The sequence below is a fragment of the Streptomyces luteireticuli genome (assembly GCF_041519305.1).
Classification (GTDB): domain Bacteria; phylum Actinomycetota; class Actinomycetes; order Streptomycetales; family Streptomycetaceae; genus Streptomyces; species Streptomyces luteireticuli.
Genome location: NZ_CP167927.1, coordinates 1,948,661 through 2,005,670 on the forward strand (window position 1 = coordinate 1,948,661; position 57,010 = coordinate 2,005,670).

The 57,010-nt window shown below is 72.5% G+C and carries 51 protein-coding genes and 1 riboswitch (2 of these 52 cut by a window edge); of the genes, 8 read left to right on the forward strand and 43 right to left on the reverse strand.

Annotated elements, in window-relative coordinates; all coding sequences use genetic code 11:
* From AB8735_RS07900 to AB8735_RS07915, 4 genes are all read right to left on the reverse strand, one after another.
* Window positions 1-1,643, reverse strand: partial view of a putative bifunctional diguanylate cyclase/phosphodiesterase gene (locus tag AB8735_RS07900; protein ID WP_372411794.1) — the 5' portion only. 571 nt of this gene lie to the left of the window's left edge; only the first 1,643 of its 2,214 coding nucleotides appear in the window; it begins with the start codon at window positions 1,641-1,643; its stop codon lies off the left edge, out of view.
* Window positions 1,644-1,648: 5 nt separating this feature from the next.
* The gene (locus AB8735_RS07905) at window positions 1,649-2,497 is read right to left on the reverse strand and encodes an SAM-dependent methyltransferase (protein ID WP_344030087.1); all 849 of its coding nucleotides are present in this window, start codon (window positions 2,495-2,497) and stop codon (window positions 1,649-1,651) included.
* A gap of 522 nt (window positions 2,498-3,019) precedes the next feature.
* Window positions 3,020-4,552: an amino acid permease gene (locus tag AB8735_RS07910; protein ID WP_372406313.1), complete on the reverse strand. Its 1,533-nt coding sequence runs from the start codon at window positions 4,550-4,552 to the stop codon at window positions 3,020-3,022.
* 96 nt (window positions 4,553-4,648) lie between these two features.
* Window positions 4,649-6,007, reverse strand: a complete 1,359-nt coding sequence (locus tag AB8735_RS07915; protein WP_372406316.1) for a peptidase C39 family protein — start codon at window positions 6,005-6,007, stop codon at window positions 4,649-4,651.
* A 633-nt stretch (window positions 6,008-6,640) separates the two neighbouring features.
* On the opposite strand from AB8735_RS07915, the gene AB8735_RS07920 reads away from it, so the two are divergent.
* Both AB8735_RS07920 and AB8735_RS07925 read left to right on the forward strand, forming a co-directional pair.
* Window positions 6,641-7,243, forward strand: coding sequence for a hypothetical protein (locus AB8735_RS07920; protein WP_344029756.1), 603 nt, complete (start codon window positions 6,641-6,643; stop codon window positions 7,241-7,243).
* Window positions 7,244-7,752: 509 nt separating this feature from the next.
* Window positions 7,753-9,615: an AAA family ATPase gene (locus AB8735_RS07925; RefSeq protein ID WP_372406319.1), complete on the forward strand. Its 1,863-nt coding sequence runs from the start codon at window positions 7,753-7,755 to the stop codon at window positions 9,613-9,615.
* Between the two features lie 130 nt (window positions 9,616-9,745).
* Here the strand turns inward: AB8735_RS07925 and AB8735_RS07930 are convergent, their stop codons facing one another.
* From AB8735_RS07930 to ribD, 10 genes are all read right to left on the reverse strand, one after another.
* The gene (locus AB8735_RS07930) at window positions 9,746-10,864 is read right to left on the reverse strand and encodes a hemolysin family protein (protein WP_372406320.1); all 1,119 of its coding nucleotides are present in this window, start codon (window positions 10,862-10,864) and stop codon (window positions 9,746-9,748) included.
* On the reverse strand, window positions 10,861-12,213 hold the full coding sequence (locus AB8735_RS07935) for a hemolysin family protein (protein ID WP_344030081.1): 1,353 nt from the start codon (window positions 12,211-12,213) through the stop codon (window positions 10,861-10,863). Before AB8735_RS07935 ends, AB8735_RS07930 begins: the two co-directional genes overlap by 4 nt.
* A gap of 202 nt (window positions 12,214-12,415) precedes the next feature.
* Window positions 12,416-12,865, reverse strand: coding sequence for a PH domain-containing protein (locus AB8735_RS07940; RefSeq protein WP_372406322.1), 450 nt, complete (start codon window positions 12,863-12,865; stop codon window positions 12,416-12,418).
* Between the two features lie 71 nt (window positions 12,866-12,936).
* Window positions 12,937-13,785: an ATP phosphoribosyltransferase gene (hisG, locus tag AB8735_RS07945; RefSeq protein ID WP_372406324.1), complete on the reverse strand. Its 849-nt coding sequence runs from the start codon at window positions 13,783-13,785 to the stop codon at window positions 12,937-12,939.
* Between the two features lie 62 nt (window positions 13,786-13,847).
* Window positions 13,848-14,117: a phosphoribosyl-ATP diphosphatase gene (locus AB8735_RS07950; RefSeq protein WP_344029741.1), complete on the reverse strand. Its 270-nt coding sequence runs from the start codon at window positions 14,115-14,117 to the stop codon at window positions 13,848-13,850.
* A 33-nt stretch (window positions 14,118-14,150) separates the two neighbouring features.
* The gene (ribH, locus tag AB8735_RS07955; protein WP_344029738.1) at window positions 14,151-14,636 is read right to left on the reverse strand and encodes a 6,7-dimethyl-8-ribityllumazine synthase; all 486 of its coding nucleotides are present in this window, start codon (window positions 14,634-14,636) and stop codon (window positions 14,151-14,153) included.
* Between the two features lie 62 nt (window positions 14,637-14,698).
* A complete protein-coding gene (locus AB8735_RS07960) occupies window positions 14,699-15,979 on the reverse strand; it encodes a bifunctional 3,4-dihydroxy-2-butanone-4-phosphate synthase/GTP cyclohydrolase II (protein WP_344029732.1) in 1,281 nt (426 codons plus the stop codon).
* A 41-nt stretch (window positions 15,980-16,020) separates the two neighbouring features.
* Window positions 16,021-16,689: a nicotinamide riboside transporter PnuC gene (locus AB8735_RS07965; protein ID WP_372406326.1), complete on the reverse strand. Its 669-nt coding sequence runs from the start codon at window positions 16,687-16,689 to the stop codon at window positions 16,021-16,023.
* Window positions 16,686-17,291 carry a riboflavin synthase gene (locus AB8735_RS07970; RefSeq protein ID WP_344029725.1) on the reverse strand — a complete coding sequence of 202 codons (606 nt, stop codon included), beginning with the start codon at window positions 17,289-17,291 and terminating at the stop codon, window positions 16,686-16,688. Before AB8735_RS07970 ends, AB8735_RS07965 begins: the two co-directional genes overlap by 4 nt.
* Window positions 17,292-17,294: 3 nt before the next feature.
* Window positions 17,295-18,575 (reverse strand): bifunctional diaminohydroxyphosphoribosylaminopyrimidine deaminase/5-amino-6-(5-phosphoribosylamino)uracil reductase RibD, encoded by a 1,281-nt coding sequence (gene ribD, locus AB8735_RS07975; protein ID WP_372406328.1) that lies wholly within the window; start codon window positions 18,573-18,575, stop codon window positions 17,295-17,297.
* Between the two features lie 155 nt (window positions 18,576-18,730).
* A riboswitch (FMN riboswitch) is annotated at window positions 18,731-18,861 on the reverse strand.
* Window positions 18,862-19,042: 181 nt separating this feature from the next.
* Here ribD and AB8735_RS07980 point away from each other — a divergent pair.
* Window positions 19,043-20,245 (forward strand): MFS transporter, encoded by a 1,203-nt coding sequence (locus tag AB8735_RS07980; protein ID WP_372406330.1) that lies wholly within the window; start codon window positions 19,043-19,045, stop codon window positions 20,243-20,245.
* A gap of 86 nt (window positions 20,246-20,331) precedes the next feature.
* On the opposite strand, the gene AB8735_RS07985 is transcribed toward AB8735_RS07980, so the two are convergent.
* A complete protein-coding gene (locus tag AB8735_RS07985) occupies window positions 20,332-21,057 on the reverse strand; it encodes a hypothetical protein (protein WP_344029716.1) in 726 nt (241 codons plus the stop codon).
* 229 nt (window positions 21,058-21,286) lie between these two features.
* Here AB8735_RS07985 and AB8735_RS07990 point away from each other — a divergent pair, with 229 nt between their 5' ends.
* Complete coding sequence (locus AB8735_RS07990) at window positions 21,287-22,711, forward strand: uracil-xanthine permease family protein (protein ID WP_372406333.1); 1,425 nt, start codon at window positions 21,287-21,289, stop codon at window positions 22,709-22,711.
* A 96-nt stretch (window positions 22,712-22,807) separates the two neighbouring features.
* Entirely contained in the window at window positions 22,808-23,500 is a 693-nt protein-coding gene (locus AB8735_RS07995; protein WP_344029710.1) for a DUF5995 family protein, read from the forward strand.
* 65 nt (window positions 23,501-23,565) lie between these two features.
* On the opposite strand, the gene AB8735_RS08000 is transcribed toward AB8735_RS07995, so the two are convergent.
* The 3 genes from AB8735_RS08000 to AB8735_RS08010 all read right to left on the reverse strand — a co-directional run bounded on the left by AB8735_RS08000 (window position 23,566) and on the right by AB8735_RS08010 (window position 26,746).
* Window positions 23,566-25,263 carry an NAD(P)/FAD-dependent oxidoreductase gene (locus AB8735_RS08000; protein WP_344029706.1) on the reverse strand — a complete coding sequence of 566 codons (1,698 nt, stop codon included), beginning with the start codon at window positions 25,261-25,263 and terminating at the stop codon, window positions 23,566-23,568.
* Window positions 25,264-25,317: 54 nt separating this feature from the next.
* A complete protein-coding gene (locus tag AB8735_RS08005) occupies window positions 25,318-26,118 on the reverse strand; it encodes a carbon-nitrogen hydrolase family protein (protein WP_372406334.1) in 801 nt (266 codons plus the stop codon).
* A 175-nt stretch (window positions 26,119-26,293) separates the two neighbouring features.
* Window positions 26,294-26,746 carry a MarR family transcriptional regulator gene (locus AB8735_RS08010; protein WP_344029699.1) on the reverse strand — a complete coding sequence of 151 codons (453 nt, stop codon included), beginning with the start codon at window positions 26,744-26,746 and terminating at the stop codon, window positions 26,294-26,296.
* A 107-nt stretch (window positions 26,747-26,853) separates the two neighbouring features.
* Here AB8735_RS08010 and AB8735_RS08015 point away from each other — a divergent pair, with 107 nt between their 5' ends.
* On the forward strand, window positions 26,854-27,339 hold the full coding sequence (locus AB8735_RS08015) for a DUF2269 family protein (protein WP_344029696.1): 486 nt from the start codon (window positions 26,854-26,856) through the stop codon (window positions 27,337-27,339).
* Window positions 27,340-27,819: 480 nt separating this feature from the next.
* Here AB8735_RS08015 and AB8735_RS08020 read toward each other — a convergent pair whose 3' ends face one another.
* From AB8735_RS08020 to fmt, 7 genes are all read right to left on the reverse strand, one after another.
* Window positions 27,820-28,275 (reverse strand): Lrp/AsnC family transcriptional regulator, encoded by a 456-nt coding sequence (locus tag AB8735_RS08020; protein ID WP_344029694.1) that lies wholly within the window; start codon window positions 28,273-28,275, stop codon window positions 27,820-27,822.
* Between the two features lie 88 nt (window positions 28,276-28,363).
* Window positions 28,364-29,866, reverse strand: coding sequence for an amino acid permease (locus AB8735_RS08025; RefSeq protein WP_372406338.1), 1,503 nt, complete (start codon window positions 29,864-29,866; stop codon window positions 28,364-28,366).
* 343 nt (window positions 29,867-30,209) lie between these two features.
* On the reverse strand, window positions 30,210-31,652 hold the full coding sequence (locus tag AB8735_RS08030) for a GuaB1 family IMP dehydrogenase-related protein (RefSeq protein ID WP_372406340.1): 1,443 nt from the start codon (window positions 31,650-31,652) through the stop codon (window positions 30,210-30,212).
* 377 nt (window positions 31,653-32,029) lie between these two features.
* On the reverse strand, window positions 32,030-33,016 hold the full coding sequence (locus AB8735_RS08035) for a sugar-binding domain-containing protein (RefSeq protein WP_344030077.1): 987 nt from the start codon (window positions 33,014-33,016) through the stop codon (window positions 32,030-32,032).
* A gap of 126 nt (window positions 33,017-33,142) precedes the next feature.
* The gene (gene rpe, locus AB8735_RS08040) at window positions 33,143-33,829 is read right to left on the reverse strand and encodes a ribulose-phosphate 3-epimerase (protein ID WP_344029685.1); all 687 of its coding nucleotides are present in this window, start codon (window positions 33,827-33,829) and stop codon (window positions 33,143-33,145) included.
* Window positions 33,830-33,895: 66 nt separating this feature from the next.
* Entirely contained in the window at window positions 33,896-35,332 is a 1,437-nt protein-coding gene (locus AB8735_RS08045) for a transcription antitermination factor NusB (RefSeq protein WP_344029682.1), read from the reverse strand.
* Between the two features lie 39 nt (window positions 35,333-35,371).
* The gene (gene fmt, locus AB8735_RS08050) at window positions 35,372-36,316 is read right to left on the reverse strand and encodes a methionyl-tRNA formyltransferase (protein ID WP_344029679.1); all 945 of its coding nucleotides are present in this window, start codon (window positions 36,314-36,316) and stop codon (window positions 35,372-35,374) included.
* 273 nt (window positions 36,317-36,589) lie between these two features.
* Here fmt and AB8735_RS08055 point away from each other — a divergent pair, with 273 nt between their 5' ends.
* The gene (locus AB8735_RS08055) at window positions 36,590-37,102 is read left to right on the forward strand and encodes a hypothetical protein (RefSeq protein WP_344029676.1); all 513 of its coding nucleotides are present in this window, start codon (window positions 36,590-36,592) and stop codon (window positions 37,100-37,102) included.
* 39 nt (window positions 37,103-37,141) lie between these two features.
* Here the strand turns inward: AB8735_RS08055 and AB8735_RS08060 are convergent, their stop codons facing one another.
* The 14 genes from AB8735_RS08060 to pyrR all read right to left on the reverse strand — a co-directional run bounded on the left by AB8735_RS08060 (window position 37,142) and on the right by pyrR (window position 53,910).
* On the reverse strand, window positions 37,142-39,274 hold the full coding sequence (locus AB8735_RS08060) for a primosomal protein N' (RefSeq protein WP_372406345.1): 2,133 nt from the start codon (window positions 39,272-39,274) through the stop codon (window positions 37,142-37,144).
* A gap of 238 nt (window positions 39,275-39,512) precedes the next feature.
* A complete protein-coding gene (gene metK / locus AB8735_RS08065) occupies window positions 39,513-40,721 on the reverse strand; it encodes a methionine adenosyltransferase (RefSeq protein WP_344029670.1) in 1,209 nt (402 codons plus the stop codon).
* A gap of 207 nt (window positions 40,722-40,928) precedes the next feature.
* Complete coding sequence (gene coaBC, locus AB8735_RS08070) at window positions 40,929-42,131, reverse strand: bifunctional phosphopantothenoylcysteine decarboxylase/phosphopantothenate--cysteine ligase CoaBC (protein WP_372406348.1); 1,203 nt, start codon at window positions 42,129-42,131, stop codon at window positions 40,929-40,931.
* Between the two features lie 106 nt (window positions 42,132-42,237).
* Window positions 42,238-42,510, reverse strand: coding sequence for a DNA-directed RNA polymerase subunit omega (gene rpoZ, locus AB8735_RS08075; RefSeq protein WP_049718421.1), 273 nt, complete (start codon window positions 42,508-42,510; stop codon window positions 42,238-42,240).
* 34 nt (window positions 42,511-42,544) lie between these two features.
* Window positions 42,545-43,135, reverse strand: a complete 591-nt coding sequence (gene gmk / locus AB8735_RS08080) for a guanylate kinase (RefSeq protein ID WP_372406352.1) — start codon at window positions 43,133-43,135, stop codon at window positions 42,545-42,547.
* A gap of 37 nt (window positions 43,136-43,172) precedes the next feature.
* A complete protein-coding gene (locus AB8735_RS08085) occupies window positions 43,173-43,496 on the reverse strand; it encodes an integration host factor (protein WP_119288626.1) in 324 nt (107 codons plus the stop codon).
* 234 nt (window positions 43,497-43,730) lie between these two features.
* Window positions 43,731-44,546: an orotidine-5'-phosphate decarboxylase gene (pyrF, locus tag AB8735_RS08090; RefSeq protein ID WP_372411795.1), complete on the reverse strand. Its 816-nt coding sequence runs from the start codon at window positions 44,544-44,546 to the stop codon at window positions 43,731-43,733.
* A gap of 160 nt (window positions 44,547-44,706) precedes the next feature.
* Window positions 44,707-45,810, reverse strand: coding sequence for a quinone-dependent dihydroorotate dehydrogenase (locus tag AB8735_RS08095; protein WP_372406355.1), 1,104 nt, complete (start codon window positions 45,808-45,810; stop codon window positions 44,707-44,709).
* Between the two features lie 80 nt (window positions 45,811-45,890).
* Window positions 45,891-49,202, reverse strand: a complete 3,312-nt coding sequence (gene carB / locus AB8735_RS08100) for a carbamoyl-phosphate synthase large subunit (RefSeq protein WP_344029653.1) — start codon at window positions 49,200-49,202, stop codon at window positions 45,891-45,893.
* A complete protein-coding gene (carA, locus tag AB8735_RS08105) occupies window positions 49,195-50,334 on the reverse strand; it encodes a glutamine-hydrolyzing carbamoyl-phosphate synthase small subunit (protein WP_344029650.1) in 1,140 nt (379 codons plus the stop codon). Before carA ends, carB begins: the two co-directional genes overlap by 8 nt.
* The gene (locus tag AB8735_RS08110) at window positions 50,331-50,942 is read right to left on the reverse strand and encodes a hypothetical protein (RefSeq protein WP_344029648.1); all 612 of its coding nucleotides are present in this window, start codon (window positions 50,940-50,942) and stop codon (window positions 50,331-50,333) included. The genes carA and AB8735_RS08110 overlap by 4 nt, the downstream gene beginning before the upstream one ends.
* Entirely contained in the window at window positions 50,939-52,225 is a 1,287-nt protein-coding gene (locus AB8735_RS08115) for a dihydroorotase (RefSeq protein ID WP_344029646.1), read from the reverse strand. Before AB8735_RS08115 ends, AB8735_RS08110 begins: the two co-directional genes overlap by 4 nt.
* Before the next feature lie 2 nt (window positions 52,226-52,227).
* Entirely contained in the window at window positions 52,228-53,241 is a 1,014-nt protein-coding gene (locus AB8735_RS08120) for an aspartate carbamoyltransferase catalytic subunit (RefSeq protein ID WP_344029644.1), read from the reverse strand.
* Between the two features lie 87 nt (window positions 53,242-53,328).
* The gene (pyrR, locus tag AB8735_RS08125; RefSeq protein WP_344029642.1) at window positions 53,329-53,910 is read right to left on the reverse strand and encodes a bifunctional pyr operon transcriptional regulator/uracil phosphoribosyltransferase PyrR; all 582 of its coding nucleotides are present in this window, start codon (window positions 53,908-53,910) and stop codon (window positions 53,329-53,331) included.
* 230 nt (window positions 53,911-54,140) lie between these two features.
* On the opposite strand from pyrR, the gene bldD reads away from it, so the two are divergent.
* Window positions 54,141-54,641, forward strand: a complete 501-nt coding sequence (gene bldD, locus AB8735_RS08130; RefSeq protein ID WP_004948690.1) for a transcriptional regulator BldD — start codon at window positions 54,141-54,143, stop codon at window positions 54,639-54,641.
* Window positions 54,642-54,732: 91 nt separating this feature from the next.
* Here the strand turns inward: bldD and nusB are convergent, their stop codons facing one another.
* The 4 genes in view from nusB to AB8735_RS08150 are tightly spaced (at most 58 nt apart) and all read right to left on the reverse strand, a layout consistent with a single transcriptional unit that may run on beyond the window.
* On the reverse strand, window positions 54,733-55,161 hold the full coding sequence (nusB, locus tag AB8735_RS08135; protein WP_344029638.1) for a transcription antitermination factor NusB: 429 nt from the start codon (window positions 55,159-55,161) through the stop codon (window positions 54,733-54,735).
* Between the two features lie 2 nt (window positions 55,162-55,163).
* The gene (gene efp, locus AB8735_RS08140) at window positions 55,164-55,730 is read right to left on the reverse strand and encodes an elongation factor P (RefSeq protein ID WP_185946186.1); all 567 of its coding nucleotides are present in this window, start codon (window positions 55,728-55,730) and stop codon (window positions 55,164-55,166) included.
* A 49-nt stretch (window positions 55,731-55,779) separates the two neighbouring features.
* Window positions 55,780-56,886, reverse strand: a complete 1,107-nt coding sequence (locus AB8735_RS08145; protein WP_372406362.1) for a M24 family metallopeptidase — start codon at window positions 56,884-56,886, stop codon at window positions 55,780-55,782.
* Window positions 56,887-56,944: 58 nt separating this feature from the next.
* Window positions 56,945-57,010, reverse strand: the 3' portion of a protein-coding gene (locus AB8735_RS08150; protein ID WP_372406364.1) for an AAA family ATPase. Its footprint extends 654 nt past the window's final position; the window shows 66 of its 720 coding nt (coding positions 655-720); its start codon lies beyond the right edge, outside the window; it ends in the stop codon at window positions 56,945-56,947.

Here is a 57,010-nt window from a genome sequence, read left to right on the forward strand (position 1 = left end):
CGGGCGGCCTCCTCCAGCACCCAGCGGCCGAGGGGGACGATCAGGCCCGTGCTCTCGGCGAGCGGGATGAACTGGTCGGGGCCGAGCACCCCGTGGACCGGGTGGAGCCAGCGGACGAGCGCCTCGGCGCCGCGCACGGTGCCGTCGGAGAGGCGGACCAGCGGCTGGTACTCGATGAAGAACTCGCCGTTCTCCAGGGCGCCGGGCAGGCAGTTGGTGAGGTCGTGGCGGGCGATGGTGCGGGCGTCGGAGTCGGCGTCGGCCAGCTCGTAGCGGTTGCCGCCGGCGGCCTTGGCCCGGTACATGGTGATGTCGGCGCTGCGCAGCACCTCGGCCGCGTCCGCCTCGCCCGCCCGTCCGGCCACGATGCCGATGCTGGCCCGCACGGACAGGTCACGGCCGTCGAGGCGGATGGGGTCGGCGAGGGCGGTGAGCATCCGCTGGGCGAGCGCGGTGACGTCCCGCTGGGCGGCGGGTCCGGTGGTCAGCGCCACGAACTCGTCGCCGCCCAGGCGGGCCACGAGCTCGTGCGGGGCGGTGGCGCAGCCGCGCAGCCGCTCGGCGACGGCGACGAGGAGCTGGTCGCCGACGGCGTGGCCGAGGCTGTCGTTGACGGCCTTGAAGCCGTCGAGATCGAGGTAACAGAGGCCGAAGTGGCCGTGGGGGCTGCCGGGTTCGAGGGAGCTGCCGAGGCGCTCGAAGAAGAGGGTGCGGTTGGGCAGGCCGGTGAGGTCGTCATGGGTGGCCTGGTGGCGCAGCCGCTCGTGCAGCAGGCGGCGCTCGGTGATGTCCTCCATCATCGCCAGCTGGTACTGGGGGTGGCCGGCGGCGTCGCGGAGCAGGGAGACCGTGAGGTCGGTCCACAGGACGCTGCCGTCCCCGCGGTAGTAGGGCTTCTCGACGCGGTAGTGGTCGCGGTCGCCGCGGACCAGCTCGGCGTAGAGGCCCCAGACCTCGGGCGCGTCGTCGGGGTGGACGAGCTCGCCGACGTTGCGCCCGGCGATCGGGGCGTCCAGGGTGCCGAACATCCGGACGAGGGCGTCATTGACGTCCGTGATGTTGCCCTCGACGTCCGCGATGCCCACGCCGATGGCCGCGCCCTCGAAGACCGCGCGGAAGCGCGCCTCGCTGGTGTGCAGGGCCTGTTCGGTCTCGGCCCGGGCGGCGAGCGCGGCGCGGGAGATCGCCTCCTGCTCGGCGAGGGTGCGCTCGCGCAGCTCGCGGGCGAAGCCGGCGGCCAGGGAGTGCTGGAGCCGGGTGCAGCGGGCGCGGCAGTCGTCGGCGGGCACGCCGCTGTCCGGCGGGCAGTAGAGCACCAGATAGGCGTCGATGGCGCCGAGGATCAGGGGCAGGGCCTCGGGGTCGGTGCAGTGGCCGCGCACCAGCTCGGCGCCCACTCCGGCGCCGGGCGCCGGGTCGAAGGGCTGGGCGTGCAGCGCGTCGCGCAGCCGGCCGGCCAGCGGCAGCAGGTACTGCTCGAACTCGGCCCGGCCCAGCGGCGCCGAGGTCGCGGGGTGGACCGCCCGGCTCCACAGCGCGGCGAACCGCCGCAGCCGCTCCTCCTGCACCGCGCTGTCGTCGACGGGCGGGACGGTGAACGGGAGCGGCTCCGCACGGCCGCGCAGGACGCGGCCGTGCCGCATGCCCGTCACGGCTTGCGCCCCACGCCGGCCACCCCGGCGAACCCCGCCGCCAGGACGGGGTCGGCGCCGCCCGGTCCGTGCACGGGGCCGTCTCCCGGGTCCGGCCGCCACAGCGGCATCGGCACCAGCCCCGGCTCGACCATGGTGAAGCCGTCGAAGAACCGTGCCACTTGGGGGTGGTCACGGGTGCACAGCGGCGACCCGATGGTGCGGTAGACGTGCTGCACCTTCTTCACCTTCTCCCCTTCCTCGGGCTTCGCCTGCCCGGCGTCGGTCGATGCGTGGGTGAGGACGAGGAGGCTGCCGGGGGCGAGGGCGTCGCGCAGCTCGGCCACGAGCGCCCAGGGATCGTCCTCGTCCGGCACGAAGTGCAGGACGGCGACGAGGAGCAGGGCGACGGGCCGGTCCAGGTCGAGGAGGCCGCCGACCTCGGCGCTGCGCAGGATCTCGGCCGGTTTGCGCAGGTCCGCGGAGAGGACGCCGCCGTGCTCGTTGCCCTCCAGGACGGCGCGGCTGTGGGCCACGGCGACCGGGTCGTGGTCGACGTAGACCACCCGGGAGGCGGGATCGGCCTCCTGGGCGGTCTCGTGGACGCTGCCGAAGGTGGGGATGCCCGAGCCGATGTCGAGGAACTGGGTCACGCCGTGGCCGACGGCGTGGCGCACGGCGCGCCGCATGAACGCCCGGTTGGCCTGCATGATCTTCGGCATGCCCGGGAACGCCCGGATCGCCCGCCGCCCGGCCTCGCGGTCGACCTCGAAGTTGTGCGAGCCGCCCAGGTAGTAGTCGTAGATGCGGGACACGCTCGGCACGGACAGGTCGATGCCCTGAGGGGCCCAGCCGGGACGCTCCATCACTCTGTCTCTCCAGCTCATCGCAGGGGGTGTAGAGGGGTCTGAGCAGAGGCTACTGATCGTTCGTTCGAATGGTAGAAGCAAGCGGAAATGGGCGGTCCGCATGTGACCGCTGTTTCCTCTTCGACTCCAGCAGGTCTGCGGTTCGGCGTCGTTCAAAACCACTCGTTCGCGTGAGATGCGTCTCTGTTTGCCGTAGCAGATGATTCCGTCTTCACGACCGCGCCTCGGCCATCGCGTCGGCGTACACCCCTCCGTCCGCCGGCCCGTACGGAACGGGACCATGTCTCGCATTATTGATCACATCATTGCCGACTACAGCAAATGATCATGGACTGCCGCCCCCTGCGCAAGGGGCGCGTCCCGGTTCGCGAGGGCGCGCGGACGCGCGGCGGGGACCGCCCCGGGCGTCTGACGCCGGGAGTGCGGCCCCTGTCGCTACCTGTGATGCGGACGGGAGGTTTACCACGCCGCACCCCGGGATGCGCCGGACCGGCGACGGGCGGCGCATCCCCGGCGGAACTATGGGACCGGCGCGTCCGGTCCGGCCACCGCCCCGGCCACCCCGGCCGCCCCGGCTGCGTTCCTGGGGTGGTGCGGGTCGAGGAACCACCGCCGGGCCGAGACCAGCCACCACAGCCCCGCGGAGCCGAGCACCACGGCCACCGCCACGGGCGCGTAGTTGAAGGTCTCCAGGGTGACGGGATGCACCTGGGGCAGCATGAACAGCACGGTGATAACGGCCACCCAGCCGACCGCCACCCACCCCACCGGCCGCGACCAGCGCCCCAGGTGCCAGGGACCGCGCTCGAACCGCCCGCCCAGCCGCAGCCGCAGGAAGGTGGGGATCACATACGCGATGGAGAGCCCGATGGTGGCGATGCTGGTGACGGCCGCGTAGGCGGTGGTGTTGATCAGATACGGCAGGCCGAGCACGAACGCTCCCCCGGCCGCGAGCCACACCGCGTTGGCCGGTGTGCGGGTGACCGGGTCGAGCCGGTGCCAGACGCGGGAGAACGGCAGCGCGCCGTCGCGCGAGAAGGCGTAGATCATACGGGAGTTGGCGGTGACCGACGCCATCCCGCAGAACAGCTGGGCCCCGATGATCACCAGCAGCAGCGCCTTGCCGAGCCCCGCCCCCACCGCGTCCAGCAGGATCTGGGCCGGCGGCACCCCGGTGGGCGACGCCAGCGCGCCCGGATAGCTGTCGATGGCGAACGTCACCGCGAGCAGCAGCACGAACCCCGCGATCCATGACGTCCAGATGGACCGGACGATGCCGCGCGGCCCGGCGACGGCGGCGTCCCGGGTCTCCTCGGTCATGTGCGCCGAGGCGTCGTAACCGGTGAAGGTGTACTGGGCCATCAGCAGGGAGAGCAGCCCCACATACACCCCAGAGTCCCAGCCCGTCCCGTTGACGAACGTGCCGAAGACGAACGACGCCGGCCGGTGGTGGTCGGGGACGACGGTCAGCGCGACGGCGATGACGAGCACGCCGACGACGTGCCACCACACGCTGACCCCGTTGAGCACGGCCACGATCCGCACGCCGAAGGTGTTCAGCACCGCGTGCAGCAGCAGGATGACGCCGAACAGGGCGATGGTGTGGCCGGGCGTGGCCGCCAGCCCGAACTGCAGGTCCAGATAGGCGTTGAGGAACGAGGCCGCGCCGAAGTCCACCCCGGCGGTCACCCCGATCTGCCCGAGGACGTTGAACCAGCCGGTGAACCACGCCCACGCGGCCCGGCTGCGCTCCGGCGCCATGCGGTGCGCCCAGAAGTACAGCCCGGCGCTGGTCGGGTAGGTGGAGCAGACCTCGGCCATCGCCATCCCCACGAAGAGGGTCATCAGGCCGACCCCGACCCACCCCCAGGAGATCATCACGGGTCCGCCGGTGGTGAGCCCGTAGCCGTACATCGTCATGCAGCCGGACAGGACGGAGACGATGGTGAACGACACGGCGAAGTTGGCGAACCCGCTCATGCTGCGGGCGAGGGTCTGCCGGTAGCCGAGCTGGGCGAGGCGTTCCTCGTCGGAAGGGGCGTCACGGGTCACGGGCATCTCCCTCTCGCTGCACTCACTGCATTTGCCAGAGACATGACAATCGATCATTGCCCAGACCCACGGCGCGTACACCCCTGCCCGCCGCGTCTAGACGATCCCGAGCTGCCGCAGCACCCTGCGCTGCTCCCCCGAGAGGGAGAGGGGGAAGTAGAGGTAACACACGCCCCCGGAGCCGCTCTTGACCCGGCCCTGGGCGTCGTGCCGCTTGGTCCGCAGCCAGATGTTCTCGAACTGCCGCCGTTTGTAGATCCGTTGGACGGCGTCGTCGGACGGGGACGCCGGATCGTTGGCGACCACATCACCGGTCCGGGTGAAGCCGACGACGCACATCAGGTGCCCCGCGGTGCCGTAGCCCGCGCCGTCGAGCTCCGAGGCGAGGAAGGACTGCGAGGTGATCACGGGGATGCCCGCACGGATCAGCCGCTCGGCGTCGGCCAGCGAACGCAGCCTGGTCACGACCCCCTGGAGGTCCTGGTACGTGGCCGCGTAGGCCGCGTTGAACGGCCAGTTGCCGCACCCCTTGTACTGGTGGTCGTAGGTCATCCGGGCCGCGTGGCAGACCTGCGGGTCGGCGTAGTCGGGATCCACCCAGTCGAGGTCGGCGCGGCTGGGCCGGCGCCCCCAGTACTCGACGACCATCTCCGAGGAGGTCGGACTGCACCACGCCTCGCCGCCGTTGTCGTACTCCGGGTACTGCCCCTTGTGGATCTCCTGCGAGTAGCGCGGCACGGCCAGCCGGTGCCCCGCCCCCTCCCCCGGCCGCGAGGCGGGCACGGTGAAGCGGTCCGGGAGGTCGGACCCCATGGCGCCCAGCCGCCAGACCATGGGCGTCAGCGAGGTGCCCGGCCGCCGGAAGAGCGTCAGACGCAGGACGTACGAGGCGATGCGGACGCCCGCGGCCGGGTCGACGGCGACGGTGTCCGTGGACACCGAACTCCTGCCGTCCTTCTGCCCGTCCACGGAGGTGCGCCGGATATCGCCCCTCCCGTCGCCCGAGGTCCAGCGGCCCATCACATACCAGGGGCTGTGGCTGTGATCGGTGTACGCGGCCCGCACCTCGGCCTGGATCCAGGTACCGGCCGGCGTACGGGCGTTCCAGGAGACGACGAGCTCGGTCGCGGGGGCGGGGAGGGTGTGCACCGGGGAGACCCAGGTGGCGTACTCCCAGCGGGACTTGGCGCCGCCGGCGTGCGGGTCGGCGTACTCCAGGGTGCCGGCGGGGCGGTCGATCACCACCCCCGGCCGGTGCCCCTCGCGGACCGCCACGCCCTCACGGGTCCCGGCCTTCCAGTCGGCGAGCGTGGTCCAGGCGTGGTAGCCGACCGCCCCCGAGGCGGAACGCCTCCGCCCGCCGGGCGCGGCGGACGCGGCTTCCTCGGGGAACGCGGCGGTGGCGGTGGCGGTGAGGGCGAGGGCTGCGGCGAGGACGGTGCGTCTGCTGGACATGGCGTGGTCTCCCGGTGCGACGGCACGACGGACCACTATCCCGGTGCGGGCGCCTCGGGGCCAGCGTCGTGAAGGGTGTTGCCCCGGGCTGATTTGCCCCCGGCCCGCCCTTTCACCGTTTCTTCCGGGGGCTCCGCCCCGGGGCCCGGCACCGCGCTGCCGCGCGGTGGGCGGGGCTCCGCCCCCTGCCCCCCGGCGGGGGCTGCGCCCCCTGCACCCCTGCTCCCGGGGCTCCGCCCCTGGCCCCCGTTGTCGCGGCTCCGCCGCTCGTCCTCAAACGCCGGACGGGCTGAAGTGGCGCGCCCCTGCCTGAAAACCTCACGCCGGAAATCCTCACGCGGGAAATCCGGCCCGGGCGCACAAACCAGCCCGTCCGGCGCTTGAGGACTCCGCCCGAAGGGCGGACGGGGCCCGGGGTCTCCCCGGAAGAAACGGTGAAAGGGCGGGACCGGGGCACACACCCAACCCACCCGGCACCTGAGGACAACGCCCGCAGGGCGCTCCAGGGGCGAAGCCCCGCCCACCCGCGCGCAGGCAGCGCGCAGCGGGGTACCGCAGGGGCGCAGCCCCTACGGGAAACGGCGAAAGGGCGGGGTCGGGGAGAACCCACCCACCACCCCATAGGGTGAAGCCGTGCACGACCCCACCACCCCCACCACCCCCCTAACCCCCCTCGCCCACCACATCCGCACCCACCCCCCCACCCTCGGCCCCACCCGTCTCGTCGCCATCGACGGCCACGCCGGCTCCGGCAAGACCACCTTCGCCGCCCGCCTCTCCGCCGCCCTGGGCCGGGCGCCCGTCCTCCACCTGGACGACCTCGCGACCCACGACGAGCTGTTCGAGTGGACGGACCGCCTGACGCACTGGGTCCTGGACCCGCTCTCCCGTGGCGAGCCGGCGCGTTACCGCACCTACGACTGGGTGGCCCGGCGCTTCGGCGAGGAGCGCCGGCTCCCCCCGGCCCCCGTCGTCCTGATGGAGGGCGTGGGCGCGGGCCGCCGCGCCCTGCGCCCCCATCTCGCATGCCTCCTGTGGATGGAGTTGCCCCGCGAGGACTCCTGGGACAGGGGTCAACTCCGCGACGGTCCGGACCAGGCCGAATTCTGGGACGGGTGGATGCGGGCGGAGCACGCGCATTTCGCGGCGGATCCCACACGCCCGTACGCCGAACTCCTGGTACACCAGGGAAACATGGGGTACGAGTGGCTGCCGGGACCCCACAGGACCGGCTGAACCCCCCCTCATCCCTACGCTCCGTAGCCGGATTCGCCGGCACCGGAAGGCGACGTGTGTCCGATACCCGCCCACGCCCCCAACTCGGCTTGACCCCGGGGCCGTACAGGACTTACGTTCTGAATGAGCGGCCCGGCAAAGCCGCTTGTGGACACGAAGCCCCCGGTTGTTCCCCCGTGACCGGGGGCTTCGTACTGCCCACCGCCGCCCGTTCCGGGCGTTTTGTCCCCACCCGACCCCGCCCTCGGCGACCGGCGCACATCACCCACCGTGACCGGATCGCGGAGCGCACCCCGGCCGCCCGGAGCCTCCCCCGCCCCCGCGAACGACGGTACGGCACCCTACGGCCGACGCCGATCGCGCAGGTACCATGCGAGTCGGCGCACCCGTCGTCGGCGTGCGCCGGCAACACTGGTCAACTCCCGCCCACAGAACAGTGGTTCGAATGAAGCGGCCGGGTACCCGCCCGGCGGCGGCACCGCACGGGGGCAGGGTTTGTGGGGGATGCGATGGACTTCGGCACACAGGGCCCGCCCGCCCCGGCAGATCTCGCCTGGCTGCGCGGCGTCGACGCCTGCACGATGGGCGCCTACGACCGGGCGGAGGAGGAGTTCCGCACCGCGGTGCGCGTCGATCCCGGCATGGCCGATGCCTGGCTGGGACTGCACGCGCTGCGCGCCGAGACGTCCACCGCGCTGCTGCGCATGTACCGCCACCGCGAGCGGTTCGGCCAGCAGCGCGCCCGGCACCGCCGCGCCCTCAACTCCTGGTACTGGCTGGGCTGGTGGGTCCAGCCCGTCCTGGAGACGCGCCGCGACCTGCTGCTCGCGCACGCCTCCCACTGGCTCGACGGCCGCCACGTGCCCGAGCTGGACCGGGCGCTCGCCGAGTGCCCGCCGGTCGACGCCGACCCTCAGGTCCGCTTCCTGCACGCGTGCCGCGCCTACCTCGTCAAGGACTGGGACCAGCTCGTCCGGCACACCGAACCCTTACTCGACGACTCCCTCCTCGGCATCGAGGCCGGACTGTTCGGCGGCATGGCACGGGTGCGCCTGGAGATGTACGGACAGGCCGAACCGCTGCTCGCCACCGCGCTGATGCGCTGCCGCAGCGAACAGCCCCAGCGCAAGGAGCTGCGCTACTGGCTGGCCCGGGCGCACGAGGGCACCGGCCGCAGCGCCGCGGCGCTCCCCCTCTACCGCGCCGTGCACCGGGTGGACCCCACGTTCATGGACACCTCGGCCCGGCTGACGGCCATCTCCGCCGGCGACGGCCTGGACGAGCACACGGACCTGACCGGTCCGCTGCCGCTGCCCGGCACCGGCCCGGAGGCCGGGGAGACGACGGACGCCGTGGCCGATCCGGAGGAGCGCACGGGCGACGTCCTCACCGGTACGGGTCCGGCGCCGGCCGCTCCGGTCCCCCCGACCCCCGCCGTGGCCGACGGTCCGCGGGAGAAGGCCCGCGTGCCCGCCCAGCCGTCGGCGCCGCCCGTGCCCGGCCCCTCCGATCCGGCCCTCCTCGCGAAGGCCCTGGCCGAGCTGGAGCGGATGGTCGGCCTGGATCCGGTCAAGCGCCAGGTGCGGGCGCTGTCCGCGCAGTTGCGCATGGCCCGGCTGCGGGCGGGCCAGGGGCTGCCCGTCCAGCCCCCCAAGCGCCACTTCGTCTTCTCCGGCCCCTCCGGCACCGGCAAGACCACGGTGGCCCGCATCCTCGGCCGGGTCTTCTACGCCCTCGGGCTGCTCGGCGGCGACCATCTGGTCGAGGCCCAGCGGGCGGACCTGGTGGGCGAGTTCCTCGGCCAGACGGCGGTCAAGGCGAACGAGCTGATCGATTCCGCGCTGGGCGGGGTGCTCTTCGTCGACGAGGCGTACAGCCTCTCCAACTCCGGCTACAGCAAGGGCGACGCGTACGGCGACGAGGCGCTCCAGGTGCTGCTCAAGCGGGCCGAGGACAACCGCGACCGGCTGGTGGTGATCCTGGCCGGCTACCCGGAGGGCATGGACCGCCTCCTCGCGGCCAACCCGGGCCTCGGCTCCCGCTTCACCACACGGGTCGACTTCCCCAGCTACCGGCCGCTCGAACTCACGGCGATCGGCGGGGTGCTGGCGGGTGAGAACGGTGACGCGTGGGACGAGGAGGCCCTGGACGAACTCCGTTCGATCAGCTCCCATGTCGTCGCCCAGGGCTGGATCGACGAGCTGGGCAACGGGCGCTTCCTGCGCACGCTGTACGAGAAGAGCTGCGCGTACCGGGACTTGCGGCTGTCGGGGTACCCGGGTACCCCGACGCGCAACGACCTGGCGACCCTGCGCCTGCCGGACCTGATGCAGGCGTACGGCGAGGTCCTCTCCGGACGGGGACCCGCGTAGGACTCCACTCAAGCGCCGGACGCGCATCCAGCCCGTCCGGCGCTTGAGGACAATGCGGCGCAGCCGCATTGCGGGGCCCGGGGCGGAGCCCCGGAAGAAACGGTGAAAGGGCGGGCCAGGGGCAAACCCCCTATCCCGACACCACCTCCCGCTCCCGGGGCACCGGAACCACCGCCGCATCACCGGAGCCGGAGGCAGCGGCAGACGCGGACGACACCCCCACCCGGTGGGAAGGATCCCGCACCTCCCCCACCAGCATCTCCAGCACATCCTCCAGCGCCACCAGCCCCAGCACCTTCCCCGACGCGTCCGCGACCGCCGCCAGGTGCGCGGCGGCCCGCCGCATCACCGTCAGCGCGTCGTCGAGCGGCAGTTCGGCCCGGAGGGTCTGGATCCGGCGCCAGACGTGCTGCGGCACGGGCCGCTCGCGGTCCTCCAGGTCGAGGACGTCCTTGACGTGGACATAGCCCATGACGGCACCGTCCGGCGCGCACACCGGGAAGCGGGAGTAGCCCGTGCGCACGGTCAGCTCCTCGACCTCCCGCGGCGTGACCGACGTCGTGACCGTCACCAGCGCGGCCGGGTCGAGCAGCACGTCCGTGACCGGCCGGCTGCCCAGCTCCAGCGCGTCCTCCAGCCGCTCCTGCTCGGCCCGTTCGAGGAGCCCCGCCTGGCGGGAGTCCTCGACGAGGTGCGTGAGCTGCTCACTGGTGAACACCGCCTCGACCTCGTCCTTGGGCTCGACCCGGAAGAGCCGGAGCACCCCGGTCGCACAGGCGCCCAGCAGCCGCGTCACCGGCCGGCACAGCCGGGCGAAGGCGACCAGGCCGGGGCCCAGCCAGAGCGCCGCCCGGTCGGGAGCGGACATCGCGAGGTTCTTGGGCACCATCTCGCCGATGACCAGGTGGAGGAAGACCACCAGGGCCAGCGCGATGACATAGCCGAGTGGATGGATGAGCCCGACGGGCAGCCCCGCCGCATGGAAGACCGGCTCCAGCAGCTCGGCGACGGTCGGTTCGGCGACCGCGCCGAGCGTCAGCGAGCAGACGGTGATGCCGAACTGGGCGGCCGCCATCATCTGCGGCAGGTTCTCCAGACCGGTCAGCACGGTCCGGGCCCGCCCGGAGCCCTCCGCGGCCCGCGGTTCGATCTGGCTGCGCCGCACGGAGACGAGCGCGAACTCGGCGCCCACGAAGAACCCGTTGGCGAGCACCAGCAGCACGGCGAAGACGAGTTGCAGCACGCTCATCGTGCCTCACCCGCCACAGCGGCCACGGCGCCCACGGCCACGGTCCGGGTGAAACGGACGCGTTCGGCCCGGTGGTGTCCCACCCGGCGCACCGACAGCCGCCAGCCGTCGGGCAGTTCGACCCGGTCGCCGGGGACGGGGATGCGCCCCAGCAGGTCCGCGACGAGACCGGCGACGGTCTCGTAGGGCCCGTCCGGCGCGTCGAGTCCTATGCGCCGCAGGGCGTCGACCCGGCAGCCGCCGTCCGCCTCCCAGACGGCGCGGCCGTCCTCGCAGGGCAGCGGAACGAGGTCCGGCCGGGCGGCGTCCGCGTGGTCGTGCTCGTCGCGGACCTCGCCGACGAGCTCCTCGACGATGTCCTCCAGGGTGACCACCCCGGCCGTGCCGCCGTACTCGTCGACGACCACGGCTATCGGCTGCTCGCTGCGCAGCTGCTCCAGCAGGGGCTGCACGGGCAGGCTCTGCGGAACGAGCATCGGGGCGACCGCGATCCGGGTGACCGGGGTGCGCAGCCGCTCCTCGCCGGGGACGGCCAGCGCGTCCTTGAGGTGGACCATGCCGACGACCTCGTCCAGCCGCTCGCGGTAGACGGGGAAGCGGGAGAGGCCCGTGGCGCGGGTGAGGTTGAGGACGTCCTCGGCGGTGGCGCCCGCCTGGAGGGCGCTGACCCTCACCCGCGGGGTCATCACCTGCTGCGCGGTGAGGTCGCCCAGCGAGAGGGTGCGGACGAACAGGTCGGCGGTATCCTGCTCCAGGGCGCCGGCCAGGGCCGAGTGCCGGGCGAGCGAGACCAGTTCGCCGGGGGTGCGGGCCGAGGCCAGCTCCTCGGCGGGCTCCACGCCCAGGGCCCGTACCAGCCGGTTGGCGACCGCGTTCAGCAGCGTGATCACGGGCCGGAAGAAGTGGGAGAAGACGCTCTGCGGGCGGGCGACGAAGCGCGCGACCTGCAACGGCCGGGAGACCGCCCAGTTCTTGGGCACGAGCTCGCCGATGACCATCTGCACGGCGGAGGCCGCCAGCATGCCGGTCACGACGGCCGCGCCCGCCGCGGCGCCCGACGGCAGCCCGGCCGCGCCCAGGGGGCCGGTGAGCAGCCGGCCGAGGGCGGGTTCGGCGAGCATGCCCACCACCAAGGAGGTGATGGTGATGCCCAGTTGGGTGCCGGAGAGCTGGAAGGAGAGTTCGCGCAGGGCCGCGACGACGGTCCGGGCGCGGGGGTCGCCGCTCGCCGCGGCCCGCTCGGCCTCCGGCTTCTCGACGGTCACCAGGCCGAACTCGGCGGCGACGAAGAAGCCGTTGGCGAGGATCAGGAGCAGGGCCGCCGCCAGGAGCAGCAGCGAAACGGTGATACTCATCGCGCCGCCTCGCCCGCAGGGGCAGCGGCGCAGGTACTACAGGACGGTCCGTCCATCCCGGAGGGGATCACTCCTCGGTTCGCAGGTGTCCCGCGGGGCCGTGCAGTGGGCACGACGGGGTGTGCGGGGCGGGGCAGGTATGTGCCCGTGGCACCAGAGTAATCAAGGAATCCGGGTCGGGGGCGGCCGACCGCCCTCAGATGGCGGCCCGGGCCGCGCCGTGTTCGGCGACGAGCGCGTTCAGGGCGCGCGCGTCGGAGATGGCCTTCTCCTTGGCGAAGCCGGTCTGAATGCCCATGGCGGGCAGGGATGTTCCGTCCGAGAGGTCGAGGTGGACCCAGGAGTCGCCGGGGCGGAGATTGACCCGGACGATCTGCGCCCAGGCCAGCCTCCGTACGGTGGTGAGGTTCACCACGGTGACGCCCTCCGGCGTGGCGACCACCTTCGGGCGGCTGAGCAGGGCGAGGACGCCCAGGCCCAGCAGCCCGGTGCCGATGAAGGTGATGCGGTCCCCCACGGTGAACGTCGTCAGCAGGAACGACACCAGCGTGAGCACGGCGACGAGCGCGAAGCCGATGCCCAGCAGCACCACCCGGGTGCGGGTGGGGCGGAAGGTGACGGGGAGGGGCGTCGCGGGGGTGCTCACGGTGGCGTGCTTCTTCCGTTCTCTTCCTGCTTCTTCTTCCGGCTTCTTCCTGCTCAGAGGCGGCAGGCTGCTCAGAGGCGGCAGGCGTGGATGCCGGTGGTCAGGATGGCGCGGGCGCCGAGCTCGTAGAGCTCGTCCATGATCCGCTGGGCGTCCTTGGCCGGGACCATCGAGCGGACGGCGACCCAGCCCTCGTGGTGCAGCGGGGAGACGGTGGGCGACTCCAGGCCGGGGGTGAGTGCGACGGCGCGCTCGACGTGCTCGACGCGGATGTCGTAGTCCATCATCACGTAGCGGCGGGCGACCAGGACGCCCTGCATGCGGCGGAGGAACTGCTGGACCTTGGGGTCGTCGGCCGGCGCGCCGGAGCGGCGGATGACGACGGCCTCGGACTCCAGGATCGGCTCGCCGATGATCTCCAGTCCGGCGTTGCGCAGGGTGGTGCCGGTCTCGACGACGTCGGCGATGACCTGGGCGACGCCCAGCTGGATGGCGGTCTCGACGGCGCCGTCGAGGTGGACGACGTCGGCGTCCACGCCGTGGTCGGCCAGGTGCTTGGTGACCAGGCCGGCGAAGGAGGTGGCGATGGTCACCCCGCCGAACTCGGAGACGTCCTGGGCCGTGCCCGGGCGGGTGGCGTAGCGGAACGTCGAGCCGGCGAAGCCGAGCTGCATGATCTCCTCGGCCCGGGAGCCGGAGTCCAGCAGCAGGTCGCGGCCGGTGATGCCGATGTCGAGCTTGCCGGAGCCGACGTAGACGGCGATGTCGCGGGGGCGCAGGAAGAAGAACTCGACCTCGTTGGCGGAGTCGACGAGGACGAGTTCCCTGCGGTCCTTGCGCTGCCGGTAACCGGCCTCATGGAGCATCTCCGACGCAGGCTCGGAGAGAGAACCCTTGTTGGGGACGGCGATGCGCAGCATGAGGTCGGTTTCCTTAGAACGTCGGGGTGGTGCGGAGGGGGTGGATCGAAGCGGGGGGTGGATCAGAGATGGGAGTAGACGTCGTCGAGCGAGATGCCGCGGGCGATCATCATCACCTGAAGGTGGTAGAGGAGCTGGGAGATCTCCTCCGCCGTGGCGTCGGCGCCCTCGTACTCGGCGGCCATCCACACCTCGGCCGCCTCCTCGACGACCTTCTTGCCGATGGCATGGACCCCCTTGCCCACCAGTTCCGCGGTGCGGGAGGTGGCGGGATCGCCGGTGGCCTTGTGCTGGAGCTCGGCGAAGAGCTCCTCGAACGTCTTCCTGTCCATGGTGGTCCTACCCTACGGTGTCCGCTCCCCCGCTCAGTGCCAGGGCTCGGACAGCGAGCGCAGGACGACCGCCGTGGCGACGGCCGCGGTGACCGCCTCGTGGCCCTTGTCCTCGGCCGAGCCCTCGAGTCCGGCCCGGTCGAGGGCCTGCGCCTCGTCGTCGCAGGTGAGCACGCCGAAGCCGACGGGCACACCGGTGTCGGCGGACACCTGGGTCAGACCCTGGGTGACGCCCTGGCACACATAGTCGAAGTGGGGGGTGCCGCCGCGGATGACCACACCGAGGGCGACGACGGCGTCGTAGCCGCGTCCGGCGAGCACCTTGGCGGCCACCGGCAGCTCCCAGCTGCCGGGGACGCGCAGCAGCGTCGGCTCGTCGATGCCGATCTCGTGCAGGGCGCGCAGGGCCCCGTCGACCAGGCCGTCCATGACCTTCTCGTGCCACTGGGCGGCGACCACCGCCACCCGGAGGTCCCGACAGTTCTTCACACTCAGCTGGGGGGCGCCCTTGCCGCTCACGTTGCTCCTAGGAATGCCGATGCAGGAATGGTTCTTCGGTGGTGCCGGGTCGTGGTGCCGGGTCACTGGTTGCCGCAGGGGGACACCTGGCCGTCGTCCAGCCAGGGCAGGTCGTGCCCCATCCGGTCCCGCTTGGTCCGCAGGTACCGCAGATTGTGCTCGCCCGCGGCCACGGGCATCGGCTCCCGGCCGGAAATCTTGATGCCGTGCCGTTCCAGGGCGATGGTCTTGTCGGGGTTGTTGGTCATCAGCCGCACCGAGCGCACACCGAGGTCCGCGAGCATCTGCGCGCCGGCGGCGTAGTCGCGGGCGTCCGCGGGGAGGCCGAGTTCGAGGTTGGCGTCGAGCGTGTCGTGGCCGGCCTCCTGGAGCTCGTAGGCCCGCAGCTTGGACAGCAGGCCGATGCCGCGCCCCTCGTGGCCGCGGAGGTAGACGACCACGCCGCGGCCCGCGTCGGCGATCCGCTCCAGGGACGCCTCCAGCTGGGGCCCGCAGTCGCAGCGCAGCGAGCCGAAGATGTCGCCGGTCAGGCACTCGGAGTGGACCCGCACCAGGACGTCCTCGCCGTCGCCGACGTCACCGGCGACGAGGGCGACGTGCTCGACGCCGTCGCGGACGGAGCGGTAGCCGTGCGCCGTGAACTCCCCGGCGGCGGTGGGCAGTCGGGTGGTGGCCTCCCGCTTCACGGTGGGCTCGGCGGAGCGCAGATGGCTGATGAGGTCCTCGATGGAGATGATCGACAGGCCGTGCCGGCGGGCGAACGGGACCAGTTCGGGCAGGCGCAGCATCCGGCCGTCCTCCCCGGCGATCTCCACGATCGCGGCGGCCGGGCGCAGTCCGGCGAGGCGCGCGAGGTCGCAGCCGGCCTCGGTGTGGCCGGGGCGGACGAGGACGCCGCCGGGCCGGGCGCGCAGCGGGAAGATGTGGCCGGGGCGGACGAAGTCGGAGGGCACGCTGTCGGGCGAGGCCAGCAGCCGGATGGTGGTGGCCCGGTCGGCGGCGGAGATGCCGGTGCCGACGCCGTGCGCGGAGCTCGCGTCGACGGTGACGGTGAACGCGGTGCGCATGGTCTCGGTGTTGTGCTCGACCATCTGCGGCAGGTCGAGGCGGTCGACGTCCTCGGCCTCCATCGGCATGCAGATCAGGCCTCGGCACTGGCTCATCATGAAGGCGACGATCTCGGGGGTGGCCAGTTCGGCGGCGATGACGAGGTCGCCCTCGTTCTCCCGGCCCTCGTCGTCCACCACCACGACCGGCCGGCCGGCCGCGATGTCGGCGATGGCGCGCTCCACCGGGTCGAGGGTCAGGTCCTCGGGGGCGGACCGGCGCTGGGGGGCGGTCATGCTGTCACTCCTTGGTGATCGGTGGGGAAGGTGCCGGGGCCTCAGGCGGCCCGGGAGAGGGCCGGCTCACGGGCCGGGGCGGCGCGGTCGGCACGGCGGGAACGCAGCCACCAGTCGCGCAGTCCCCACAGGACGATGACGAGGTAGACGACGTAGACCAGGCCGGCGAAGGCGAGCCCGCTGGAGAAGGCGAGCGGGATGCCGACCGCGTCCACGAGCAGCCAGGCGAACCAGAACTCGACGAGCCCGCGGGCCTGGGAGACCATCGCGGCGAGGGTGCCGACGAAGATGTACGCGTCCGGCCAGGGATTCCACGACAGTTGGGGCACGGCGGTGAAGAGCGCGCCGACGGCGAGCGTGCCCGCGGCGGTGCCGCCCAGCAGCACGGCCCGCTCGCGCCAGGTGGCGAAGCGTACGGTCAGGTGGCCGCCCTCGGTGTCCCGGCGGCCCAGGTGCCACTGCCGCCAGCCCCACAGGGAGACGCCGATGACCAGGAGCTGCTTGCCCACCCCGCCGCCCAGGTGCGCGGTGGCGTAGGCGGTGACGAGGATGAGGCCGGCGAGGAACTGGGCGGGCCAGGTCCATATGGAACGGCGCCAGCCGAGGGCGAGGGCGCCCATGCCGATGGTGTTGCCGATCATGTCGGACCAGATGACGTGCTGGCCGAGGGCGGTGAACGCCTCGTCGCCCAGCCAGGAGAGCGCGCTCATTCCTGTACCCCCGCCCGGTGCCCCAGCAGCCGTTCCGTGTACTTCGCGAGGACGTCGACCTCGAGGTTGACGACGTCGCCGGTCTTCTTGATGCCCAGGGTGGTGAGGGCGAGCGTGGTGGGGATGAGGCTAACGGTGAACCAGTCGTCGCCGGCCTCCACCACGGTGAGGCTGATGCCGTCCACGGTGATCGAGCCCTTGTCCACGACGTAGCGGGCCAGGCCGTCCGGCAGCGAGATCCGCACGGTCTCCCAGTGCTCGCCGGGCACCCGCTCGGTGATGGCGCCGGTGCCGTCCACATGCCCCTGGACCAGGTGCCCGCCGAGCCGCCCGCCCAGCGCCATGGGCCGCTCCAGGTTGACCCGCGAGCCGGGGACGAGGGCGCCGAGGCCGGACCGGTCGAGCGTCTCGGCCATGACGTCGGCGGTGAACGCGCCGTCGGCGGTGGTGACCACGGTCAGGCACACGCCGTTGACCGCGATCGAGTCGCCGTGCCCGGCGTCCTCCGTGACCAGCGGGCCGCGCAGGGTCAACCGCGCGGAGTCGCCGCGGCGTTCGACGGCGACGACCTCACCGAGCTCTTCGACGATTCCGGTGAACACTTCTCAGTTCTCCTCTGCGGCGGTGGCGGGGGCGCTGGGCAGGTCGGGCGAAGCCCATTGCGGTTCGGGAGCGCCCCGAAGGGGCGCGGGGCTGTGACACGGTGCGGCTCCGCCGCGTGGGCGCGCGACCGGCCACGACGGCGCCGCAGCCGATCGACGCTGCGTCCGATCGACGACTGTCGCGGCACCTTCGGCGGAGCGCCTGGGCACGGCGGTGACGCGCAGGTCGGGGCCGAGCCGGGCGACGTCGGTGACGTCCAGGCGCAGCGCCTGCGCGATGGTGCCGATGCCGGCGTCGCCGAGGGCGGCCGGTCCGGCGCCGAGCAGCGCGGGGGCGAGGTAGCCGACGACGCGGTCCACGGCACCGGCCGCCAGGAAGGCGCCGGCGAGCCGGGGGCCGCCCTCCAGCAGGACGGAGCGCACGCCGCGGCCGTGGAGTTCGGCGAGCAGGGCGGTGATGTCGAGGCCGGCGGGTCCGGCGGGCAGCCGGGCGATGTCGGTGCCGGCGGGCAGGTGCCGGGTGCCGGCCTCCTCGCCGACGGCGATCAGGGTCGGGGCCGCGTCGTCGAGGACGCGGGCGTCCGGCCGGACGGTGGCGTGGGTGTCCACGACGACGCGCAGCGGCTGGGTGGCCCCGTCCCGGCCGCGGACGGCCAGGTGCGGATCGTCCGCGCGCAGGGTGCCGGAGCCGACGACGACGGCGTCGGCCTCGGCGCGCAGCCGGTGGACGTCGGCGCGGGACTCGGCGGAGGTGATCCAGCGGCTGGTGCCGTCGGCGGCGGCGCTGCGGCCGTCGAGGGTGGCGGCGTACTTCCACAGGACGAAGGGGCGGCCGCGCAGGACGGAGGTGAGCCAGGCGGCGTTGCCCGCCGCGGCCTCGTCGGCCAGCAGCCCGCCCTCGGTGTCGACCCCGGCCGCCGCGAGGGTGGCCGCGCCACCGGTGGCGACGGGATCGGGGTCGGAGACGGCGTAGACGACACGGGCCAGGCCGGCGGCGATGAGGGCCTGGGCACAAGGGCCCGTGCGGCCGGTGTGGTTGCAGGGTTCCAGAGTGACGACGGCGGTGCCGCCCCGGACGTCGTGCCCGGCCGCGGCGGCCGCACGGAGCGCCTCGACCTCGGCGTGCGCCGCTCCGGCGCGCCGGTGCCAGCCCTCGCCGACGACACGGCCGGCGGCGTCGAGCAGGACGCAGCCGACGACGGGGTTGGGGCTCGTGGAACCGAGGGCGCGCGCGGCGAGCGCTATGGCGCGCCGCATCGCGTCTGCTTCGGTCGCGGTGGCCACCGGGGTCCTCCTGCCTCTTGGGCGTGGACTCCGGGGCTGTCGTCAGGGGACAACGAAAAGCGGGACAAACACTGCCGGACCTCCCGGCCGTCGCGGGACCGCCCCCTGAGGGGAAGCCTCCGTACGGCCACGGCGGGAATGCCGGTGCCTGCCCGCCGCGCACTGCCTCCCATCCGGACTTTAACCGTCGGTCCAGGAATTTCACCTGGTCAACCGGCCGCTGGCGGCGGACGGGTCGCGGACTGTAACCGCCGGTTCGGACTTTCACCGACCCCGGAGTGCGCTGCGTGATGTGATCTTGTCTGGTGTGCGGGCCATGGGTTGCTTGAAACCTTCACAGCTCCGACGCGTCCGAGCGTACGCCGGACCGCGGCGCGGTGTCCACGGCACTTGACAGAGCGTGTGACAGCTCACGTGGCCGCCGCGTAGCGTGCTCCGGGGGGGCGGTGACGGCGGGGGAGGCGCGCATGGACGGCACCGGAGGGCCGGAGGAAACGCCTCCGCGCCGGGCCCGGCGGGCCGTCGCCCTGGTGTTCGCCGTCCATGGCGCGGTCACCGGGAGCTTCGCCACCCGCATCCCCTGGATCCGGGACCATCTCTCCCTGGAAGCGGGCGAGTTGGGACTCGCCCTGGCCTTCCCGGCGATCGGCGCCGCGCTGGCGATGCCCCTCGCCGGCCGGTTCGCCCACCGCCTCGGCTCCCGGGCGGCGTTGCGGCTGCTGCTCGCGCTGTGGTGCGCGTCGCCGGCGCTGCCGGCCCTCTCCCCCGCGCTTCCGGCGCTCTGCGCGGCGCTGCTGGCCTACGGGGCGGCGTCGGGTCTGGCGGACGTCGCCATGAACGCGCTGGGCGTGGAGACCGAGGAGCGGATCGGCCGTCCGATCATGTCCGGGCTGCACGGGATGTGGAGCGCCGGGGCCCTGGCCGGTTCGGCGGCGGGCACTCTCGCGGCCCAGTCCGGTACGGACGCCCGGCTGCACCTGGGCATCGCCTCCGCCGTGCTGACCGTCCTCGGCGCGTTCGTCTGCGGCGGGGTGCTGGACCTGCGCCCCCGCGCGGAGGAGCGGCCGCCGCCGCGGTTCGCCCGGCCGCCGCGTGCCGCGTTCGTCATCGGGGCCGTCGGGTTCTGCGCGGTGTTCGCCGAGGGGGCCGGCCTGGAGTGGTCGGCGGTCTATCTGAGGGACGTCCTCGGCGCGGGCGCGGGGCTCTCGGCCGCGTGCACCACGGCGTTCTCCTGCGCGATGGCGGCGGCCAGGTTCGCCGGGGACGCGGCGGTGCACCGGTTCGGCCCGGTGCGGACGGTCCGGGCGGGCGGGGTGCTGGCGTGCGCCGGCGGCCTGGCGGTGGTCACCGCCCCGCACGCGGCACTCGCCATCGCGGGCTTCGCCCTGCTGGGCCTGGGGATCGCGGTGGTGGTCCCGCTGGCCTTCGCCGCGGCGGCCCGCAGCGGGCCCGAGGCGGGCCAGGCCATCGCCGGGGTCGCGACGATCACCTATACGTCCGGGCTGATCGCCCCGTCGGCCATCGGCCGGATCGCCGACGCCACCTCCCTGACCGTCTCGTTCGGGCTGGTGACCGCGCTGGGCGCGGTGCTGACGGCCGCGGCGGGCGCGCTGCGCGTACCGGCCGGTTCCGCCGGGCGCCCCCGGACCGTACCGGTGGCGAAGGGCTGACCGCACGCCACCGCGGGCCGCGGGACCGGGAGTTCCGGTCGCACGGCCCGCGGTGGAAGGGGGGACGTCAGAGGGCGAGCGTGGGATCAGAGGCTGATGCCCAGCAGGTTGAAGGAGTTGTGGCAGTGACCACCGCGGCCCCAGCCACCTCCCCAGCCACCGTGGTGGCCCCAGCCCTCGTTGTCGTCGCAGTCGCCGCGGCCACGGTGCTTCCAGCCACCGCCGTCGCAGTCGTCGCCCCGGCCCCAACCACCGTGGTGGCCGCCACCGTGGCCCCAGCCACCGTCGCAGTCCTCACCGTGGCCCCAGCCGCCCCCGCCCCAGCGGTGGTGGCCGCCGCCGTGGCCCCAGCCACCCCAGCCGCCCCAACCGCCCCAGATGTTGATGTTGCCCCAGCCACCATGGCCGCCACCGTGGTGACCCCAGCCACCGCGGTCGCAGTCACCGCGGTCGCGCCAGCGGTCGCAGTCCCGGTCACGCCAGTGGTGGTCACGGTCGCAGTCCCGGTCACGCCCGCGGTCGCGGTCGCAGTCCCGGTCACGGTCGCGGTGGTGGCGACCACGGTCGCAGTCCCGGTCACGGTCACGGTCCCGGCCCTTGTCCCTGTCGCGGCCCTTGTCGCGACCCTTGTCCCGGTCACGGTCCCGGTCGCGGTCACGGCCGTGGTCGCGGCCGTCGTGGTCGTCGTCCCAGCTCACCGCCTTGGGCACGGACGGGGACTGGGGCGCGGCCATGGCCGCCCCGGCAGCCGGAACGATGACGCCCGCGGCGAGAACCGCGGCGACCGCTGAGCGGCCGACGAGCTTACGCATGTATGTCTCCTGGTTTGCAGGAAATCGGACAACTCACGCTTACCTCTCACCGGCCGGGGATCAGCCGCGGCGACCGGGCATACAGCCTTACGAGGTGTTAATTGCGCCGATCGCAGCAGCCCTTCGGCAGCACGCCGGGCCGAGGACGTCGTACGGGCCACTCCTCACGCCCGCTTAACATGTTGCGGATCCCATTCGGATCACCACATCGAGCACATTTGGAGCAGTCATGGGCCTCGGCGTGCGCTGGACCCTGCACGGTGACGGGCGCACCCCCGAACCCGGGGCGGTCGTCCGGCCGGACGAACGGCTTTCCTGGCCCCGGACCGCGGGACTCGGCGCACAGCACGTGGTCGCCATGTTCGGGGCGTCTTTTGTCTCGCCCGTGTTGATGGGGCTCGACCCCAACCTCGCCATCATGATGTCGGGCGTCGCGACGATCCTCTTCCTGCTCGCCACCCGCGGCAGGATCCCCAGCTACCTGGGGTGCAGCCTCTCCTTCGTCGGGGTGGCGGCGGTCATCCGGGCCCAGGGCGGCGACAGCACGGCCGTCACGGGGGCGATCTTCGTGGTCGGCGGGGCGCTGTTCCTCAGCGGTCTGGCGGTGCGCCGGTTCGGCGCGCGCATCATCCACGCGGCGATGCCGCCCGTGGTGACGGGCGCGGTGGTCATGCTCATCGGCTTCAACCTGGCCCCGGTGACGGCCTCCACGTACTGGCCGCAGGACCAGTGGACGGCGCTGCTGACCATGCTCTTCACCGGGCTCGCGGTGGTCTGCCTGCGCGGCTTCTGGTCGCGCGTGGCGATCTTCCTCGGCCTGCTCTTCGGCTATGCGCTCTCCTGGGTCCTCGACCGGGTCTTCGGAAAGATCCACTCGGTGAACGGCGGCCCGGAGGCCGTCGACCACTGGCGGCTGGACTTCTCCGGCGTCGGCAAGGCCGACTGGATCGGCCTGCCCTCGCTGCACGCCCCGTCGTTCGGCTGGTCGGCGGCGCTGGTGGCACTGCCGGTGGTCATCGCCCTGATCGCCGAGAACGCCGGACACGTCAAGGCGGTCGGCGAGATGACCGGCGACAACCTGGACGACCAGCTGGGCACCGCGATCTCCGCCGACGGCGCGGCGACGATGCTCTCCACGGCGGTCGGCGGCCCCGCCAACACCACCTACTCCGAGAACATCGGCGTCATGGCGGCCACCCGGGTCTACTCCACCGCCGCGTACTGGGCGGCGGCCGTCTTCGCCCTGCTCTTCGGCGTCTGCCCCAAGTTCGGCGCGGTGGTCGCGGCCATCCCGGGCGGGGTGCTGGGCGGCATCACCGTCATCCTCTACGGCATGATCGGCCTGCTCGGCGCGCAGATCTGGGTGCACAACAAGGTCGACCTGCGCAATCCGCTGAACCTGGTGCCGGTCGCGGCGGGCATCATCATCGGCATCGGCGGCGTCAGCCTCAAGATCAGCAAGAACTTCGAGCTGAACGGCATCGCCCTCGGCACGATCGTCGTCCTCACCGGGTACCACGCCCTGCGCTTCCTGGCACCCGCCCATCTGAAGGAGCAGGAGCCGCTGTTGGACGAGGGGACCAGCGGCTACGACAGCGTGGCGGAGCGGGAGAAGACCGGACGGGACGACGAGGGGCACACGCCCCGGACCTGAGCCGCGACCGGGGATGCCGTCACACTCCGTCACCCGTTCCGGTTAACCCGTCGGAGATTTTCCCTACTCTCCGTATCCATCTGTCACTCTGCGTATATGACAACGACTGGGGTGCGGCCGGCGGCTCCCGCCGGCATCGACGGAGTGATCGTCCGGATGCGCGAGCTGGCGGCCGGTCTGCCACCGCGGGACGGGGTGGCGGTCTTCAACGGGGTGTATCTGACGGTCACCGAGGAGGTCCGGCGCCGGGTGACCGCCGGCGCCTTCCGGGACCGCGCGGCCACCACCACGCTGGACGTCCTGTTCGCCGGCCGCTATCTGACCGCGGTGGACGAGGCGGCGGCGGGGCGAAGACCACCGGCCTGCTGGCGGCCGCTGTTCCAGCTCCGCGGCCATCCGGCCGTCCGGCCCGTGCAGTTCGCCCTCGCGGGCATCAACGCCCACATCGGACACGACCTTCCGCTCGCCCTCGCCGACACCTGCCGGGACACGGGCACCGAACCACGGGAACTGGAGGGGGACTTCCACCGGATCGGCGAGCTGCTCGTCTCCCTGGAGGAGCGGATCCGCGAGACCCTGATGCCGGGGCCGGACGTGCTGGACGTCGCCGATCCGCTCACCCATCTGCTGGGGTCGTGGACCCTGGAGGCCGCCCGTGCCGCCGCCTGGGCCGCCTTCCGCGCCCTGTGGGCACTGCGCGAACGGCCGGATGTGACGGCCGAGTTCGAGGAGCGGGTCGACGCGAGCGTGGGACTGGTGGGGCGATGTCTGCTCACGCCGCTGGGATGACACGGGCGACGGCCGCGCGGGGGACGACGCTCCGCCCCGCGCCGCCGCGCCCGGTCACACCGAGATCAGTCCTCCGGCAGCTCGACGGGGGCGATCTCGTCGTAGACGTCGCCCGGGCCCGGGTTGACCGGGTCCGTGGCACCGCCGAAGTGGTGCATGACGCCCCAGACCGCGTTGAGCGCGGTCTGCACGGCGCCCTCGGCCCAGCCAGCCGTCCAGGAGATGTCGTCGCCCGCGAGGAAGATGCCGCGCTTGTCCTCGGGGAGGCGGTCCTGCATGAAGTGGGTGAACAGCCGCCGCTGGTAGCGGTAGTGGCCGGGCAGGTTCGCCTTGAACGCGCCCATGAAGTAGGGCTCGTTCTCCCAGGAGACGGTCACCGGGTTGCCGATGATGTGCTTACGGATGTCGACGCCCGGGTAGATCTCGCCGAGCGACTTGAGCATGACCTCCATCCGCTCGTTGGCCGACAGCGGAAGCCACTTGAGGCTGTCGTCGCACCAGGTGTACGAGAGGCAGATCACCGCGGGCTTGTCCGGTCCGTCGTCCAGGAGGTAGGTGCCGCGCGTCATCCGGTCGGTGAGCGTCATCGACATGACGTCCCGGCCGTTCTCGTCCTTGTCCAGCCAGAAGGGCCGGTCCACCGGGACGAAGAGCTTGGACGACTCCATGTAGTGGGTGCGCTCGACCGCGGTCCAGTGGTCGATGGGGAAGAGCTCGTCGTCGCACTCGATCTTCGACAGGAGCATCCACGACTGGGCGGTGAAGACCGCGGCCGCGAAGGTGCGGATGTCGCCGCTCGCGTCGGTGACCGTGATCCGGTTGCCCGCGGTGCGGTGCAGCCGGGTGACGGCCGGCCGCGGCGCGCCGCCGTGCAGGGAGGACAGCGAGGTCCCCGGCGCCCAGTGGACGATCTTCTCCGGCTCGCGCTCCCACAGGCGCAGCGGCAGCTGCTGGCTGCCGCCGACGATCCCGCGGTGGTGGTCGTCGGCCTCGGTGTAGACGACGCGCAGGATCTCCAGGATGGAGTTGGGGAAGTCGGTGTCCCAGCCGCCGGTGCCGAAGCCGACCTGGCCGAAGATCTCCCGGTGCCGGAAGGACTTGAACGCCTCCGACTCGCAGAGGAAGCCGTAGAAGGTCTGGTTGTCGAGCTTCTCGACGAGCTTCGCCCAGATCTCGCGGATGCGCGGCACGTCGCGCTCGCGCATGGCGCGGTTCATGTCGGAGAAGTCGGCGCCCTCCTCCAGACAGGCGTTCCACGCGTCGGCCACGTCGCGGTAGACCTGCGGCAGGTCCTCGACCGTCTCCGCGTAGTGGGACTCGCCCTTGAGGTCCACGACGGTGGACGGGGTGCACGGCGCCAGCGGGTTGGGGAACGGCTTGGTCTCCAGGCCCACCAGGTCGATGTAGTGCTGGAAGGCGGTGGAGGACGGCGGGAAGCGCATCGCCCCCATTTCGGCGGTCAGTTCGCCGTCGCAGCCCTCGAAGCCGACCGTCCGCAACCGGCCACCGATCTGGTCGGCCTCGTAGACCACGGGCTTGAGACCCATCTTCATCAGCTCATAGGCGGCCACGATGCCCGAGAGCCCGCCACCGATGACCGCGACCTCGGTGCCGTGCTCGGTGGCCGGAATCTGGCCCAGGCCCGCCGGGTGCTCGAGGAAGTCGTCGTAGGCGAACGGGAAGTCCGGGCCGAACATGGTGATCGGCGGGTCGTTCTGGGGGACCTGCTCGTCGTGGACGGCGGTGGGCACCGTGGACGTCATCGGCGGGACTCTCCTGATCGCGGGGGGATGGCGGGGAAGAAGGGTGGTGCGGGCTCAGACGAGCCGGGTGTAGAGCTCGGGACGGCGGTCGTCGAGATAGGTGTTCTCGGCGCGCGAGCTCCGGAGCAGGGCGGGGTCGGCCTCGGTGACCAGCAGGTCCTCGCCCGCGCCGGCCCGGGCCCGTACGAACCCGTCCGGGGCGGCGAGGCAGGACATCCCGGCGAAGGTGAACTCCCCTTCGTTGCCGCACCGGTTGACATAGGCGATGTAGAGCTGGCTCTCCCAGGCCCGGGCCGGGACGATCGTCCGCGGGACGATCTCGTAGGGCCGCATCAGGGCGGTCGGTGCGAGCAGCAGCTCGGTCCCCGCGAGGGCGTGCGCCCGCACGGTCTCTGGGAACTCGACGTCGTAGCAGATCAGCAGTCCGAGCCGGACGCCGTCGAGCTCCGCCTGGACGACGGCCTCGGCACCGGGCGAGAAGTACGTCGTCTCGTAGTCGCCGAAGAGGTGCGTCTTGCGGTAGTGGGCGAGCGGGGTGCCCTGCGGGCCCATCAGCTGGAGGGAGTTGAAGATCCGGGCGCCGTCGCGCTCGGGGTAGCCATAGCCGACGGCCAGTCCGTGCGCGGCCGCGATCCGGGCCACGGCCTCGGCGCCGGGGCCGTCGGCGGGCTCGGCCCGGTCCAGGACGGAGGATCCCAGTGCGTACCCGGTCAGATACAGCTCATTGGTGAGCAGCAGCCGGGCACCGGCCTCCGCAGCCCGCCGGGCCGCCGTCTCCAGCGCGTCGAGGGACTCCGCCGTGGAGGAGGGAACGCCGCCGGGGCCTTGGTACAGCGCGATACGCAGCGGGTTCATGCGTCCTCTTGAGGTCGGAGTGGAGGAAGTTCAAGGAGCTTTCAGACAAGGTTTCGTTAAACGCCTTGACGGTACGGCCCGGTAACTCCACGCGACAAGGGACGAATGTTGCGCGCTTCCGAACGATTCGTTGCGCCTTTTCCCGGCGAGGCGGCGATTCGTTGCACGCTGCCGCTCAGCGGGCGGAGGCAGCCTTGGCGTTGCCCGCCATGCGCGCCAGGGCCGCGGTCAGCACCGCACGCTCCTCCGCGGAGAGCCCCTCGGTGAGCGGCTCCTCCAGCCCGGCCAGGACCTGCCGCATCTCGGTCAGCATCCGGCGCCCCTCGTCGGTGACGTGGAGCGCGGCGGTGCGCCCCCGCCCTGCGGGGGTGACGCGGGTCACCGCGCCGGCCCGTTCCAGCTGCCCGACGGTGGCCTGCATGCTCTGCGCCGTCACTCCGGCCCGCCGGGCCAACTCACTGTAGGACAGGCCCGGTTCATGGACGAGATGACCGAGCGCGCCCATCAGGCGCATCGAGTAGTCGCCCCGCTCCGCGAGGGCGCGGTGGGCCGCCTCCTGGGCGAACCGGCCCACGCCGATGAGCAGCAGCGGCAGGGGTGGCACCGCCATCGGCTCGCCACCGCTCATGCCCGTGTCTCCTCGCCCGTCGTCCTGCGCGTCCTGTGCTCCGGAGGGGATGCTAGCGTGTCACCGCCTTGTTTAAGTCTGACTGAAACTCCGAGAGCGGACCCGTCATGACCAAACTCCTGCTCAGCCTGCACGTGCTGGGAGCGATCATCCTCATAGGACCGTCGACGGTGGCCGCCAGCCTGTTCCCGCGCTACGCGCGGCAGGTCCTGGCCCCGGACGGCGACCGCACCCCGGCGGGCACCTCCGCCCTGCGGCTCCTCCACCGCGTCACCCGGGTCTACGCGGGCGTCTCCGCCTCCGTCCCCCTCCTCGGCCTCGCGACCGCGATGAAGATGGGGGCCCTGGGCGACACCTGGCTGACCGTCTCGATCGTGCTCACCGTCCTGGCGGCGATCCTGCTGGCCTTCGCCGTCTTCACCCAGGACTCGGTGATCGACGCCCTCGACGACACCGACCGCGACCCCGCCGAGGTCACGAAGCTCTCCTCGGTCCTGCCGCGCCTGGGGATCACCACGGGCCTGTTCTCTCTGACCTGGGCGATCGTGACGGTACTGATGATCATCCGCCCCGGCTCGACGACGGGCGCCTGAGCGGCACTTGGACGACCGGCGGCCCGCAACCGCGCTCCGCGCGGTTGTCCTCGAGCGCCGGGCAGGCTGGCTTTCCCGCGCCCGGGCGCGCAATCCAGCCTGTCCGGCGTTTGAGGACTGGGGGTGCCCCCCTCGGGGAGTCCGCAGGGCGCTTTGGAGGGCCAGGGGCGCAGCCCCAAGCGAGGGCCCAGGGGCGTAGCCCCGGTCGGAGCACAGCGGGCGGGCGCAACCGGGCAGGGGCCGGGCGGACGCAACCCGAGCAGGGACCCGACGGGCGCAACCCGAGCGGGGGCCAGGGGGCGAAGCCCCCGGTGGGGCGCAGGGGCGAAGCCCCACCACCCGCGCGGCAGCGCGGAACCGCCCCCACCGCGCGAAGCGCGGCCCCCGCGCGCGCCAGCGCGCACCGCGGGGTCGCGCAGGGGCGCAGCCCCTGTGAAAACGGGATTAGGGCGGGGCGGGGAGCAAACACACACACGCCCCCTACGACGGCGCCCCCGAGCTGAACCGCCGCAGCAGCGGCGACAGCACCAGCACCGACTTCGTCCGCTCCACGAACGGCTCCCCCGCGATCCGCTCCAGCACCCGCTCGAAGTGCCGCATGTCGGAGGCGAAGATCTGCACGATCGCGTCGGCCTCCCCGGTCACGGTGGAGGCCGACGCCACTTCCGGATACCGCGCGAGCCCCCGGTGGATCGCCTCCGGCGACGTGTTGCGTCGGCAGTAGAGCTCGATGAACCCCTCGGTCTCCCAGCCGAGCGCTCCCGGGTCCACCCGTACCGTGAACCCGGTGATGGCCCCCTCGGCCCGCAGCCTGTCCACGCGCCGCTTCACCGCGGGCGCGGACAGGCCGACCTCGGCGCCGATGTCGGCGTAGGAACGCCGGGCGTCCTCGGCCAGGGCGTGGACGATACGTTCGTCGAGCTCATTGAGTCGCACTGCGGGTGAATCACTTTTCTCGGGTACCTGCTCTTCCTACGAGCAGTAGATCACGTACCCGGGGGTCACTCCGACCCGCAGGGCGCGATCAGGCCTCCGCGGGGGCCGGGTCGGCGGCCGCCTCCCGCGCCAGGCGCGAGGAGCGCATGCCGTAGGCGAAGTAGATGACGAGACCGACGACCATCCAGCCGCCGAACACCATCCAGGTCACCGTGCGCAGGTTGAGCATGTTGTAGACGCACATCGCGAAGCCCAGGGCGGGGAAGAGCCAGCCGAGCGGCACCCGGAAGTTGCGCTTCATGTCCGGGCGGGTCCGCCGCAGGACGACGACGGCGACGTTGACCAGGGCGAAGGCGAAGAGCGTACCGATGCTGGTGGCGTCGGCGAGCTCGTCCAGCGGGACGGCCGCCGCCAGGATGCCGCAGAACGCCGAGACGATCAGGGTGTTGGACCGCGGGACACCGCTCTTGGGGTGGACCTTGGCGAAGGTCTTGGGCACCAGGCCGTCGCGGGCCATGGCAAAGAGGATGCGGGTCTGCCCGTAGAGCACGGTGAGGACCACGCTCGCGATGGCGATCACCGCGCCCGCGGCGAGCAGCACGGACCAGAAGCCCTGCCCGGTGACGTCCTTCATGATCCCGGCCAGCGCGGCCTCGGCGCCGTCGAACTGCTTCCACGGCATGGCACCCACCGCGACGGCGGCGACCAGGCAGTAGAGCGCGGTGACGATGACCAGCGAGAGCATGATCGCCCGCGGCAGGTCGCGCTGGGCGTTCTTGGCCTCCTCGCCGGCCGTGGAGGCGGCGTCGAAACCGATGTAGGAGAAGAAGAGCGAGGCGCCCGCGTGGCTCATGCCCGCGAGGCCGAGGGGCATGAAGGGCGAGTAGTTGCCGGCCTTGATGCCCTGGAAGGCGACGGCGCAGAAGAGCAGCAGCGCGGCGATCTTCACCACGACCATGATCGTGTTGGCCCGGGCGCTCTCCTTGGCCCCGCCGAGCAGGAAGGCCATGCAGAGCAGGACCACCAGCAGCGCGGGCACGTTGAAGATGCCGCCGCCCGCGCCGGGCGGGTTGGCCAGGGACGCCGGGATGGTGACGCCGATGGTCCCGTCGAGCAGCTCGTTGAGGTACTGGCCCCAGCCGACGGCCACGGCCGCCACCGAGACGCCGTACTCCAGGATCAGGCACCAGCCGCAGACCCAGGCGACGATCTCGCCCAGGGTCGCGTAGGCGTAGGAGTACGAGGAGCCGGAGACCGGGATCGTGCCCGCCAGCTCGGCGTAGGACAGCGCCGAGAAGAGCGCCGTGATGCCCGCGATGACGAACGAGACGATGACCGCCGGGCCCGCCTTCGGCACGGCGTCGCCGAGGACGACGAAGATGCCGGTGCCCAGGGTGGCACCGATGCTGATCATCGTCAGCTGCCACATACCCATCGAGCGGCGCAGGGTGCCGCCCTCGCCCTGGCCGCCCTCGGCGACCAGGCGTTCGACCGGCTTGCGCCGCATGAGGCGGGAGCCCAGTCCGGCGGGCGGCTGCGGGTTTCGCTTGCCGTTGCCGGCGGCGGGGGGCGCTGTGCCTTGATCCAACACTGAGGTCGCTCCGTTCATCGCTGCCGGTGGACACACCGGTACCGCAGCGGTCACCCGCGGGTGCATCGGCAGGATGAGCAACCCGGGAAGGAGGGGGACCGCGAGCAAGCGGTACCCGCCACTCCACGTACTGCGCGGAACCCTACGAGGTGAGGACCCGCGCTCGTAATGCACCATTCTTGCGCATGCCCGTACGATCATTGCGTCTGCATGCCAAGAATGGGCGTTCGTTGCATGTCACCTTACGAATCGGTACATGTAGGCGTCAACCACAGCAGGTCCCGGAACGACGAAAAGGGGCGCGGCCATGACGGCCGCGCCCCTTTTCCGGGCTGGTGGGGAACTACTGCCAGCTGGCGTGCAGCGGCTTGCCCTCCGCGTAACCGGCGGCGCTCTGGACGCCGACGACGGCCCGCTCGTGGAACTCCGCGAGGGAGCCGGCACCCGCGTAGGTGCAGGACGAACGGACGCCCGCGATGATCGAGTCGATCAGGTCCTCGACGCCCGGGCGGGCCGGGTCGAGGAACATCCGCGAGGTGGAGATGCCCTCCTCGAACAGGCCCTTGCGGGCGCGGTCGTAGGCGGACTCCGTGGAGGTGCGGTTCTGCACGGCACGGGCCGAGGCCATGCCGAAGCTCTCCTTGTACAGCCGGCCGTCGGCGGTCTGCTGCAGGTCGCCCGGGGACTCGTAGGTCCCGGCGAACCAGGAGCCGATCATGACGTTGGACGCGCCCGCGGCCAGCGCCATGGCGACGTCGCGCGGGTGACGGACGCCACCGTCGGCCCAGACGTGCTTGCCGAACTTCTTCGCCTCGGCGGCGCACTCCAGGACGGCGGAGAACTGCGGGCGGCCCACGCCGGTCATCATGCGGGTGGTGCACATGGCGCCCGGGCCGACACCGACCTTGATGATGTCCGCGCCGGCCTCGATGAGGTCGCGCACGCCCTCGGCGGCGACGATGTTGCCCGCGACGATCGGGACCTGCGGGTCCAGCCCCCGGACGGCCTTGACCGCGGCGATCATGCCTTCCTGGTGGCCGTGCGCGGTGTCCACGACGATGGTGTCCGCACCGGCCTCCAGCAGGGCCTTCGCCTTGCCGGCCACGTCGCCGTTGATGCCGACCGCGGCGGCGATGCGCAGCTTGCCGTCGGCGTCGGTGGCGGGGGTGTAGAGGGTCGCGCGCAGGGCGCCCTTGCGGGTGAGGATGCCGGCCAGGCGGCCGTCCTTGTCCACGGCGGGGGCGAGCTTGCGGTGCGCGGCGTCGAGCTGGTTGAACGCCTCGCGCGGGTCGATGTCGGCGTCGAGGAGCAGCAGCTCCTTGGACATGACCTCGGACAGCTGGGTGAAGCGGTCCACGCCGGTCAGGTCGTGCTCGGTGACGACGCCGACGGGGCGGTGGTCCGCGTCGACCACGACGCCGGCGCCGTGGGCCCGCTTGGGCAGGAGGCTGAGCGCGTCGGCGACGGTCTGAGTGGGGGCGAGGACGATCGGGGTGTCGAGGACGTGGTGACGGCCCTTGACCCAGGAGATGACCTCGGTGACGACCTCGATCGGGATGTCCTGGGGGATGACGACGATGCCACCGCGGCGGGCGACGGTCTCCGCCATGCGACGGCCGGCGATCGCGGTCATGTTCGCGACCACGAGCGGGATGGTGGTGCCCGTGCCGTCGGGCGAGGAGAGGTCGACGCCCTGGCGCGAACCGACCGCGGAGCGGCTGGGCACCATGAAGACGTCGTCGTACGTCAGGTCGTACGGCGGCTTCTGATCGTTGAGGAAACGCATACTGGCTCTCTCACCTGCGAAATTGATCTACAGAGCGGGTGGGGAGTCAGCTCGAACCAGCGCCGGATCGGGCTGAGGTTCCTGGACCCATCATCCACGATGAGACGGGGTGATGGCGAATGATCTGCGCATTCTGTGGCTTTGGCCAGGGGGTGCGGGGGGTGCCTGTGGTTTTCGCCGAGGGGGTTGCCCCTGGCCCGCCCTTTCACCGTTTCTTCCGGGGCTGCGCCCCTCGGCCCGCCGCAATGCGGCTTCGCCGCATTGTCCTCAAGCGCCGGACGGGCTGATTTTCAGCCCGTCCGGCGCTTGAGGACACCCGCGCGGAGCGCAAAGAAACGGTGAAAGGGCGGGCCGGGGGCTCACCCCTCCCCGAACCGTCAGACGTCCGGATCCGCCCGATCCAGAGCCGGCCGCGCCCCCGGCGTGAACTCGTTCAACAGGAAATCCGCCGCCGCGGTATCCGTGACCAGGCTGGTCACCAGACCGGACCGCAGCACCGCACCAATGGCGGCAGCCTTCCGCTGCCCGCCCGCGATCGCCACGACCTCCGGTATGCGCCGCAGCCGGTCCGCCTCGACCGTGATGCAGCGCTCCCCCAGGTCACGGCCGATCCGCCGGCCCTCCGCGTCGAAGAGGTGGGCCGACATCTCGGCGGCCGCGCCCAGCGACGCGTAGTGGGCCCGCTCGTCCTCCGACAGCATGTCGTACACCGTCGAGATGCCCGGCTCCCAGGAGCCGATGGAGACGGCCGCGACGGTGACCTTGTCGAAGTAGTCGAAGGCCCGCGCGATGCCGGTCTGGCCGCGCAGCGCGGCCGCCGTGGCCGGGTCGGGCAGCAGCATGGGGGCGTAGATCGGGTGCGCCTCGCCGCCGGAGACCTGGGCCGCCCGGCGGACGGCCTCCACCGAGCCCCGCTCCGCGGTGCCGGCGTCGTAGACGCCCGTGAGCTGGACGACCGTGCACGGCGGCAGCCGGTGCAGGGCGGCGGCCATGTGGATGGTGGACCGGCCCCAGGCCAGGCCGAGCACATCGCCCTCGTGCACCAGCTCGCCGAGGAGGCCGGCCGCCACCTCGCCGAGGTTCTCCGGGTCGGGGGCGTCGTCGGCCGCGTCGGCCGGGGACTCGACGACGACCGCGTGCCGCAGCCCGTAGCGGGAGCGCAGCGCGTCGGAGCGCTCCGCGTCCAGCTCGGCGGGCACCCGGATCTCGATGCGCACCAGGTCGCGTTCGAGCGCCGTCTCCAGGACCCTGGCCACCTTGAAGCGGCTGACGCCGAACTCCTCGGCGATCTGGATCTTGGACTTGCCCTCCAGATAGAAGCGGCGGGCCATGGCCGCCGCCTGCACGAGCTCGGCGGGCCCCATCGGCGTCACTGAACGGCCCGTCGACACCGCGTTCTCCTCACTGCTGTCTTCCGCTGTGGACTCGACCGTCATCCTGTCAGAAAAGGCGGGTCCTCGATCTCGCCCCGGCCCCCGGGCCGGTGGGCCTCAGTGGGCGCAGGCCCAGGATGCGGCCGCGGTGGCCGTCTCCGCGAGCTCACGCAGTGAGCGTACGGCGGCCTCCGGGTCATCGGTACCGTAAACGGCCGATCCCGCCACGAACACGTCGGCGCCCGCGTCGGCGCAGCGCTCGATGGTCTCGGCCGAGACGCCGCCGTCCACCTGGAGCCAGAGCTCCAGCCCGTGCCGGTCGATCAGCTGCCGGGTGCGGCGGATCTTGGGCAGCATGATGTCGAGGAACTTCTGGCCGCCGAAGCCGGGCTCGACGGTCATGATCAGCAGCATGTCGAGCTCGGGGAGCAGGTCCTCGTAGGGCTCGATGGGCGTCGCGGGCTTCAGCGCCATGGACGCCCGCGCCCCCTTGGCCCGGATCTCCCGCGCGAGGCGCACGGGGGCGTGGGCGGCCTCGGCGTGGAAGGTGACGGACCCGGCGCCCGCCTCGACGTACTGCGGGGCCCAGCGGTCCGGGTCCTCGATCATCAGGTGGCAGTCCAGCGGAGTGTCGGTGGCCCTGCTGAGCGACTCGACGATCGGCACCCCGAGCGTGAGGTTCGGGACGAAGTGGTTGTCCATGACGTCGACATGGAGCCAGTCGGCGCCCTTGACGGCCTCCGCCTCGGCGGCGAGGCGGGCGAAGTCCGCGCTCAGGATGCTGGGGTTGATCTGGACGGTCATGCCCCAAGCCTGCCATGCCGCGGGGCCGTGCCTCGCACGGCCCCCGGCCGCGACGGGGGCCGGCCGTCAGGCCGTACGACGCAGAAGTGCCAGGTACATGGCATCGGTGCCGTGCAGGTGGGGCCAGAGCTGGACGTCGGGGCCGTCCCCGAGCGCCGGGACCCCGGGCATCAGCGGGCGGGCGTCGATCCACTCGGCCTCGACGCCCTGCCGCTTGAGGACGTCCTCGACGACGGCCCGGGTCTCCGCCGGGTGCGGGGAGCAGGTCGCGTAGCCGACGACGCCGCCGACGCGGACGGCGCGCAGGGCCTCGCGCAGCAGGTCGCGCTGGAGGGGGCCGAAGCCGGCCACGTCCTCCGGGCGCCGCCGCCAGCGGGCCTCGGGGCGGCGGCGCAGGGCGCCCAGCCCGGTGCAGGGCACATCGACGAGGACGCGGTCGAAGGTGCCCTCGCGCCACGGCGGGCGGGTGCCGTCCGCGGTGACCACCTGGTACGGGCCGGGGTTGCCGGCCAGGGCGCGGCCGACCAGGCGGGCGCGGTGCGGCTGCCGTTCGGCGGCCAGCAGCGCGGCGCCGCGCTGGGCGGCGAGGGCGCCGAGCAGGGCGGCCTTGCCGCCGGGTCCGGCGCAGCCGTCGAGCCAGCGGGCATCCGGTCCGTCCACCGGGGCGGCGGCCAGCGCCAGGGCGACCAGCTGGCTGCCCTCGTCCTGGACCCCGGCGCGGCCCTCGCGCACGGCGTCGATCGCACCGGGCTCGCCGCCCTCGGCGAGCCGCACGGCGTGCGGCGACCAGCGGCCGGGCAGCACATGGTCCGCGCCGAGGCCGGCCAGCAGCTCGTCGGCGCCGATGCGGCCGGGGCGGGCGACCAGGGTCACCTCGGGGCGCTCGTTGTCCGCCTCCAGCAGGTCCTCGATCCCCTCCCGGCCGCCGCCGAGCGCGTCCCACAGGGCGGAGACGATCCAGCGCGGGTGGGAGTGGACGACGGCGAGGTGCTCCTCGGGGTCCTCGTCGTAGGGCGGGGCGACCCGCTCCAGCCAGCCGTCGAGATCGTGCGCGGTGACCTTGCGCAGCACGGCGTTGACGAACTTCGCCCGGCCGTCGCCGAGGACGCACCGGGCCAGTTCGACGGTGGCGGACACGGCCGCGTGCGGCGGGATGCGGGTGCCGAGCAGCTGGTGGGCACCGAGGCTGAGCACGTCCAGCACCGGCGGGTCCACCTCGCGCAGCGGGCGGTCGACGCAGGCGGCGAGGACGGCGTCGTAGGTGCCCTGGCGGCGCAGCGTGCCGTAGACCAGTTCGGTGGCGAGCGCCGCGTCGCGGTGGTCGAAGCCGTCCTTCTCCCGGGCCTTGCGCAGCAGCGGCGGGAGCACCAGGTTCGCGTACGCGTCCCGCTCGTCGACGGCCCGCAGCGCCTCGAAGGCGAGGATCCGGACCGGGTCCTTCTTGGGCCGGCGGTGCGGCTTCGCGGGGCGGCCGTTGTTCCGACGAGGCGGCTGATCGTTCACTAAAGGTGCTCCGGAGCTGGGATGACGAAGGGCTCCAGCCTACGCGGCCGCCCCGTCGCCGACCTTCTCGCCCGGGGCGATGCGCACTCCGCGGGCCCAGTCGGCGGCCTTCATCGGCTTCTTGCCCTGCGGCTGCACCCACAGCAGCTCGACGGCGTGCGAACCGGTGCCGACGTGGACGGAGTTCTTGCCGGCCGCGAGCTCGCCGGGCGCCAGACCGGTACGGTCCGCGGTGAGCGCCACCGACATCACCTTCAGCCGCTCGCCGCGGAAGACCGTCCAGGCGCCGGGCGCGGGGGCGCAGCCGCGGACGACGCGGTCGCAGCGCAGGGCGGGGGCGGACCAGTCGATCCGGGCGTCCTCGACGCTGATCTTGGGGGCGAGCGAGACGCCCTCGGCGGGCTGCGGGACGGCCTTCAGGGTGCCGTCCTCGATGCCGTCCATGGTGGCGGCGAGCAGTCCGGAACCGGCGAAGGCCAGCCGGGTCAGCAGGTCACCGCTGGTGTCGGTGGGGCGGACCTGCTCGGTGAGGACGCCGAAGACCGGGCCGGAGTCCAGCCCCTCCTCGATGAGGAAGGTGGAGGCCCCGGTCACCTCGTCGCCGGCCAGCACCGCGTGCTGGACGGGGGCGGCGCCGCGCCAGGCCGGGAGCAACGAGAAGTGGAGGTTGACCCAGCCGTGGACGGGGATGTCCAGGGCGGCCTTGGGCAGCAGGGCACCGTAGGCGACGACGGGGCAGCAGTCGGGCGCGATCTCACGGAGGCGGGCGAGGAAGTCCTCGTCGCGCGGCCGGTTCGGCTTGAGCACCTCGATGCCGGCCTCCGCCGCGCGCTCGGCGACGGGGCTGGCGACCATGCGGCGGCCGCGTCCGGCGGGGGCGTCGGGCCGGGTGACGACGGCGACGACCTCGTGGCGGTCGGAGGCGAGCAGGGCGTCGAGGGCGGGGACGGCGACCTCGGGAGTACCGGCGAAGACAAGCCTCATGGGTGGCGAACACTACCTCTCACGCGCCGAGCGGGACGGCGCACCAGTCTAGGGGCGGGCCCTCGCGCGAGGGGCGCGCGGGGCAGTGCACGCCTCATTCCGGCGGATGTGCGCCCCCATACCGTGACCCGTCCGGCCTTGGCGCGTTGGGTCAATCGTTGGGTCAAGAGAGATTGACCGCCCGGCAGCGGGCCGCGGCCGCCGCCCGCTGCCGCCGGTCGTCAACTCGCCTTCCCCCACGTCCCGTTCACCGCCGGTCCGAGAGGCTTGTTGATGCCCGACCACGCCACCCACGACGCCCAGGCGCGAGCCAGTCTGCATCTTCTGGTCCGGGACATCGAGCGGGTCCGCCGACAGGTGGACGCGCTGCGTACCCTGACCGCTCAGCTGGGCAATGTCTACCGTCCACGCCGTACGGGTCCCTCCGCGGGCTTCGTGGTCTACGGCCGGGCCCCGGCGCCGACCGTCCGGCTGGCCCAGGAGCTGCGGGACAGCGTCGAGACGCTGGTCACGGCGGCGGTGGACTTCGACCGCTCGCTGGGCTTCTCGTGGGACGCGGTCGGGTCGGCGCTGGGCGTCACCAAGCAGGCGGTGCACCGCCGTTACGGAGCCCGCCGGGCGAACGGCCAGAACTCCGCGGACAACGCGACGGCGGAGCAGAACGCACCGGTCCCCGCGGGGGCGGTGCCGGTGGTGCCGGCCGCCCGCTCGGTCCCCGGCCAGCCCTCCGGCTCGCACCGCGAGGAACCCCGCCCCACCGCCTTCCCCGGACCGCGCAACGGCTGAGCCGCGGCCGAGGCCGCCGACGGCCCCGGCCGCCGCGCCTCAGCCGATGTCCGGCGGGTCCATCCGCAGCCGCACGGGGGCGCCCTCCCGCCGGGTCAGCCGCACCGCCTGGGCGGTCTTGAGCGCGGCGGCCAGGGCCGCCCCCTGGCCGGGGCGCACCCGCACCAGCGCGCGCTCCCACCGCTCCCCCACCGGCGCGTCGCCGGGCCGGCGCGGCCGCCCCGCGACCGCCGCGGGCACCGGGACGGGACCGAGCACATCGGCCCCCTCCGGCAGCTCCGCGAGGGCGAGGAAGTCCGCCACCGCCTCCTCCGTGCCACTGACGGAGGCCATCCGCGAGACGGGCGGGAACCCGAGCTCCTCCCGCTCCGCCAGCTCGCGCACCGCGTGCCCCGCCGGGTCCCAGCGCACCAGCGCCTGCACGGGCCGCAGCGTGGGCTCCGCCACGACGACGACCTGGCCCCCCGCCGCCTGTCCCCGCACCAGCGCGGACGCCGCCAGCCAGCGGCGCAGCGCCTCCTCGCCGGCGCGCAGGTCCGGCAGGTTCAACAGCGCCCAGCCGTCCAGCAGCAGGGCCGCCGCGTAACCGCCCTCGGCGACCGGCTCGGCGCCGGGCGTGGCGACGACCAGGGCGGGCGTGCCCGGCACGGTGTCTAGCACATGGTCGCGCCCGGAGGTCCGCACGGGCACGGCGGGGAACGCCCGGCCCAGCTCCTCGGCGGTCCGGTGGGCGCCCACGACCTGGGCACGCAGCCGGGCGCCGCCGCACTCCGGGCAGTGCCAGTCGCGGGCCTCGGCGCCGCACCAGCCGCAGTGCAGCACGCCGTCGTCGCCCCGCGCCTCCAGCGGGCCCGCACAGTGCCCGCAGCGCGCGGGCTCGCGGCAGCGCTCGCAGGCGAGGCGGGGAACGTAACCCCGGCGCGGCACCTGGACCAGGACCGGCCCGTGCTGCAACCCCTCACGGGCCGCCCGCCAGGCGAGCGAGGGCAGCCGGGCGGCCCGTGCCGCCTCGTCCCGCGCGAGGTCCCCGTCGCCGACGGTACGGACCAGGGGCGCGGCGGCCCGTATCCGCTCCCGGTCCGCGGCGAGCGGCAGGGCCCAGCCGGTGCGGACGAGCTGCGCCGCCTCCACGGTGCACCCGAAGGCGCCGAGCAGGAACGCCGCCTTCTCCTGCGCCGCACGCAGCAGCAGCACCTCGCGGGCGTGCGGCTGGGGCGCGTGCTGCTCGCTGTGGCTGGAGTCGCCGTCGTCCCAGATCGCGGCGAACCCCAGGTCGCGCACCGGCGCGAACATCGCCGCGCGGGTGCCGACCACGGCCCGCACGGCGCCGCGGCTGACCGCGAGCCAGCGCCGGTAGCGCTCCTCCGGCCCCGTGTCGGCGGTGAGCAGCACATGCCGCCCCTCGCCGAGCAGCCCGGTCAGCGCCGCGTCCACCCGGGCGGCGGCCCGGCCGTCGGGCACGACGATCAGCGCGCCGCGCCGCGAGGCGAGCGCGGCAGCGGCGGCGCGGGCGAGCTCCTCGGCCCAGTGGGGGCCGGGCAGCGCCGTCCACACCGCACGCGGGGAGTCGCCCCGGGCGAGGGCCTCCAGATACGCCCGGCCCGTCGGATAGCGCTCCCAGCTGCCGGCCTCGGGCGCGGCCGGAGGCGGCAGCAGGGCGGGCGCGGGCTCCGCCTCGATGCGGGCGTGCCGGGGCGGCACGGCCAGCTGCAGCACGTCGGCGAGGGAGCCCGCGTACCGGTCGGCCACGGCCCGGCACAGGCCCAGCAGCTGCGGGCCGAGCACGGGCTCGGGCGACAGCACCTGGGCGATGGCGGCGAGCGGCCCGCGGTACTCGGACTCGTCCACCCGCTCGACGACGAACCCGTCGAGAAGGCCGCCGCCCTCCCGCCGCCCGTCCCTCACATTGCGCGTCCCCGCACCGAAGCGGACCCGGACGCGGACGCCGGGACGGGCCTCTTCGTCCAGCTCCGCCGGAACCGCGTAGTCCCACAACTTGTCCAGGTGGACCGGCCCCTTGTCCACCAGCACGCGGGCAACGGGCAGCTCCTTGGCGAGCTCGGCCCCACGCCAGGTCCGCGGCTTCGCGCGGGGCGCCTTGGCCTTGGCCTTGCGCACGCTCTCCCGGATCAGGGCGAGCTGCTCCCCCTGCGCGTCGTTGTTGCTGCTCACGACTTCAGTCTTAGCAGAGGGCTCTGACAGGTGCGGGTGAGTGGGCGGAGGGGGTGTGTGCCCCGGTCCCTCCCCCAGAGGGGGCACCCCCATTTCACCGTTTCCTTGCGCTCCGCGCGGCAGCGCGGCGAGAAACAGTGAAAGGGGGCCCCTCTGGGGGCGGGACCGGGGCAACCCAAAAAACGCGAACGGCCCAGGGCGCCAAACGCACCCCGGGCCGTCCACAACCCCGAAAGGACTACAGCCCCGCCGCCTTGCGCAGCGCCTCCACCCGGTCCGTGCGCTCCCACGTGAAGTCGGGGAGCTCACGGCCGAAGTGGCCGTACGCGGCGGTCTGGGAGTAGATCGGACGCAGCAGGTCCAAGTCGCGGATGATCGCGGCCGGCCGCAGGTCGAAGACCTCGGCGATGGCGGTCTCGATCTTCTCGGTGTCGATCGTGTTCGTGCCGAAGGTCTCGACGAACAGACCCACCGGCTCCGCCTTGCCGATCGCGTACGCGACCTGCACCTCGCAGCGCGCGGCCAGCCCCGCCGCCACGACGTTCTTCGCGACCCAGCGCATCGCGTAGGCGGCCGAGCGGTCGACCTTGGACGGGTCCTTGCCGGAGAAGGCACCGCCGCCGTGGCGGGCCATGCCGCCGTAGGTGTCGATGATGATCTTGCGGCCGGTGAGGCCGGCGTCGCCCATCGGGCCGCCGATCTCGAAGCGGCCGGTCGGGTTCACCAGCAGGCGGTAGCCGTCGGTGTCGAGCTTGATGCCGTCCTCGACGAGCTCCTTGAGCACGTGCTCGACGACGAACTCGCGGATGTCGGGCGCGAGCAGCGAGTCCAGGTCGATGTCGGACGCGTGCTGCGAGGAGACGACCACGGTGTCGAGGCGGACGGCCTTGTTGCCGTCGTACTCGATGGTGACCTGGGTCTTGCCGTCGGGGCGCAGGTACGGGATGGTCCCGTTCTTGCGGACCTCGGTCAGACGGCGGGAGAGCCGGTGCGCCAGGCTGATGGGCAGCGGCATGAGCTCGGGGGTCTCGTCGCAGGCGAAGCCGAACATCAGGCCCTGGTCGCCGGCGCCCTGCTTGTCGAGCTCGTCCTCGTCGCCCTCGACGCGGGTCTCGTAGGCGGTGTCGACACCCTGGGCGATGTCCGGGGACTGGGCGCCGATGGACACCGAGACGCCGCAGGAGGCGCCGTCGAAGCCCTTCTTCGACGAGTCGTAGCCGATCTCGAGGATCTTCTCGCGCACCAGCTGCGCGATCGGCGCGTAGGCCTTGGTCGTGACCTCACCGGCGACGTGCACCAGACCGGTGGTGATCAGGGTCTCGACGGCGACGCGGGACGTCGGGTCCTCCCTCAGGAGGGCGTCGAGAATGGTGTCGCTGATCTGGTCAGCGATCTTGTCAGGGTGACCCTCGGTGACGGACTCCGAGGTGAACAGGCGGCGGGACACATCGCTCCCTGGGGTTGCAGCGGCTGCTGGCTGATCATTTGACGGCCCGGCCGAGAGCTGCGCTCGACGCGGGACCGGTGTCAGTTTATCCGGCCTCGGCTCGCCGCGAACCTCCCGTCCCGGATCACTGGCGCCACAGCCTGTGACACTTGCCACTGCTCCCCCAGGAATACTTGCGATCTTGGCGGTTCTGAGGTTCGCCCGGCGTCAGCCCAGACGTCCGGCGACCAGGTCCCATACGACGTCGGCGAGGGCCTCCTTCGGGCCGTGCGGGACCTCGGTGGCGCTCCCGTCGGCGGCGAGCACCACGGCCTCGTTCTCGGTGGAGCCGAAGGTGCGGTCCTCCCCCACCTCGTTCACCACGAGCAGATCGCAGCCCTTGCGGGCGAGCTTGGCTCGGCCGTTGGCCAGCACGTCGTCGGTCTCCGCGGCGAAGCCCACGACGACCTGGCCGGGGCGCGCCCGCCCGGCCGACAGCTCCGCGAGGACGTCCGGGTTGCGGACGAGCTCCACCGGCGCCGGCTCCTCGCCGTCCTTCTTCTTGATCTTCCCGGGGGCGTAGTGGGCCGGCCGGAAGTCGGCGACGGCGGCCGCCATCACCACGGCGTCCGCGTCCGCGGCGGCCTTCAGCACCGCCTCGCGCAGCTGAACGGCGGTGCCGACGCGCACCACGTCCGCCCCCGCCGGATCGGCGAGCTCGCTGTTGGCCGCGACGAGCGTCACCCGCGCGCCCCGCGCGACGGCCGTACGGGCCAGGGCGTACCCCTGCCGCCCCGAGGAGCGGTTACCCAGGTAGCGCACCGGGTCCAGCGGTTCCCGGGTGCCGCCCGCGCTGATGACGACGTGGCGCCCGGCCAGGTCGGCGGAGTGCGTCCCCCGGGCCAGCACCCGTCGGCAGACCTCGAAGATCTCGCCCGGGTCGGGCAGCCGGCCCTTGCCGGTGTCCACGCCGGTGAGCCGGCCGACGGCGGGCTCGATCACCACGGCGCCGCGCCGGCGCAGCGTGGCCACGTTCTCCTGGGTGGCCTGGTTCTCCCACATCTCGGTGTGCATCGCGGGTGCGAAGACCACCGGACAGCGGGCGGTGAGCAGGGTGTTGGTCAGCAGGTCGTCGGCGAGCCCGTGGGCGGCCTTCGCCAGCATGTCGGCGGTGGCCGGGGCGACCACGACGAGGTCGGCCTCCTGCCCGATGCGCACATGCGGCACCTCATGGACCGACTCCCATACCTGGGTGACGGCGGGGTGGCCGGAGAGCGCGGACCAGGTGGCCTCGCCGACGAAGTTGAGGGCGGACGCAGTGGGCACCACGCGTACGTCGTGCCCGGACTCCGTCAGTCTGCGCAGCAGCTCACACGCCTTGTAGGCGGCGATCCCGCCGCTGACCCCCAGGACGACCTTCGGCTTGTCCATGCCGGTTGCTCCCCGCACTCTCGTTCCCTGCAAGCCCTACAGGCTCTATGACACACCAAGGGCCCGGCAGCCGTGCTGCCGGGCCCTTGGTGAAGACGATCGCTGCTTACGCGGCCGGGGCCTCGATGGCCTCGGAGGTGAGCAGACCCGCGTTGATCTCGCGGAGCGCGATGGAGAGCGGCTTCTCGTGGACGTGGGTGTCCACCAGCGGGCCGACGTACTCCAGCAGGCCCTCGCCGAGCTGCGAGTAGTACGCGTTGATCTGGCGCGCGCGCTTGGCGGCGTAGATCACGAGGCTGTACTTCGAGTCGGTGGCCTCGAGCAGCTCATCAATCGGCGGGTTGATGATGCCCTCGGGCGCAGTGATGGAAGAGGACACTCTCTAGCCTTCCGATGGGGGTGAAGAAAGATGTTCAGCGCAGCAAGGCTAGCAGCTCACGGGCCACGTCCTCGACGGAGGTGTTGACGAGCGTGGTGTCGAACTCCGACTCCGCCGCCAGCTCCGTCTTGGCCGCCGCCAGCCGCCGCTCGATGACCTCGGGCGACTCGGTGCCCCGGCCGGTCAGCCGGCGGACCAGCTCGTCCCAGCCGGGCGGGGCGAGGAAGACCAGCTGGGCGTCCTCCATGGAGGAACGGACCTGCCGGGCGCCCTGGAGGTCGATCTCCAGGAGGACCGGCTCCCCGGCCTCCAGACGGTCCAGGACGGCCTGACGCGGGGTGCCGTAGCGGTTGCCCGCGAACTCGGCCCACTCCAGCAGCTCGCCATTGGCGACCAGCTTGTCGAACTCCTCGTCGTTGACGAAGAAGTACTGGACACCCTCCCGCTCGCCGGGGCGCGGCTTGCGGGTGGTGCAGGAGACCGAGAGCCATACCTCGGGGTGGGCCTTGCGCATGTGGGCGACGACCGTGCTCTTGCCGACCCCGGAGGGGCCGGAGAGCACGGTCAGCCGCGGGCGTCTGGCCGGGGGGACGGGGGACGTCCCCCGGGAGACTGCGTTACTCATGGAGCGATTATCCCGGTTTCCGGGAGTGCCTGGGAAATCAGGCCGCGGTGCTGCCGAACTCCCGCTCCAGGGAGGCGATCTGGTTGGAGCCGAGGCCGCGGACCCGGCGGCTCTCGGAGATCCCGAGCCGCTCCATGATCTGCTTGGCGCGGACCTTGCCCACGCCGGGGAGGCTCTCCAGGAGGGCGCTGACCTTCATCTTGCCGATGACGTCGTTCTCCTGGCCTTGCTTGATGACCTCGTGCAGCGAGGCGCCGGAGTGCTTGAGCCGATTCTTGACCTCGGCGCGCTCCCGGCGAGCCGCGGCGGCCTTTTCGAGCGCGGCTGCGCGCTGTTCAGGGGTAAGGGGCGGAAGAGCCACGCCTACGTCACCTCGGATGTCGAACTGTCGGATAAGGACCGGTGAGAACCTAGTCGGCCCACACCTGGGGAGCAACGAGCAACGCGCTTGCACGTTCGCTCTTGTCGGAGACTAGCGGCCGATCCCGCTCCAGTCAGCGAGAACAGCGGAAAAGTCCTGGTCAGCCTTGCCCGACCAGGACTTTTCCAGACATACCGGCCATCAATTTCCCGGCAGGACGCTCCCCGGAGCCCCTCAGGCGGCCCCGGCCACGGCCTCGCGGACCTCGTCGGCGAAGCGCTCCGCGCTCGCGCGCAGGGCCGCCGCGTCGGGCCCGTGCCGCAGCACGCCGCGGCTGACGTTGGGGACGACGTCCCGGACGGCCGCGCCGAAGACCTTGGGCAGGTCCGCGGCAGTGGCGCCCTGGGCGCCGATGCCGGGGGCGAGCAGCGGGCCGTTGATGGCCAGATCGGCCTTGGCCGCGGCCAGGCTGCCGGAGAGCGTGGCGCCGACGACCGCGCCGTACGAGCCCATCGGCGCGGCCCCCGCGTTCTCCGCGCGCAGGTGGCCGAGCATCGTCGCCGCGACGCTCGCGCCGTCGGCGCGCACGGCGTGCTGCACCTCGGCGCCCTCCGGGTTGGAGGTCAGGGCGAGGACGAAGACGCCGGTGCCGCTCTCGCGGGCCAGGTCCAGCGCGGGGCGCAGCGAGCCGTAGCCCAGGTACGGGCTGACGGTCACGGCGTCGGAGAACAGCGGGGAGGCCGGGTCGAGGTAGGTCGCGGCGTAGGCGGCCATGGTGGAGCCGATGTCGCCGCGCTTGGCGTCCATGAGCACCAGGGCCCCGGCGGCGCGGGCCTCGGCCACGGTCCGCTCCAGGACGGCGATGCCGCGCGAGCCGAAGCGCTCGAAGAAGGCGGACTGCGGCTTGAGGACGGCGACGCGGTCGGCGAGGGCCTCGACGACGGTGCGGGCGAAGCGTTCGCAGCCCGCGACGTCGTCGTCCAGGCCCCAGGATTCGAGCAGGGCCGCGTGGGGGTCGATGCCGACGCACAGGGGGCCGCGGTCGTCCATGGCGGCGCGCAGGCGGGCGCCGAAGGGTTCGGCGGGGGGCTTGGTGGTCACGGGGGGTTCCTCCGGGGGACTGGGGAGCGGGTGGGCGGGTGCGGGCCGGCGGCCGGGTTGTGCCCACCCGTTCCGCCCTGCGGAACGACTGCCCACAACCCGGCAGAGGTCACCGGGCGGCAGCCCCCACCGCCTCGGCCAGCGTGGTGTACGGGCTGGCGGCCAGCTTCTCGGCGAGGCCGCGGTGGATGCGGCGGCACCAGAAGGGGCCCTCGTAGATGAAGGCGCTGTAGCCCTGGACGAGCGTGGCACCGGCCAGGATGCGCTCCCAGGCGTCGTCGGCGGTCTCGACGCCGCCCACGCCCACGAGGGTGATCCGGTCGCCGACGCGGGCGTACAGCCGGCGCAGGACCTCCAGCGAGCGCTCCTTGAGGGGGGCGCCCGACAGCCCGCCCGCGCCGATGGCCTCCACCGTGCGCTTGGGGGTGCGCAGCCCGAGGCCGTCGCGGGCGATGGTGGTGTTGGTGGCGATGATGCCGTCGAGGCCCAGCTCCACGGCGAGGTCGGCGACGGCGTCCACGTCCTCGTCGGCGAGGTCGGGGGCGATCTTCACCAGGAGCGGTACGCGGCGGCCGGTGACGGTGCGGTCGGCGGCCTCGCGGACGGCGGTCAGCAGCGGGCGCAGGTGGTCCACGGCCTGGAGGTTCCGCAGCCCGGGCGTGTTGGGCGAGGAGACGTTGACGACCAAGTAGTCGGCGTGGGCGGCCAGGCGCTCGGTGGAGGCGACGTAGTCGGCGACGGCCCCGTCCTCGGGGACGATCTTCGTCTTGCCGATGTTGACGCCGACGGTGGTCCGGAAGACCGCCTTCCGGGCAGCGAGGCGGGCGGCGACGGCGGCCGAGCCGTCGTTGTTGAACCCCATGCGGTTGATCAGGGCCCGGTCGGCGACCAGCCGGAAGAGCCGCTTCCGGGGGTTGCCGGGCTGCGGCTGGGCGGTGACGGTGCCGACCTCGACATGGTCGAAGCCGAGCATCGCCATGCCGTCGATCGCGGCGGCGTTCTTGTCGAAGCCGGCGGCCAGGCCGAAGGGGCCGTGCATCCGCAGGCCGAGGGCCTCGGTGCGCAGCTCCTTGTGCCGGGGCGCGAGGACGGCGGCGGCGAAAGTGCGCAGGACGGGGATCCGGGCGAGGGCGCGGATCCAGCCGAAGGCCAGGTGGTGGGCCTTCTCGGGGTCCATGCGCTTGAAGATCAGGTCGAAGAAGAGTCGGTACATGTCCAGCCTTCGGGGTCATGCCTTCGGGGTCATGGAGAGGGGGACACCGTCCGGTGTCCCCCTCCTCGGCCTGCGCTCCGTTACGCCCGGCGGGCGGCGGTGAGCTGCTCCGCGTGCTCCTGGAGCGAGCGGACGCCCACCTCGTCGCGGGTCAGGGCGTCGATGCCCTGGACCGCGGCGGCGAGGGCCTGGACGGTGGTCAGGCAGGGCACCGCCCGGGCGACGGCCGCGGTGCGGATCTCGTAGCCGTCGAGGCGGCCGCCGGTGCCGTACGGCGTGTTGATGATCAGGTCGACCTCGCCGTCGTGGATGAGCTGGACGATCGTCCGCTCACCGTTCGGGCCCGTCCCCTCGGACTGCTTGCGGACCACGGTGGCGTTGATGCCATTGCGCTTGAGGACCTCGGCCGTGCCGGAGGTGGCCAGCAGCTCGAAGCCCTGGGCCGCCAGCTCACGGGCCGGGAAGATCATCGCGCGCTTGTCGCGGTTGGCGACAGAGACGAACGCCCGGCCCTTGGTGGGCAGCGCGCCGTAGGCACCGGCCTGCGACTTGGCGTACGCCGTGCCGAAGACGTTGTCGATGCCCATGACCTCGCCGGTGGAGCGCATCTCCGGGCCCAGGACGGTGTCCACACCGCGCCCGGAAGTGTCCCGGAAGCGCGTCCAGGGCATCACGGCCTCCTTGACGGAGATCGGCGCGTCCATCGGCAGCGTGCCGCCGTCGCCCTCCGCCGGGAGCAGGCCCTCGGCGCGCAGCTCGGCGACCGTGGCGCCGAGCGAGATCCGCGCGGCGGCCTTGGCCAGCGGCACGGCGGTCGCCTTGGAGGTGAAGGGCACCGTGCGCGAGGCGCGCGGGTTGGCCTCCAGGACGTAGAGGATGTCCCCGGCCATCGCGAACTGGATGTTGATCAGGCCGCGGACACCCACGCCCTTGGCGATCGCCTCGGTCGAGGCGCGCAGCCGCTTGATGTCGAAGCCGCCCAGGGTGATGGGGGGCAGCGCGCAGGCGGAGTCGCCGGAGTGGATGCCGGCCTCCTCGATGTGCTCCATGACGCCGCCGAGGTAGAGCTCGTGGCCGTCGTAGAGGGCGTCCACGTCGATCTCTATGGCGTCGTCGAGGAAGCGGTCGATGAGGACCGGGTGCTCGGAGATGAGGCCCGCGTGCCGCTCCAGGTAGCCGGCGAGCGAGGGCTCGTCGTAGACGATCTCCATGCCGCGGCCGCCGAGCACATAGGACGGGCGGACCATGACCGGGTAGCCGATCTCGGCGGCGATGTCCTTGGCCTCCTCGAAGGAGAAGGCCGTGCCGTACTTGGGCGCCGGCAGCCCCGCCTCGCTGAGCACCCGGCCGAACGCGCCGCGCTCCTCGGCCAGGTCGATGGCCTCGGGCGAGGTGCCGACGATCGGCACACCGTTGTCCTTGAGCGCCTGGGCCAGGCCCAGCGGGGTCTGCCCGCCGAGCTGGACGATGACACCGGCGACGGGGCCCGCCTGCTGCTCGGCGTGGACGATCTCCAGGACGTCCTCCAGGGTGAGCGGCTCGAAGTAGAGCCGGTCGGAGGTGTCGTAGTCGGTGGAGACGGTCTCCGGGTTGCAGTTGACCATCACGGTCTCGAACCCGGCGTCGCTGAGCGCGAACGAGGCGTGGACGCACGAGTAGTCGAACTCGATGCCCTGGCCGATGCGGTTGGGGCCCGAGCCCAGGATGATCACGGCCGGCTTCTCGCGCGGGGCGACCTCGTTCTCCTCGTCGTAGGAGGAGTAGAAGTACGGGGTCTTCGCGGCGAACTCGGCGGCGCAGGTGTCCACCGTCTTGTAGACCGGGCGCACGCCCAGGGCGTGCCGGACCTGGCGGACGACGTCCTCGCGCAGGCCGCGGATCGCGGCGATCTGCGCGTCGGAGAAGCCGTGCCGCTTGGCCTCGGCCAGCAGGCCGGGCTCCAGCTCGGCGGCGGCGCGCAGCTCCTCGGCGGTCTCGTGGATCAGGAAGAGCTGATCGACGAACCAGGGGTCGATGCGGGTGGCCTCGAAGACCTCCTCCTGGGTGGCCCCGGCGCGGATGGCCGCCATGACGGTGTTGATCCGCCCGTCGGTCGGCACCGCCGCCTTCTCCAGCAGAGCCGCCTTGTCGCCCGGCGCGGAGACGAAGTCGAAGGACGAGCCCTTCTTCTCCAGCGACCGCAGCGCCTTCTGCAGCGCCTCGGTGAAGTTGCGGCCGATGGCCATGGCCTCGCCGACCGACTTCATGGTGGTGGTGAGGGTGGCGTCGGCGGCCGGGAACTTCTCGAACGCGAAGCGGGGCGCCTTGACCACGACGTAGTCGAGCGTGGGCTCGAAGGAAGCCGGGGTCTGCTCGGTGATGTCGTTGGGGATCTCGTCCAGCGTGTAGCCGACGGCCAGCCGGGCGGCGATCTTGGCGATCGGGAAGCCGGTGGCCTTGGAGGCGAGCGCGGAGGAGCGGGAGACACGCGGGTTCATCTCGATGACGATGACCCGGCCGTCCTCGGGGTCGACCGCGAACTGGATGTTGCAGCCGCCGGTGTCCACGCCGACCTCGCGGATGATCTCGATGCCGATGTCGCGCAGCACCTGGTACTCGCGGTCGGTCAGGGTCATCGCCGGGGCGACGGTGATCGAGTCACCGGTGTGGACGCCCATCGGGTCGAAGTTCTCGATGGAGCAGACGACCACGACGTTGTCGTTCTTGTCGCGCATCAGCTCCAGCTCGTACTCCTTCCAGCCGAGGATGGACTCCTCCAGGAGCACCTCGGTGGTCGGGGAGAGCGTGAGGCCCTGGCCGGCGATGCGGCGCAGCTCCTCCTCGTCGTGGGCGAAGCCGGAGCCGGCGCCGCCCATGGTGAAGGAGGGGCGGACGACGACGGGGTAGCCGCCGAGCGTGTCCACGCCGGCCAGCACCTCGTCCATGGTGTGGCAGATGACCGAGCGGGCGGACTCGCCGTGCCCGATCTTGGCGTTGACGGCCTCGACGACGCCCTTGAACAGGTCGCGGTCCTCGCCCTTGTGGATGGCCTCGACGTTGGCGCCGATCAGCTCCACGCCGTACTTCTCCAGCACACCGTTCTCGTGCATGGAGATGGCGGTGTTGAGCGCGGTCTGGCCGCCCAGGGTGGGCAGCAGCGCGTCGGGGCGCTCCTTGGCGATGATCTTCTCGACGAACTCCGGGGTGATCGGCTCGACGTAGGTGGCGTCGGCGATCTCCGGGTCGGTCATGATCGTGGCCGGGTTGGAGTTGACCAGGATGACCCGCAGGCCCTCGGACTTCAGGACGCGGCAGGCCTGGGTGCCTGAGTAGTCGAACTCCGCGGCCTGGCCGATGACGATCGGGCCGGAGCCGATGACCAGAACGGACTGGATGTCGGTGCGCTTAGGCACGCTGGCCCTCCATCAGGGAGACGAAGCGGTCGAACAGGTACGCGGCGTCGTGCGGACCCGCTGCTGCCTCGGGGTGGTACTGGACGCTGAAGGCCGGCCGGTCGAGCAGCCGGAGGCCCTCGACCACGTCGTCGTTCAGACAGACGTGGGAGACCTCGACACGGCCGTAGGGGGTCTCCGCCGGGCCGTCGAGGGGGGCGTCGACGGCGAAGCCGTGGTTGTGGGCGGTGATCTCGACCTTGCCCGTGGTGCGGTCCTGCACGGGCTGGTTGATGCCCCGGTGGCCGTACTTCAGCTTGTAGGTGCCGAAGCCCAGCGCGCGGCCGAGGATCTGGTTGCCGAAGCAGATGCCGAAGAGCGGGGTGCCGCGGTCGAGCACCTCGCGCATCACCGCGACCGGGTGGTCGGCGGTGGCCGGGTCGCCGGGGCCGTTGGAGAAGAACACGCCGTCGGGGTTCACCGCGTAGACGTCCTCGGCGGTGGCCGTCGCCGGCAGCACGTGGACCTCTATGCCGCGCTCGGCCATCCGGTGCGGGGTCATGCCCTTGATGCCCAGGTCGATCGCGGCGACGGTGAACTTCTTCGCACCGATGGCCGGGACGACGTAGGTCTCCTTGGTGGCCACCTCGGCGGAGAGGTCGGCACCGGCCATCTCGGGAGCCTGGCGGACCTCGGCCAGCATGGTGCCCTCGTCGGGCAGCGCGTTGCCGGAGAAGATGCCGACGCGCATGGCGCCGCGCTCGCGCAGGTGGCGGGTGAGCGCCCGGGTGTCCACCCCGCTGATGCCGACGACGCCCTGCTTGCGCAGCTCGTCGTCGAGGGAGCGGCGCGAGCGCCAGTTGGACGGGATCCGGGCGGGGTCGCGGACGACATAGCCGGAGACCCAGATCCGCGCGGACTCCGGGTCCTCGTCGTTGACGCCGGTGTTGCCGACGTGGGGGGCGGTCATGACGACCACCTGGCGGTGGTACGACGGGTCGGTCAGGGTCTCCTGGTAGCCGGTCATGCCGGTGGAGAACACCGCCTCGCCGAAGGTCGCCCCCACGGCCCCGTAGGCACGGCCGCGGAACGTGCGGCCGTCCTCCAGGACGAGTACGGCGGGGATCCTGCTCCCCGGGGTGGAGGTCGTCATCGTGCGCCTTCCGTAGTGCTGTTCGAAGTGGTGCCGGTCGAGGCGGTGCTGCTCGAAGCAGTGCTGTTCAAAAACGTGGTGAGGGCCTCGACCCAGGCGGCGTGCTCCGCCGGGTGGTCGGCGCGGAAACCGGAGTCGATCTCCTTGTCGCCGTGCCGCCAGGTGACGATCAGCAGGCCGCCCTCGGTGAGGACCTTGCCCGCGATGCCCTTGTCCAGGCGGGCGCCGCGCAGGGCGGCGGCGGGGACGAGGAAGTCCTGGGCGCCGGGCCGGACGACGGCCAGGCCCTGGTCCGTCAGGGTGAGCTCCACACGGCTGCGGGTGCCCAGACCGCGGGCCACGATGCGGTCGAGCCACTGGCCGGCGGTGGTGGAGCCGTGGTAGCGGCCGGCCATCGTCAGACGGGCCTCGCCCGGCTCCTCGGGAACGGCCGGCAGCTCGGGCAGGTCGCCCTGGAGCGTGCCGCGCCACTTCCAGCCCTCGCGCATCAGCCAGTACATGAGCGCGACGAAGAGCAGCAGGCCGACGACCCAGCCGGCCCTGGCCGCCCAGTCGGTGACCGCCTGCGACTTCTGCTCGTCCGCCAGGTGGGTGATGAAAGCTGTCACGTCAGATTCCCGTCCACGACCGTTGCCCGGCCCCGCAGGAAGGTGTGGGTGACGCGACCCGGCAGCTCGCGGCCCTCGTAAGGGGTGTTGCGGCTGCGGGAGGCGAAGCCCGCGGGGTCCACGGGTCCACGGTATGCGGAATCGAGGAGGGTGAGGTTGGCGGGCTCACCGGGGGCGACGGGGCGGCCGTGGCCGGCGAGGCGGCCGATGCGGGCCGGGGCGAAGGACATCCGGTCGGCGACGCCGGCCCAGTCCAGCAGGCCGGTGTCCACCATCGTGTGCTGGACGACGGAGAGCGCGGTCTCCAGGCCCACCATGCCCATGGCGGCGGCGCCCCACTCGCAGTCCTTGTCCTCGTGCGGGTGCGGGGCGTGGTCGGTGGCCACGCAGTCGATGGTGCCGTCGGCGAGGGCGGCGCGCAGGGCCATGACGTCGGCCTCGGTGCGCAGCGGCGGGTTCACCTTGTAGACGGGGTTGTAGGAGCGCACCATCTCGTCGGTCAGCAGCAGGTGGTGCGGGGTGACCTCGGCGGTGACGTTCCAGCCCTTGGACTTGGCCCAGCGGACGATCTCCACGGAGCCGGCCGTCGAGAGGTGGCAGACGTGCAGCCGGGAGCCGACGTGCGCGGCGAGGAGGACGTCGCGGGCGATGATCGACTCCTCGGCGACGGCGGGCCAGCCGCCCAGGCCGAGCTCGGCGGAGACGACGCCCTCGTTCATCTGGGCGCCCTCGGTGAGCCGGGGCTCCTGGGCGTGCTGGGCGACGACGCCGTCGAAGGCCTTCACATACTCCAGCGCGCGCCGCATGATCACGGCGTCGTCCACGCACTTGCCGTCGTCGGAGAAGACCCGCACTCCGGCGGCGGAGTCGTGCATCGCGCCGAGCTCGGCGAGCTTCTTGCCCTCCAGGCCGACGGTGACGGCGCCGATGGGCTGGACGTCGCAGTAGCCGGACTCCTTGCCGAGCCGCCAGACCTGCTCGACGACGCCGGCGGTGTCGGCGACGGGGAAGGTGTTGGCCATGGCGTGGACGGCGGTGTAGCCGCCGACGGCCGCGGCGCGGGTGCCGGTCAGGACGGTCTCGGAGTCCTCACGGCCGGGCTCGCGGAGGTGGGTGTGGAGGTCCACCAGGCCCGGGAGCAGGACCTTGCCCGCGGCCTCGATCACCTGGGCGCCCTCGGCGGACAGGCCTGCGCCGACCGCCTCGACGGTCTCGCCGTCGATGAGGACGTCCTGCGGCTCGCCGCCGAGGACCTGCGCACCACGGATCAGGATCTTGCTCATGGTTACTTCGTCTCCTCGGTGCGGGTGTTCGTGGCGACGGCGGACTCGGAGCCGCCGAGCAGCAGGTAGAGGACGGCCATGCGGATGGAGACGCCGTTGGTGACCTGCTCCACGGCGGTGCAGCGGCCGGAGTCGGCGACCTCGGCGGTGATCTCCATGCCGCGGTTCATCGGGCCGGGGTGCATGACGATGGCGTCCTCGGGCATCCGGGCCATGCGCTCCCCGTCGAGGCCGTAGCGACGGGCGTACTCGCGCTCGGTGGGGAAGAAGGCGGCGTTCATGCGCTCGCGCTGGACGCGCAGCATCATCACGGCGTCGGACTTGGGCAGCACGGCGTCGAGGTCGTAGGAGACCTCGCAGGGCCAGTGCTCGACGCCGAAGGGCACCAGGGTCGGCGGGGCGACCAGGGTGACCTCGGCGCCCAGGGTGGTCAGCAGGTGGACGTTGGAGCGGGCGACCCGGCTGTGCAGGATGTCGCCGACGACGGTGACCCGCCGCCCGGTCAGGTCCTGGCCGAGGCCCGCGTCGGGGCCGACCAGGCGGCGGCGCAGGGTGAAGGCGTCCAGCAGCGCCTGGGTCGGGTGCTCGTGGGTGCCGTCGCCCGCGTTGACCACCGAGCCGTTGATCCAGCCGGAGGTGGCCAGCCGGTGCGGGGCGCCCGAGTCGTGGTGGCGGATGACGACCGCGTCGGCGCCCATCGCCTCCAGCGTCAGCGCGGTGTCCTTGAGCGACTCGCCCTTGGAGACCGAGGAGCCCTTGGCGGAGAAGTTGATGACGTCGGCGGAGAGCCGCTTGGCGGCGGCCTCGAAGGAGATGCGGGTCCGCGTCGAGTCCTCGAAGAAGAGGTTGACGACGGTGCGGCCGCGCAGGGTCGGCAGCTTCTTGATCGGCCGGTCCGCGACCCGGGCCATCTCCTCGGCGGTGTCGAGGATCAGGACGGCGTCGTCACGGGTGAGGTCGGCGGCCGAGACGAGGTGGCCGCGGGTACGGGGGCTCCCCCCGGAGAGGTGCAGCATCCGGTGCTCCGTGGTGTGAGGGTGTGCGGGAGGCCGGGTCGGGGCAGGCGGAACCGCCGCCTCGCCCCGAGGGCTCGCGGAAGGGGGCTACTGCCCGTCGGCCGGGGCGGCCGCGCGCACGCCGAGGAGCACGCTGTCGCGCCCGTCCTCCTCGGTGAGCTGGACCTTGACCGTCTCCCGCAGCGACGTGGGGAGGTTCTTGCCGACGTAGTCGGCGCGGATCGGCAGTTCGCGGTGGCCGCGGTCCACGAGGACCGCGAGCTGGACGGCACGGGGGCGCCCGATGTCGTTCAGGGCGTCGAGCGCGGCGCGGATGGTGCGGCCGGAGAAGAGCACGTCGTCGACCAGGACCACGAGCCTGCCGTCGAGGCCCTCACCGGGGATCTCGGTGCGGGCGAGCGCCCGGGCGGGGCGCAGGCGCAGGTCGTCCCGGTACATGGTGATGTCGAGGGAGCCCACGGGCACGCTGCTGCCGGTGATCTCGGCGAGCTTGGCGGCCAGTCGGTGGGCCAGGAAAACGCCTCGGGTGGGAATGCCGAGGAGGACCACGTCGTCGGCGCCCTTGGCGCGTTCGACGATTTCGTGGGCGATGCGGGTGAGGACCCTGGCGATGTCCGGTGCTTCGAGCACCGGGCGCGCGGGACCTGCCGCGGATACGGTGGTGTCCATACGAAACGGACCTCCTTCTCCGCCTCACGGGACGGACATTAAAGGACGTCGGAATTGCGGGGTCCACCCTACCAGCACCGCCGGAGCGCTCCGGCCCCACCCCCTGACGGCGGAAGCGGTGGACCATTCGGCTTGACGAAGGCAGATTACGCTGCGTAACCTCACAGTGAGTTACCAGCCGCGCGGCAGTCGAAGAACCGCCGCACGTCGATACAGCGTCCGGGAGCTTTATGTCCAGCGAATACGCCAAACAGCTCGGGGCCAAGCTCCGCGCCATCCGCACCCAGCAGGGTCTCTCCCTCCACGGCGTGGAGGAGAAGTCGCAGGGTCGTTGGAAGGCCGTGGTAGTGGGCTCGTACGAGCGCGGCGACCGTGCCGTCACCGTGCAGCGCCTGGCCGAGCTGGCCGACTTCTACGGGGTGCCCGTGCAGGAGCTGCTGCCCGGCACGACGCCCGGCGGCGCTGCGGAGCCCCCGCCGAAGCTGGTCCTGGACCTGGAGCGCCTCGCCCACGTCCCGGCCGAGAAGGCGGGCCCGCTCCAGCGTTATGCGGCGACCATCCAGAGCCAGCGCGGCGACTACAACGGCAAGGTGCTGTCGATCCGCCAGGACGACCTGCGCACCCTCGCCGTGATCTACGACCAGTCGCCCTCGGTGCTCACCGAGCAGCTCATCAGCTGGGGCGTGCTGGACGCGGACGCGCGCCGCGCGGTCCAGCACGAGGACGCGTAGCGCCCCTCTTCCCGGCTTCTTGTGAGACGCCACTGAAACGCCCGTGGGGCGGGAAACCTTTCGGTCTCCCGCCCCACGGGCGTTTTCGGCGTCATGCGCGGCGAAGGCCGGGCTTCAGATCCTTGAAGCGGGCCAGCAGGCCATTGATGAAGGCCGGCGACTCGTCCGTGGAGAACTCCTTGGCGAGCTGCACCGCCTCGTCGATCGCCACGGCGTCCGGGGTGCCGTCCTCCCAGATGAGCTCGTAGGCGCCGAGCCGGACGATGTTCCGGTCGGCGGCAGGCATCCGGTCCAGGTCCCAGTCGACCGCGTAGGTGGCGATCAGCTCGTCGATCCGGGCCACGTGCTCGGCGTACCCCTCGACCAGCTGCATCGTGTACTCGTTGACCGGCGGCTGCCGGTCGTCCGAGCGCGAGTGCCGGACCCAGTCGGCGAGGACGTCCAGCACGGTCGCCCCGCGCTGGTCGGCCTCGAAGAGGATCTGGAAGGCACGCTTCCGGGAGTTGCTGCGAGCGCCCACGGTTAGCTGTTCACCCGGCCGAGGTAATCGCCGGTACGGGTGTCGACCTTGATCTTCTCGCCCGTGCTGATGAACAGCGGGACCTGGATCTCGTAGCCGGTCTCCAGCTTGGCGGGCTTGGTGCCACCGGTGGAGCGGTCGCCCTGGACGCCCGGGTCGGTGTGCTCGATGGTGAGCTCGACGGCGGCCGGCAGCTCGACGTAGAGGACGCTGCCCTCGTTCTGCGCGACGACGGCCTCGAAGCCCTCGATCAGGAAGTTGGCGGCGTCACCGACGGTCTTGCGGTCGATGTGCAGCTGGTCGTACGTGTCCATGTCCATGAAGACGAAGTACTCGCCGTCCATGTACGAGAACTGCATACCGCGCTTGTCGACGTTGGCCGTCTCGACCTTGACGCCGGCGTTGAAGGTCTTGTCGACGACCTTGCCGGACAGCACGTTCTTGAGCTTGGTGCGCACGAAGGCGGGGCCCTTGCCGGGCTTGACGTGCTGGAACTCGACGACGGACCAGAGCTGGCCGCCTTCGAGCTTGAGCACCATGCCGTTCTTGAGGTCGTTCGTGGAAGCCACGGTTGCGGAATCTCCTGGACTGAAGCTTGCGACCCCGAAGAGGCACGCGCTACAGCGCGAGCAGCTCCTTGGTCGTGATGGTGAGTAGCTCGGGACCGCCGTCCGCCTCGGGGCGGACGACGAGCGTGTCATCGATCCGGACGCCGCCCCGCCCCGGGAGGTGAACCCCCGGATCTACGGTGACCGGCACGCAAGCGTCCAGTTTACCCATGGCCGAGGGCGCCAGCCGAGGGTCCTCGCCGTTTTCGAGTCCGACGCCGTGGCCGACCCATGGACCGAGCCGTTCGGCGTGGCCCGCGGCGTCCAGCACCCGGCGCACCGCGCGGTCCACTTCACGGTACGGCGTGCCGGGCACGAGCGCCTCCCGCCCGGCCCGCTGGGCCGCGAAGACCTGCTCGTACAGCTCGATCTGCCACTCCGCGGGGGACGTCCCGATCACAAACGTGCGGGCGACCTCGCTGTGGTAGCCGCGGTAGTCGGCGCCCAGGCAGACGGTGAGGAAGTCGCCCTCCTCGACCCGGCGGTCGCAGGGCACATGGCCCATCAGCCCCGAGTCCGGCCCCGTCCCCACCGAGGTGGCGAACGCGGCCCCGGTCGCCCCGTGGTCCACCAGCCGCCGCTCCAGCTCCAGGGCCAGATGGCGCTCGGTACGGCCCACCAGGATCGACTCCAGCAGTTCCCCCAGCGCCTGATCGGCGATCTCGGCCGCGATGCGCAGACAGGAGATCTCCTCGTCGTCCTTGACCAGCCGCTGCTGCTCCACGGCCGGGCCCAGGTCGTCCAGCCGCAGCCCGGGGGCGACCGAGCGCAGGGCCCGGTGGCGCAGGACGGTCAGATGGTGCTCCTCCACCGCCACGGCACGGGCCCCGGCGGCCTCCGCCCGCTCCGCGGCCGCCACGGCCGGGTCGCCCTCGACGCTCGGCAGGACGAAGATCCGCAGGTCCCCGGCGGGCCGGCCGTCCCCACCGGCGTCGAACGGGTCCGCCACGCACAGCAGCAGGTCGTGCCCGGGCCCGACGAGCAGGGCCGACCCGGCCGGCACCCGGCCCGCGAGGTAGCGCACATTGGCCCCGCCGGTCACCAGGGCGGCGTCACTGCCACCGGCCACGCACCGCTCCAGCAGCCGTGCGCGCCGCTCCGCGTACACGTCGGACATGCTCCGAGCGTACGTTCGGCGGCCCGAACCGGCCTCTCCGGAGCATCCGGCCGGGCCGCTACCAGCGGGGCGGGGCGGCCAGGGCGCGGGCGACGATCTCGTCCAGGAGCCGGGCCGTGGTGGG

Coding starts and splice junctions, on each gene's coding strand:
- AB8735_RS08010 (WP_344029699.1), bottom strand. CDS start 26,746: ATGAGCGGTGGCGAGCCGATGGCGGTGCCACCCCTGCCGCTGCTGCTC.
- AB8735_RS07965 (WP_372406326.1), bottom strand. CDS start 16,689: ATGAGCGCGCTCTCCTGGCTGGGCGACGAGGCGTTCACCGCCCTCGGC.
- AB8735_RS08035 (WP_344030077.1), bottom strand. CDS start 33,016: ATGGGGCCCGCCGAGCTCGTGCAGGCGGCGGCCATGGCCCGCCGCTTC.
- AB8735_RS07950 (WP_344029741.1), bottom strand. CDS start 14,117: ATGGACAGGAAGACGTTCGAGGAGCTCTTCGCCGAGCTCCAGCACAAG.
- carA (WP_344029650.1), bottom strand. CDS start 50,334: ATGACGACCTCCACCCCGGGGAGCAGGATCCCCGCCGTACTCGTCCTG.
- AB8735_RS07915 (WP_372406316.1), bottom strand. CDS start 6,007: ATGTCCAGCAGACGCACCGTCCTCGCCGCAGCCCTCGCCCTCACCGCC.
- AB8735_RS07930 (WP_372406320.1), bottom strand. CDS start 10,864: ATGAGCGTGCTGCAACTCGTCTTCGCCGTGCTGCTGGTGCTCGCCAAC.
- AB8735_RS08000 (WP_344029706.1), bottom strand. CDS start 25,263: ATGACGTCCACGGTGCCCACCGCCGTCCACGACGAGCAGGTCCCCCAG.
- rpe (WP_344029685.1), bottom strand. CDS start 33,829: ATGACCGTCCAGATCAACCCCAGCATCCTGAGCGCGGACTTCGCCCGC.
- AB8735_RS07960 (WP_344029732.1), bottom strand. CDS start 15,979: ATGACCGCCCCCCAGCGCCGGTCCGCCCCCGAGGACCTGACCCTCGAC.
- hisG (WP_372406324.1), bottom strand. CDS start 13,785: ATGCTGCGCATCGCCGTCCCCAACAAGGGTTCTCTCTCCGAGCCTGCG.
- pyrF (WP_372411795.1), bottom strand. CDS start 44,546: ATGGACGACCGCGGCCCCCTGTGCGTCGGCATCGACCCCCACGCGGCC.
- AB8735_RS08005 (WP_372406334.1), bottom strand. CDS start 26,118: ATGAACCCGCTGCGTATCGCGCTGTACCAAGGCCCCGGCGGCGTTCCC.
- pyrR (WP_344029642.1), bottom strand. CDS start 53,910: ATGGACACCACCGTATCCGCGGCAGGTCCCGCGCGCCCGGTGCTCGAA.
- AB8735_RS07905 (WP_344030087.1), bottom strand. CDS start 2,497: ATGGAGCGTCCCGGCTGGGCCCCTCAGGGCATCGACCTGTCCGTGCCG.
- bldD (WP_004948690.1), top strand. CDS start 54,141: ATGTCCAGCGAATACGCCAAACAGCTCGGGGCCAAGCTCCGCGCCATC.
- AB8735_RS07990 (WP_372406333.1), top strand. CDS start 21,287: ATGGGCCTCGGCGTGCGCTGGACCCTGCACGGTGACGGGCGCACCCCC.
- gmk (WP_372406352.1), bottom strand. CDS start 43,135: ATGAGTAACGCAGTCTCCCGGGGGACGTCCCCCGTCCCCCCGGCCAGA.
- coaBC (WP_372406348.1), bottom strand. CDS start 42,131: ATGGACAAGCCGAAGGTCGTCCTGGGGGTCAGCGGCGGGATCGCCGCC.
- AB8735_RS08120 (WP_344029644.1), bottom strand. CDS start 53,241: ATGCTGCACCTCTCCGGGGGGAGCCCCCGTACCCGCGGCCACCTCGTC.
- AB8735_RS07980 (WP_372406330.1), top strand. CDS start 19,043: ATGGACGGCACCGGAGGGCCGGAGGAAACGCCTCCGCGCCGGGCCCGG.
- AB8735_RS07985 (WP_344029716.1), bottom strand. CDS start 21,057: ATGCGTAAGCTCGTCGGCCGCTCAGCGGTCGCCGCGGTTCTCGCCGCG.
- AB8735_RS08115 (WP_344029646.1), bottom strand. CDS start 52,225: ATGAGCAAGATCCTGATCCGTGGTGCGCAGGTCCTCGGCGGCGAGCCG.
- AB8735_RS08030 (WP_372406340.1), bottom strand. CDS start 31,652: ATGCGTTTCCTCAACGATCAGAAGCCGCCGTACGACCTGACGTACGAC.
- AB8735_RS08095 (WP_372406355.1), bottom strand. CDS start 45,810: ATGTACCGACTCTTCTTCGACCTGATCTTCAAGCGCATGGACCCCGAG.
- AB8735_RS07995 (WP_344029710.1), top strand. CDS start 22,808: ATGACAACGACTGGGGTGCGGCCGGCGGCTCCCGCCGGCATCGACGGA.
- AB8735_RS08145 (WP_372406362.1), bottom strand. CDS start 56,886: ATGTCCGACGTGTACGCGGAGCGGCGCGCACGGCTGCTGGAGCGGTGC.
- AB8735_RS07925 (WP_372406319.1), top strand. CDS start 7,753: ATGGACTTCGGCACACAGGGCCCGCCCGCCCCGGCAGATCTCGCCTGG.
- fmt (WP_344029679.1), bottom strand. CDS start 36,316: ATGAGGCTTGTCTTCGCCGGTACTCCCGAGGTCGCCGTCCCCGCCCTC.
- AB8735_RS08015 (WP_344029696.1), top strand. CDS start 26,854: ATGACCAAACTCCTGCTCAGCCTGCACGTGCTGGGAGCGATCATCCTC.
- AB8735_RS08055 (WP_344029676.1), top strand. CDS start 36,590: ATGCCCGACCACGCCACCCACGACGCCCAGGCGCGAGCCAGTCTGCAT.